The sequence below is a fragment of the Maridesulfovibrio ferrireducens genome (genome assembly GCF_016342405.1).
GTDB lineage: Bacteria > Desulfobacterota > Desulfovibrionia > Desulfovibrionales > Desulfovibrionaceae > Maridesulfovibrio > Maridesulfovibrio ferrireducens_A.
Map to the genome: position 1 here is coordinate 1 of NZ_JAEINN010000005.1, position 57,671 is coordinate 57,671.

Below are 57,671 nucleotides of genomic sequence, written 5' to 3' on the forward strand. Positions count from 1 at the left end.
GGAGAAGCTGTAAAGTTAACGCAGCTTATCCTTTATGCAAAGTTCATTAGAGTTGCACTTGCGAGTTGAATTCAGGTTATAATAAAGACACGCTTCATTCGGACCGTCTTTTGCATGTGAATGAGTACTTGCATCTCGTAACACAATGAGGAGGCAGACCATGAACAACTCTATTAAGTCCGACGTTACAGAAGAACGGGTAAAGATCGCTGAAGTAATGGCTGGCGAAAGCTCAGTTCTACATGAACTTGATTTTCAGGATGTAGCCATTTCTACAGTAGCCGTTAATACTCTTAAAAAGGCCGCATCAGTCGTAATGCAAAGATTTCTTCCGGGCAGCCAACCTGAAAAACTGACTGATTCTCAGGCGATAGCCTTTTTTATAGATAGAGTTTTCTGGGATCAGGATTCAAAAGGGTTGATCCTCTGTGCCGACGTTGCTACCCGCAGTTTCTGTATTCCTATACCGAGAGAACATTGGCATATGAAAACTGATCTTGGGACTATTCAGTAGTTATTTTTATAGCTTTTTGCAAGTATAAATAGATTAACAGGGGGTTTTGCTCCCTGTTTTTTTGTGTTTCTAATATAGATGATTACTTTTTAAAGTTATTAAAGCATAATAAAGAGGGGGCAAATTGTAAGAGGGATGTCGCTTTGAAGTGGTATTTCAAATGGTAAATTAAAAAGCCTCCCACTGTTTGAGTGAGAGGCTTTTTTTTAAATCCTGATTGTGGTGAGTCTGAATTTATACGATTAAATCAGTTCTTTCAGCGCGCTGACAAAGTTCTCAATATCTTCTTCCGTTGTTGACCATGAAGCCATCCAGCGTACTTCTCCGGTGGCTTCATTCCATACATAGAAAGGAAATTTTTCTTGCAACTGCGTGATGCAGTGCGCAGGAATAATAGCAAAAACAGCATTGGTTTCGACTGGACGGGTGATCTGTACTTCACTGATTCCCTGAACCTTTTGCGCGAGAAGAGCCGCGAGTTCGTTGGATCTGCGTGCATTTTTAAGCCACAGTTCATCAGTCAGCAGAGCTTTAAACTGTGCGCCTATATAACGCATTTTAGAAACAAGCTGCATGCCCTGCTTGCGGACAAATTCAAAATTTTTACCGATTTCAGGATTAATGAAGACCGCAGCTTCAGCACACATGCATCCGTTTTTAGTGCCGCCGAAGGAAAGAACATCAACTCCGCAATCAACGGTCATTTCTTTAAAACTGGCATCAAGCGTTGCGGCTGCGTTAGCAAGTCTGGCTCCGTCCATATGGACCAGCAGACCTTTTTCATGTGCGTAATCGCAAATAGCTTTAGTTTCAGCCAGTGTATAAACTGTTCCCAGTTCCGTATTCTGAGTTATTGAAATAACGGCGGGCTGGCTTCGGTGAACATCTTTTTCACCAAATAGGAGGGGTTTGATTGATTCTACACTGATCTTACCGTTGACGGCTTCGGCATGAATAATTTTAACTCCGGCGACAGCTTCGACTGATCCGCATTCGTCAACATTTATATGTGCCGTGTCGGCGCATATAACACTGTTCCAGCTTGTTGTTATATGCTTAAGAATTAGTGTATTGGTAGCTGTTCCAGTTCCCATGAAGAACACTTTTGCGTCTTTTCCGAAATGTTCTAAAAATAGATTTTTTGCTGCTTCTGAAATTGGATCATTACCGTAGGAACTCATATCATCACTATTAGCGTTGATAATTGCTTCCATTATGACAGGATGAACTCCCGCATAGTTATCACTTGCAAATGCGCGCATTTTATTTGTCTCCGAATAATTGATTAAGTAGGTCTTATTGGCTGCCAATACTTACCGATTTGTCGATCAAGGCGCAAGCATGCTAATCTGTTATTAATTATAAAAAAGAAGTTACGTCGTTGTTTTTGTTGTAAAAAGGATTATTGTGACATTATATTGGATGTGTATGTTTTAATTTCGGTTTAATTATATGCTCGTTATCGAGTCTGCCGGAGGTTTTTTACTGCAATGAACTCCGAAAAAGTTATAAGTTTTTCGAATGTTAGTTTCGGATATGGCCCTCATGACGTCATAGATGACGTGAGTTTTGATATTTTAAAAGGCGATTATCTTGCTGTGCTCGGCCCGAACGGAGGAGGCAAGACAACATTGCTTAAGCTCTTGCTGGGTCTGCTTAAGCCTAAGAAAGGTTGTGTTGAGATTCTTGGAAAAGCGCCCGGGAAGCATGGCGGACAGATAGGGTATATGCCCCAGTATACATCTGTTTCGGAAAGTTTTCCGATTACAGTGCGCGATGCTGTTCTTATGGGAAAAGTTTCTCCCGGTATTAAAGGTGTTTTCGGTATAAGGTTTGCCAGTAATGCTTCTGCTGAGGTAGAAAAAGCTCTTGATCGTGTGGGAATGCTCCCGTTTATCAATCGTAGAATTTCAGATCTTTCAGGTGGTCAGAAACAGCGTGTGTTTATTGCTCGCGCTATTGTTGATGAACCTCAAATTATATTACTTGATGAACCGACGGCGAGCGTTGATCAGGCTGGCAAAAACAGTTTGTACTGTTTGCTTCGGGAATTGAATCAAGAGATGACGGTGATTATGGTCAGCCATGATATATCTGTTCTTGGACAGGGGGTTAAGTCGGTGGCATGTGTGAATAGAAAAGTTCATATGCATGATCAGCCTAAAATAACCCGCGAATTGTTAAGTGAAGCTTACGGAGAAACCGAGCGCGGATCATGTCCCATTGAGCTTGTTACGCATGGAGAGCTTCCACATAGGGTTCTTGAATTTCATGCTGAATCTGAGGATAAGCCGGAAGGAGATTGGCATGATTGAGTCACTTAGTTACGAATTTATGCAGAATGCCTTGATCGCCGGAGTGCTGGCTTCCATCATCTGCGGAATTATCGGGGCGCTTGTTGTTGTTAACAGAGTAGTGCTCCTTGCCGGAGGAATTGCTCATGCTTCGTATGGCGGAGTAGGTTTAGCGTTTTTTCTAGGTCTTCCTATGCTTCCGGTTACAGCGGCTTTTGCCGTGTGCGCGGCGTTGCTTATGGCGCTTGTTACCATGCGGGTGAAAGATAGAGCTGATACTTTCATAGGCGTTATGTGGGCGGGAGGTATGGCTCTGGGTATTATCCTGCTTGATATTACCCCCGGCTATAATGTCGATCTGATGAGTTATCTTTTCGGGGGGATACTTGCCACTCCAAATTCTGATTTAGTGCTGATGGCGGTGCTGGCAGGGATTGTGCTATCGGTTGTTTTTGTTTGTTACAAAGGGTTCTGGGCCATGTCTTTTGATGAAGATTTTGCCCGCGCCAGAGGCGTGCCTGTCACATTGCTTTATTTTTTGATGCTTGCTTTGATTGCTCTAAGCGTAGTTATGGTAATCCGTGTTGTCGGACTTATTCTGGTTATTGCGCTTTTGACGATCCCTCCGCAGATAGCGGAAAGCAGAACATCCTCACTTCATACAATGATGATTCTTTCAATCTTGCTCAGTATGTTTTTTTGCGTGACTGGATTGTTGTTATCTTATGAATTTGATGTGTCTTCAGGGGCAACAATTATTGCAGTAAGTGTCGTGGGGTTTGCTCTTTCTCTTTTACTTAATAAGATCAAAGGGCGTTCGGCTGCATAAAAATTGTGATTATAAATTTAAAAAGCCGCGTTTCCAGATTGATGGAAACGCGGCTTTTCAGTTTATTTTCTATGGTGGGAGAACCTGCTGAAGATTGGTTCATTTGCTATTTTGATGAATCCCTGATTATGTTCAGCTTTGTTGTCCATCATTCGGTAAGCCGCCAGTTTGAATATGTCCTGCACAACCATCCATACTAGATTATAGACCCAGACCCATAAAATATGAATCCAAGGTATGGCGGGTACGAGCCATCCCATGCCGCAGATGAATGCTGCAAAAAGCTGTGTTCCGATAATGGCCCAGAATAATTTCGGTGCGGGATACGGAGATTTCCAGAAAGCTTTTTTGGTGCGGGTTACGAACAGCATAAGATGTCCGCCTGCAACTAGTTGCAGGAAGAGCATGGTCTGGAGTTGTTCAACCGGATAATGAAATATATCCCGTCCGAGCCAGAGCATTCCGAATGTTTCAATAACGGCAAGGAAACCCAGAATGCTTGAAATTCCTAAGACACGGCCCATCTGCCAGCGGACAGGCTTTGGATCAAGCCATGTGTTGTCGTAGGCAATGGTCATAATCGGAATGTCGTCAAGCAGTGCCAGCATGATGATCATGACTGCTGTGAGCGGGTAGAAATCAAAGACCAGCATAGCCAGAACCACGAATGCCATAATGTCGATAGTCATGGCGATGCGGTAGATGGTGTAGCTCATCATGCGTTCGAAGATTCTCCGCGCTTCTTCCACTGCTTTAATAATGACTGATAAACCGGGTTCGGTGAGGATTAAATCTGCTGCGGCTCTGGCCGCATCGGTCGCACCTGAAACCGCTATCCCTGCGTCTGCCTGTTTGAGTGCGGGAGCGTCATTAACGCCGTCTCCAGTCATTGCTACGATGTGTCCGCGTTCCTGCAACGCTTTTACGATGGCATATTTATGTTCAGGGAATACCCGTGCGAAGCCGTCGGCTTGTTCAATCATTTCGGACTGAGTTGAAGTCAGGTGCGCGGGATCTGCGTTTTCGCCGAGCAATTCTGAAACGGGGTGCATATTGGTTCCCATTCCGAGCTGTCCCGCAGTTTCTCTGCCGATAGCAGTATCGTCTCCAGTAACCATTTTAACTTGAATGCCGTGTTTTACGGCCTGTGCAATGGTTTCTTTTGAATCATCACGAGGTGGATCGAACAGAGATAAAATACCTAGAAAATCCCATCCTCCGGTCTCATTGCTTTTGGCGACTCCCAGCGAGCGGAAACCTTTTGCCGCAAAATCGTTAATTGCTGAATCAGCTCTTTCGCGATCTGGTCCGGTTATCTTTGCAAGGTCAAGAATGACTTGCGGTGCTCCTTTTGTTACTTTGAACTGAGAGTTCTCTGTGGTGATGGAGCCTTCTGTTCTTTTGCGTATCGGATCAAAAGGGGAGAAGGAGGTTTGTTTGTATCCTGTGAAAATAGATTTATCCGCAATACCTTTTAAAACCGCAAGGTCGATGGCGTCACCGTTTTCTTCTTTTGAGGCAAGGGCGGCCATAAATATTAAATTGTCTTTATCCGGTGCAGAGAAAATAATAGGTTCGCCGAGGTCCAGCTGATTCTTAGTCAGAGTTCCGGTTTTATCCGAGCATAGAATATCAATTCCAGCCATTTCTTCAATGGCTTGTAACTTGGACACAATTGCTTTTTTCTTGGAAAGGGAAAGAGCTCCGAGCGCCATGGTGACTGACAGAACCGCCGGCATTGCCACCGGAATTGAGGCGACAACCAGAATGAGTACAAATTGAATGAGTTTGATCAGCGGTTCGCCGCGTAGAAGCTCGGTAACAACAAGAATCATTGCCAGACCTATGGCGACGAATATCAGAAAATCTCCGACCTTCATGACTGCTTTTTGGAAATGAGAGGCTGTTCCGGCACTTTCTACAAGTTTTGCAGTGCGTCCGAAAAATGTTTCTGCACCTGTTGCAGTGACGACAGCTTCCATTTCTCCCTGTTTCGCAACTGATCCTGAGAAAGCTTCATTACCGGATTTCTTGTTGACCGGTAATGATTCACCTGTAAGTGCGGATTGGTCGACGCTGAGATATTCCCCTTCGGTCAAAACAACATCTGCTGGAATTACATCCCCTAATCTGATGCGGACAATGTCACCGGGAACAAGGTTTGTCGCGTCAATTTCATTCCAAAGACCATCTCGCTGAACTCTTGCTTTCAGAGCCATTTGATTTTTCAGAGCATCAAGGGCGTTAGAAGCTTTGGCTTCTTCCCAGAATCCGATTGCTGCGTTGAAAATGAGAAGTACCATTATGATTGAAAAGTCTACCCAGTCCTGCACTATTAATGATAGCAGGGCCGCCGCTTCGATCATCCAGGGAATCGGTCCCCAAAAATAGCTTAGAAGCTTTTTTAACGGGCTGACGGTTTCCGTCTTTAAAGCATTTTGACCGTATTTATCGAGGCGGATACGAGCCTCGGGAGAGGTTAAACCTTTTGAACTAGAGTTTAAGTCTTTAAATATTTTATTGATATCCTGAGTAGATTCGTGCTTACCCATTGTTCTCCCCTTGAGTTAGGATGCAGTATAGAACGAGCATTAATTCTATTTATTTCATACATAACATGGAGCGGAGAGTGATACAATCGCAGATAAAAAAACTCCCGGCCTTAATACAAAGGCCGGGAGTTTTAATTGTTATACCGGGTGGAAGATATTAATCATTATCTCTGAGTTTATCTATAAGATGTTTCAGATCCGAAGCCAGCCTTGCCAGATCTCCTATAGCCTGATTGGCCTGGAGCATACCTTCAGATGTTTCGGATGAAACAACTTTGATATCTTCAATTGCTCGGTTGATGTCTTCACTTGCATTAGATTGTTCCTCGGAAGCCGTTGCAATGGAGCGAACCTGATCTGAAGTGGATTGAACCAGTTCAAGTATTTGTGAAAGGGACTGTTTTGACTCGTTAGCAAATTCAGTTGCCTTGTCTACGGCGACGGCAGCACTCTCAACACTTTCAATGTTCTTATTTGCTCCAGCCTGAATATTGTTGATAGCCAGCCCAACTTCTTTAGTGGCTTCCATTGTTTTTTCTGCCAGTTTGCGAACTTCATCTGCAACAACCGCAAATCCTCGTCCTGCATCACCAGCGCGGGCGGCTTCAATTGCGGCGTTAAGTGCGAGCAGATTAGTCTGGTCCGCAATGTCGGTAATGACGTTCATAACAGTTCCGATGGCTTCGGCTTGTTTGCCGAGTTCATCCATATTTGTTTTCAGTGTTTCCGAGTGCGAGTTAACGGCAAGAATAGAGTTTACAGAATTATCAACGATGGCAGAGCCTGATTCTGCATTCTGTCTGGTTTGATCAGCGCTTTCTGCCGCTTCTGAAGCATTACGGGCGACTTCGAGAACAGTGGCGTTCATCTCTTCCATCGCAACGGCTGTTTCAGAGATGCGTTGTTGCTGGGTGTCGGTACCGTGTGTGACTTCCTCAACTTGCGCTGACAATTCTTCTGATGCCGATGAAAGATCGTTAACCAAGCCTTCAAGCATATCTGCCGCCTCGAGCATTCCTTCTGCTTTTGCGCTTTCTGCGGCAACTTTGGCAACTTCAGCTTCAGCTTTTGCTTCATGTGCTTTGAGTGTTTCTTCTTTACTTTGTTCACTGAGTAGGTTTGCTTCGCCTATTTTGGTTTTGAGGCTGGTAATCATCTGCTCTAGAGAATCCTTAAGGATTCCCATTTCTCCTGAAAACTTACCTTTGAGTGAAGATTCTAAATCACCACCGGCAACTTTACTGGAAAAATCAACAAGACGATTCAGAGGTTTGTTTAGCCCTTTACGTATAAGGTAGATACAAATCACAGTCGCAATAATTATAAATAATAGTGCGGATAAAGCAGAGTTCTGTTCAATTGAGTGAATTGTGTCATCAAATTGACCTTTCTGTTTCAACACTGAGGCATCAATATTATCGACATATACGCCCATTCCTATAATCCAGCCCCATGGTTCAAAAAGTTTTACATATGACAATTTAGGCGCATCTTTACCTGTGCCCGGTTTATTCCACCAGTAATATACATAGCCTGCTCCGTTGTTTTGCTGAACAGTTTTGACCATTTCAACAAATAACTTTTTACCCTTGGCATCTGCTATTCCTGAAATGTCTTTGCCGTTCAAGGCTGGCTTCATCGGATGCATGATCATTTTCGGTCCAGAATCATTAACCCAGAAATACTTCTCTGTTCCGAGTTTCATTTTTGCTACTTGGGCGAGAGCTTCTTTTTTCATTTCAGTGGTGATATCTTCAACCCATGCCCCTGTTCCGATAATCCAACCCAACTTAGGCAGTATTTTTACATATGAAATTTTAAGCTTGGGTTCGGTTTCTCCCGGGCGGGCCCAATGATATGCAATTGTCCCTTCTCCTTTTGTTTCGGCGATGCGGGTCATATCTTTGATGAAGTAAATTCCTTTAGAATCTTTCAAGTCCGATAAGTCTTTTCCAAGTAGAGATTTATTGGGGTGGACTACCATGCGGTTTTCTATATCGTTAATCCAGACATAGTTGTCTGTGTCGTATCTTGCTGCATCAACGAGGCTTTTAATCCGTTCTTCAAGAATTTCTTTTGGCAGGATTCCATCAAATTTATCATATAATGCTTCAGCTTGGGTAACAACAGTGTCCACAACTTGTTTAAGAGATTCCATTTCCTGTTTTTTTAATGTTTCAATATCTTGTGAGCGTTCATAATATGAATTTACTACGCTGTATGCCAGATCAACTGAGTCCTTTAGTTTTCCTTTTTCTTCAGTTTCTATTTCGCGTCGATATTCACTTGAACGTTTATCGATAAATCCTTCTAAATTAAAATTAAAGAATGAAGAAATAAATATTCCTTCAATCAGCAAGGCTCCCACAATGAGAATTGTAATTCTGACAGCCACGGATTGCAGTGGGGATACTTTTTTCATAATTTCTCCTAATTCCTTTCTGTGATAGGGATTCGTGATTAATATTGATTTTTTTTGATATAAAATTTAGGGCTAAATTATAGAGAGAATAACAAAAGTTTCTATCATTTTTATATTATATTTAAAAAAATAAGTCACTATCAAATCGTTTTTTAAGTGTAGGTAAGGATATTATAAAAAAAGGGCGAACTTCGTAAAAGTTCGCCCTTGGTTTTTTATATGTAGTTTTAAATTAAGACTGCATATTCCTGATGAGTGTCTTAATCTGAGAAGCGAGTTTGGCTACCTCTGTGATGGCCTCGGCCGACTGTTCAGTTGCTTGAGCTGACTCAGCTGAGATTTGATTGATTTCCTCAGTAGCTCTGTTGATTTCTTCACTTGTTGCGGATTGTTGTTCGGCGGCTGTTGCTATTCCGTGAATTTGATCTGCTGAAGTTTCAACCATATGAACGATTTCATCGAGAGCTTTACCTGATTTGCCAACAAGGTCAGTCGATTCAACAAGTGATTCCACGGCGGTGTCAGTTGCAGTGATGTTTTTACGTGTGCTGGTTTGAATGGATGAGATTGCCTGCCCGACTTGTTTTGTCGCATCCATAGTCTTTTCGGCAAGCTTACGAACTTCATCTGCAACAACTGCGAATCCTCGTCCTGCATCACCGGCTCTGGCTGCTTCGATAGCGGCGTTGAGTGCGAGCAAGTTAGTCTGATCTGCAATGTCTGTAATGACGCCCATTACAGCTCCGATAGATTCTGTCTGTCCTCCGAGTTGCTCCATGCTTGTTCTCAGCTCTTCAGAATTAGTCTCAAGCGCTTTGATGGAAATAACAACCTGACCGACTAAATTCTGTCCTTCCAAAGCCTTGTCTTTTGTTGCCTTCGCATTCTCGGAAGCTTCGCCTGCATTTCGTGCCACTTCGAGAACTGTGGAGTTCATTTCTTCCATGGCGGTTGCGGTTTCACTTGCTCTTTCCTGCTGAGTTTCCGCTCCTCTGCGAGATTGTTCTACCTGTGCGGACAGTTCGTCTGCTGCAGATGAAAGCTGATCGGAAATATCATCAGCTTCACGTGCAGTTTCTGCAACCTTTTCACTTTGAGCTTTCATGGTCTGCTCATTTTCTTTGATGGTTGTCACATCATTCATAATCATGAACGCGCCGATGAGTTTCTGATCAAGGTCATGCAGCGGAGCCGTGTCGATTATTGCAAAGAACTGGTTACCATTCTCTGTTGTTGCGGATATTTCGATATCAGCAATACTTTGATCTTTGCTGATGCAATTTGTGATTGAATCGGTGATGTCCTTGTTTTTCAGCAAATTGCGTACAGGTTTGCCGAGGTATTCATCACATGCTCCAGAATATCCGAATTGATCAAGTATGTGCTGGTTAATGAAGGTTATTTTTTCATCAAGGTCTACGACAATACAAGGCAGGGTCAAACCGTTCAGGAGCCCTCCTGAAAAACCAAGCTTGTTTTTGAGTTCAAGTACCATGCTTTTAACAGAAGTAATGGTTTGACCGACTACATCGTCAACGTCATATTCAAGTTCAGAATCGTAATCTCCTTGGGAGACCTTTGCGGTAAAAGTAGAAAGGTTTTGCAATGGTTTGGTAGTATATTTAATGAGAATCATGAGAATAATAATCGATATAGCAAGGGCCACTACAGCAATTATTAAGTTGGTCATGAAAATGGCTCTATCTACACCGTGAGTCATTTCAGATTTATCCATTGTGAATGCAAATGACCACTTCCAAGGTTTGAACAGGGATATGAAAGCAACTTTTTCAGTTCCGTCCATCGTGTAGCTGACAAGTCCGGTAGTTGTTTGTTTAAAATCGTTCCAGAAAGGCTGATCAGATAGACTTTTACCCGTCATTGTGGGGTGGAGAAGGATTTTACCTTTTTGATTGAAAAGGGTTGCATAACCTTTGCCTCCGACATTGGCGGCGTTTACCGACTTTTCGAATGCAGGAGTTATTATTTTACGGCCAACGAATATTACACTGACAATATTTCCTCTTAGATCTTCTAAAGGTTTGTAAGCTGTGATATACCAAGCGTTTACAACGTAAGCCATTCCAAAATAAGTTTTGCCTGACATTACGGACTGATAAACTGGACTGCTTGAGGGAATATATGTTCCGGTTGCGCGGTTTCCGTCAGTTTTGAGTACATTGGTGGAAACCCTTAATAGTTTGTCCGGTAAAACCTGAAAGACTGTAGCTGTCCCACCGATAGTTTTTTGTAAATCATCAACCAGATCAAAGTTGTCGTTGATGCCCATCCCGCCAAATTCCAGCGTGGGTATGCTGACGCTTTCGCTTTGTTTCGTTACTTGGTTTGTAATGGTTCTTTTTAGCGGTGCGCGTTTGTTGAGTTTAGGAAAACCCAATGAGAAAATCTTTTTATCCATAATGTCGATGTCAGATTTAACTTTGTCCAAGACAATTTCATTTTGCATTTCCATGATGGAATGAACACTTTCCGCGATGGATGCCATGGACGTTTCACCTAATGTGTTTAAAGCCGCTTGAACTTTAAACAGATTAATAGTCGTCATGGAGATGATGGTTGCCATAATGATTGCTACGGATCCCAGCATCAACTTTGCTTGAAATGATAACTTCTTAAACATGTATTACTCCTGAACCAAAATTAAAGGACTTTATGTTTATTCTGTCGAAACAACTCACATGCAAATAACATTTTTAATAAACGCTTGATATCAAAATTTTATTCTATCGTTTGTGTAAATATATAATTATTAAATGTTTAGTTCAGGGGATGTGATCTTCTTGATATTTTTGATAAAATTTTAACAATAGAGCTTTCTTTTTCATATTTCACCCGTGAAATTCTTGGTGCTGCTTTTGCGTAATATACAACAATGTTATCTCCGGGGGATAGTTTTTTCCAGTTTTTGTCATTAATGCTTGCAATACGCTCTCGAGCTTGTCCTAAAGGATCAATGAAACGATAACGAATAAGTTGTTCAACTTTTCGGTCGATTTTTTCAATAACTATACCCACTGCTTTATTTTCTCCGAATGCTCTGATTCTTTCAGTCCTTATTTCCTGGTACGGAATAAGGAATAGTACGCATAAAAAAATAAGTGCTCCGGTAAATAAAAGTTTATTTTTAACGGAAGAGAAGTGTGTAGTATAGAAACTGTTCATAGTGAAAAGATATCACCAGAGATCGAAGGAGGCAAGTAACAGTCATGGATCTATCGTTAACTTGGGAGGACTGTTTATGTATAATTCAAATCAGAATGAAGAGTGGTGGTTATTGGCAATCGGAGAAAGTTTTGAAGGATTTTTCCTTAATTTTTGGATAGAGCCATTTTGAGTCCAAGTGCGATGAACACCACACCTGATATAGCTTCAAGACGTTTTTTGAACTTGTTGCCGGAAATGAAGGGGCGCATTTTTCCTAGAGCAAGAGTGATAAAACTAAACCATAATATTCCCATACAGAGGTGAATGATCATCAACTGGAAAGATTTTTCAATGAGGTTGTCCGCAGGGGATATGAACTGTGGTAACAGGGCCAGATAGAAAACCGCAACCTTGGGATTCAGGACATTAGTAAGGAAGCCTTCTCTGATTGAAGCGGAAATGCTTCTTTTCTGACTGTGCACTATTGTGGATTGCTCTCCTTCGGAGGAACGACTGCGTCTGAGAGACTGTACTCCCAGATATATTATATAGAGTGCTCCCGCCAGTTTTACGAATTCAAAAGCTGTTGCCGAGTTCATGAGAATCATGGATAGACCGAAAGCTGAAGCCATGGCATGCACAATTAGTCCCGCATTTATTCCTGCCACAGTACAAAGCCCGTCAGAAGTTGAGCGGGTGAGTGTATTGTTTACCACCAGCATTGTGTCAGAGCCGGGGGTGACAGTCAGGAGTGCCGCAATGGGAATAAAAGCTAAAGTAAGTCCATCCATTTTGTATGCCTTAGAGGAAACCGAATTTTGAGAGTTCTTTGTGAATTTTTTCAGGAGTGGTCGGTTTCGTCATGTACGAAATGGCTTCACCTTGAAAAAAGGCCCTTGAAGCTTTGGTGCTGTCATCGAGGGCCGTCGTAATTATCGCTTTTACTTTTTGATCATCTGTGAGTTCAAGTTCGTTTTCAACCGCTCTGATTTTTTCTAAAGCCTGAAGACCATCCATGCCGGGGAGGATAATATCCATAAACATGAGCTTGTATGGACGGTCTGATGAACAGGCATCTGTAAACATTTGCAGAGCTTCTTCACCGGTAGTTGCGCAGTCAACTTCAACATTGTTTATCCCCTTAATCTCAGTGAGGATGTTGTGAAGAAAAAGCATGCAGGCACTGTTGTCTTCTACTACCAGAGTTCGCATATCTTTGACTCGCTTATCTTTTCAAAATCTATTTAGTCGGAAAGAAGATACGGTTCAAGCTCTGAAACAGCTTCAAAGAGAAAGTGGTCGATAAGTTCACAGAATAGATGCCCCACAGCAATATGAACTTCCTGCACGATGGCAGTATCTTTGCTGGGAACACTTATTATGTGATCGCATATGGGAAGCATTTCACCTGAACTTAAACCGGTCATACCTATTGTCACCATTTGTTTCCGTTTAGCTTCTTTTAATGCTTTTATCACGTTTGGACTTGTGCCGGAAGTACTGATTCCAACAAGAACGTCTCCTGGTGCACCTAGAGCTGCAACCTGTTTTTCAAATATCATATCAAAGGAGTAGTCGTTTCCTATTGATGTGAGTATTGAGGAGTCGGTTGTAAGCGCAAGACCGGGTAGTGGCGGGCGTTCAAGTTTAAATCTGTTTACCAGTTCAGCTGCAAGGTGCTGACAGTCTGCGGCACTGCCGCCGTTGCCGCAAAATAGAATTTTTGACCCTTGAGCAAGGCGGACAGCCATTGCTCTGGATATTTCAACAACTAACTGAGAGTCCTGCTCAAAAAAAGCTTCCCTTACTTCAAGGCCGGAGCGGGCGTGATCAAGTACTTTTTGTAAAGCTGTATGAGACATATATTATCCTTCTGGGAGTTTTACTTAAATCCGTATGGTGAATTCCGTTTATAGGAAATCAATCCATGTGGCAATATGCCGGGTTCCTCCTTGATAAAATCATTAATCCTAAATAAGGTAATTATTTTAAAGCAGTTAGTGGCTGAAAATAATTCTTGTGGAGTATATAAGTGAATAAAATTTATAGTATTGTCTTTTTGTTACTTGCCACCAGTATAATTGGTTGCGGATCAAAGAATTTATCTGTTGATTCTTCCGAGGTGGATATTATGATTGGTCAGATGGTAATGGTCGGATTCAGAGGGATGGATGCTGCGCCGGATAGTTTTATTGTTAAAGATATACGTGATGCAAAAATAGGCGGAGTTATTCTTTTCAGTAAAGATTGTGCGTTAAACAGTACTGAGCGTAATATTTCAGATTACAAGCAGGTGGAAGCTCTCACCTCCTCGCTTCAGAAGCAAGCCCGTATTCCGCTTTTTGTTGCGGCGGATCAGGAAGGGGGACTCATTTGCAGATTTGCTGTGGATAGAGGTTTTCCTTCGAGTCCTTCCGCCGCAGAATTAGGTAACAGTGGCGATTTGAAAGCCGCATTCAGAGCTGGGAAAGCTGCGGGTAAAACGCTAAATTCTGTAGGTGTAAATGTTGATTTTGCACCAGTGGTTGATGTTAACCGCAATGCAGTAAATCCTGTTATTGCGGCATTGCAAAGAAGTTTTTCGGATGATCCGGTTATTGTTTCCGAGTTTGCAAAAGCCTTTATAGACGGTTTGCATTCGGAGAAAGTGATATCTTGTCTTAAGCATTTTCCGGGGCACGGCAGTTCGGCGGGGGACAGTCATAAAGGTTTCACCGATGTTACTGATTCATGGTCCGAAGATGAGCTTATTCCATATCGCAAGCTGATTAATGATCATAAAGTAGATATGGTTATGACAGCTCATATCTATAATAGTAAGCTTAATAAAAAATATCCTGCAACCCTTTCCCATTCTGTAATAACGGGACTTTTGCGCAATGAACTCGGGTTTAAGGGCGTCGTTGTAACTGATGACATGCAGATGCAGGCTGTAAGCGGTGAATTCGGTTTTAAAGACAGCGTATTCAGGGCTGTGGATGCCGGAGCGGATATTCTGCTGTTTGGAAACAATCTTATTTATGAACCGGGATTAGGTATCAAGGCTGTAGGAGCTATTAAGGAACTTGTCCGTGAAGGCAGAATCTCAGAACGCAGGATAAGGCAGTCCTATGAAAGGATTATGCTTTTGAAGAATCAGTCGATTTTGCGTATAAATTAGTTCTGTATTGCGGGAAGAAGAATTGTAAATGTTGTTCCTTTTCCTTGTGAAGACTCTACACTTAGACTGCCTTTGTGGTTCTGCGTAATTATGAAATATGAAACAGAAAGACCAAGTCCTGTTCCGTAACCGGGATCTTTTGTTGTATAAAAAGGTTCAAAAATTCTCTTGCGGGTGTCTTTATTTATACCGGGGCCGTTGTCCGATATGGTACATTTTACCATGTCACCCAAATTGGATATTTTGACACTGATTTCCGGCTGAGCTTCCATTTCTTTCCAGTCGTCCATTGCTTGCGCGGAATTCCTCAGTAAATTAAGGAAAACCTGTTCAATCTCTGTTCCTGCACAAAGAACCGGGTTAAGAAACTCTGCGTAGTCTCTGGTAATTTTAATCTGTTTAAAATCGTACTTTTTGTTGGGATTATAATCCTGTGTTGCCAGAGATATTGATTTATCGAGCAGTATTCTAATGTCACAGGAAGCTTTGCTTGAATCGCTTTTACGGCTGAATTCAAGCATACGGGAAACTATTTCTGCAGCACGAACGCCTGATTCTGTGATACCTTCAAGCGTTTTTATTATTTTACGATCTTCCATATAAGCGAGTACAGAATTCATGTTGCACCCTGCTTTTTCAGCAGCCTTTATATTAGGAGCAAGGTCTGGTGAAAATCTTCTGATTATATTCTGAATACCCTGAAGGATGCCGCCAAGAGGATTGTTAATTTCATGGGCCATTCCGGCCGCAAGCCCTCCAATGGACATCATTTTTTCAGTCTGGATCATTATTTCTTCGATTCTGGCACGTTCTGTTGCGTCATCAATTCTTATTACCGCACCTTTAATGTCCCCGCTTAAAGGGTAAATCATGATGTCCTGATATTTTTGGTTTTGAGAATCCTGAGGTGTGCGGATTTCTGTTTCAGGTATTCCTGTCTCAATGGCCTTTTCAATACGGGATGTATATTTCGCAAGTGAAGGAAAAGCTTCTTCTACTTTTTTACCGAGAAGTTGGTTGGCAGCTATGGTGGCGTTTTTTTCCGCATTGGAGTTAAAGTGGACAATTTCTCCTGTGCTGTTAACTCCGATTATTATCGAAGGCATGGAGTCGATGATATTTTTTATGTAGTTTCTGGTCCGGTGCAGTTCAAGTTCAACCCGTTTGCGCTCAGTTATATCTGTACCCACTGAAAGGATTTCAACAGTATTCCCGTCATCATCATAAACTGGACTGTTTGACCAGTAAATCCATACGCTACTTCCGTCTTTGCGGACATTTTGATTGTTGCTGATTGGGGTAAGCTCAGGATTTGTGGTCATTTCGTGAATAAGTTTTTCAAGGTCTGAGTCATTGTCCTTAGTTCTAGGGATAATGGTTCCGATAATACTTTTACCTAGCATTTCTTCTTGAGTGAATCCAAAAAAAGATTCTGCATATTCATTAAAAAAGGTGCAGTTACCATTAAGATCCATTCTGATAATTATACTGTGCACTCGTTGAACAAGGTCTTTGTATTCCTGTCTTGATATGGCTATTTCTTTGGAATGTGCTGTGATTTCATCAAGTAAGCGCAAGATGTTTCCAGCAAAAAAAGATGTGGTTAGAATATATTTCTGGTTCTCGATAAAAGACATCTTTTCAGCTTCTGCTTCCCAATTTACTTTTCTGATTTTTTCTGCAGCATACTCGATTGCCGGTAAATGGTTTAGCTTTTCTCCGGGTAGCATTGATACATTTGCCAGCAAATTTTTTATGCGGACAAAGTCTTCTTCCGTTTCTTCAAGATCCCATGTCAGAAAAGTAGATCTTTTGAGAATTATGAGAACTGTGGCGAGGGCCAGAATCATAAACAGGGTTGCGCCGTAAAATTCTGCGGAAATATCTTTAGCTACTACAACTGTAATTGAGCCTGCTTTTTCATTTTTTATTTTAGCCGATGCAAATATGCGGAATGAAGAGAACATTATCTTGCGTATTTTATCTTCGTGAAGATTGTATTTGTCGGAAGTGTAAAAAATACATTCATTTTCTTTATCGAATATAAAAATATCAGTATCTTTAGGAGATACCGGGAGTAATGTTTCCGATTTGAACTCCGCAATTACGAAAGAGTTGTCCAGCCTTTTGGTTAAAAATAGTGTCGGTTCATCTTGATTATTATTTTTAGCCTTCTGGATCAAACAGATTTGTCCGGGCTTAAAATATTTAATTTTATTAAATAGAGAAGATCTTGAAATGTCGTCATTTTTTACGGGATGAGGTCTGCTGTTGAAAATTTCTCCCTGCTGAGAAACTCTGAGGATAGAGGTTAGTCCGTAATCAAGAGAGCTTTTCGATTGCATGATGTTTTCAATGAAATCGATTCGGTTGGAAAAGTATGTACCCCATGTGTCAACTCTTTCGTTTACTTCGCTATTAATCATCCAAAAAAAGAGCAGGAGTGAAAACGACGAGCATGCGATAAAAATCGTAAGAAAAAAGCAAAGGTAGTTGCGAATTCTTTCGTTTAGTGTGTGTATGCTTTTTATTTTCATCAGGTTGTAACTGCTAAAGTCATTCTAAAAGATTATGTGGTGTAGTAGTAAAAGCTTGTCGCTTAACCGCATTATTACAGATTTCGGTTATCTATACAGTTAGATCATTAAGTTGATCTTTGTAAAGAACTTAGGTTTGTTAATCTTTATAACACATTAAATTAATTGTTTTTTAAATTAATTATCGCATCCGTTCAGCTCCTTCCTCTATTTAAATTTATTGATTGTCTAAACCGGGAATCTTTTTCCGTCTTTAAACGGGCAGAAGTTTCCTTATTCGTATTTTGTCGATCTTTTCTTGAGCATTGTTCATTTTTGTTTATTTCTAAAAATATAATCTTAACGGATGGTTAAAGGTTTATAAAGGTGAACATGAAGGTTTGATCTTTCATTAGGCATGAGCATTGCAATGTCTTTTGCAGAGAAAAGTTTCAACCAATTAACGGAGGAAATAGTTCGGAAAAAAGTACGGCGTTGATGTGGGCAGAATACGGCAATCGGCCGGATGGTGATTCTCGGAGGTTGGTAATGTGTGGATTCGTTCGCATAGACAAATTTCCCATATGGGACATGTGAGAATTGCCGCCGTTAAAGGCTGTACCTGCGAAGAGTCGCGGATTCATAAAGGATCTCCGCGCATTTGTGGAAAGATTAGGCGGACACCTGCGTGAGTCCGATTGCAGGTAGTGCTGAATGATGTCCTCTAAACGACGTTGATTTTTACCGGATTATGTGGCCGATGGCCACAAGTCTAATTGTTCCGGAGGGTATTTTATGAAGTAAAGGGGAGAATATTTTATGATTTTTAATCAACTAGTTAAATGGTCGAAGTGGAAGGAACCACTTAGGCGTACTTTCTTAAATAATTCAAGGAGGAATTATTATGTCGCTCGTAATTAATCACAATTTGATGGCAATGAATGCTAACCGTAACCTTGGTTCAGCTTACAACGATCTTGGTGTTTCAACTCGTAGACTGTCTTCCGGTCTTCGTGTCGGCTCAGCCGCTGATGATGCTGCAGGTCTTGCAATTCGCGAGCTTATGCGCGCTGATGTTAAGACTCTTAATCAGGGTATTCGTAACGCGAATGATGCTATCTCTATGATTCAGACCGCTGATGGCGCTCTCGGTGTCATCGATGAAAAGTTGATTCGTATGAAGGAACTTGCAACTCAGGCATCCACCGGTACCTATAACTCTGACCAGCGCCTTATCATCGACTCTGAATATCAGGCTATGGCTTCAGAAATTACCCGTATTGCCAACGCAACAGACTTCAACGGAATTCACCTTCTCAACGGTAACTTGTCTGGTGAAAACTCTGCTCATAGTGGAGCAGGACTCACCTCTACCGGTCCTGTTAAGGTCCATTTCGGTTCCGGTAATGACAGTTCTGAAGATTATTACTACGTATCTATCAATACCTCTACCGCATCAGCTCTTGGTGTCGGACTGGCAGCTAATAACTCCATTTCCACACAGGCTCTTGCGCAGCAGTCCCTTGATAAGTTGAATGATGCGATCATATCCAAGGATAAGATTCGTGCTAACCTCGGTGCTCTCCAGAACAGACTGGAAAACACTATTACCAACCTCTCAATCCAGGCAGAAAATGTTCAGGCTTCGGAATCACGCATTTCCGATGTCGACGTCGCGACTGAAATGACTGAGTTCACTAAGAACCAGATCCTCACTCAGGCCGCCGTCGCAATGCTCGGACAGGCTAACAATATGCCTAGAATGGCAATGCAGCTCATTGGCTAACACCAATGGGTGACTAACTCAGAAAGGGAGGTCCATTAATTTGGGCTTCCCTTTTCGTGTTTGAAGATATTTTTATGGAAATATTGCGGATTGTTATATTTATGTACTTGCATTTTCATAATCTATGAAAAGTTTACTTTTTTGCAATTTTATCCTATAAACGTCCACTGAATCCGAGATTTTCGGGTTAAAGATGTCCGTTTAATACAACTATTCATATTCAGAATAATGTTTTTTTTACACTTCTATGCGTACAAAAAAACGGCATCATGCGCGAATGGCGTATTTGGTGTAACTTTTTTGAAACTGACTTGATTTTCTTGCCGGGAATCCCCGATAAATCTTATTTTTCAAGCAGCCCTTCATTCTGTCACGCCGTAGCATATCCACCTACACAAGGAGATCGTTTTGTCTACAAGAACCGTATATTATATCGAAGGTGATGGAATCGGACCCGAAGTATGGGCTGCCGCTCGTCCTGTTCTTAACGCTGCGCTTGAAAAAGCATACGCAGGGGCTAATAAACTGGACTGGAAAGAGCTCCTCGCCGGAGGAAAAGCTTTCAAAGAAACCGGAGAATATCTGCCACAGGTTACTCTTGATACTTTGAGCAATGCTGATCTGGCTATGAAAGGACCTCTTCAGACTCCTGTCGGAAAAGGGTTCCGTTCTTTGAACGTTACCATGCGTCAAACTTTTGATCTTTATGCCTGTATTCGCCCTATTCAGTATTTTAAGGGAATTGAATCTCCTGTTAAAAGACCCGATCTCGTCGATATCGTTGTTTTCCGCGAAAACACAGAAGATGTTTATGCAGGAATAGAATGGAGTTCAAATTCTCCTGAAGCAAAAAGAGTTATTGAATTTTTGGTTGACGAAATGGGCGCTAAAATTGACAGCTCTGCCGGTATAGGAATTAAGCCTATCACTCCCGCAGGTTCAAAACGCCTTGTTCGCAGAGCTCTTGATTTTGCTCTTGAACAGAACCGTGAGTCCGTAACTTTGGTTCATAAAGGTAATATCATGAAGTACACTGAGGGAGGATTCCTTAAGTGGGGTTATGAGCTTGCTGCTGAAGATTATGCCGGAAAAGTTGTAAGAGACGGTGAACAGGGCGAAGGCAAGGTTATAATCAATGACCGTATTGCCGACGCTATGTTCCAGGAACTCTTAATGCGTCCTGAAAAATACAGCGTACTGGCAACTACCAACCTTAACGGAGATTATCTCTCCGATGCTCTTGCTGCACAGGTTGGCGGACTTGGACTTGCTCCCGGAGTAAATATGGGTGACAAGCTTGCGATCTATGAGCCTACTCATGGAACAGCTCCTACCATCGCTGGTAAAGATATGGCTAACCCCGGAAGTCTGATTCTTTCCGGTGCAATGCTTCTTGAACATATCGGTTGGAACGAAGCAGCGGATTTGATCAAGAATTCTGTTGAAAAATCTTTGGCAGCCAAAAAAGTTACTGTTGATCTGTCAAGCCAGATCAGTGGTGCTGCAACTGTAGGCTGTAAAGAGTTCGGTGAGATTATTCTCGCGAACCTGTAGTCTCTGCCGCATATAAATATAAAGCCCTCCTGATGTTTGCATCGGGAGGGCTTTTTTTTTATTGCTATATTAAAATATTAATCGATGCTGGTCTCTATTCCATTATCTGTTTGCTTTAATTCGATATAACAGTCCGAAGAATCCAGCGTTGTGGTTGTAATCGGGGTTGCTTTTTCAATTCCTGCATCAGGGATGGTACGAAGGATTAGTTTGTTGTCGGAAAGACCTTTTCCAAGATGAATTTTTTGTCCGGGTATCAGTCTGAACTGTGCAAAAATAACTTTGGTTTCTTGGTAACGGAGAGAACCGGCAACTGGAAAGTCACAGGTGTTTTTTATGGTGACAGCCGCAGCCGGACCCGCTGTAAGTATCGATAGAATAAAAAAGATTGTAACAATTAGTTTTTTCATGCTTTTCCTATTTTGCAGACTTGATAATGAGATTTAATATGAAGGTAGGAGTGTAAAGTCAAGTTTGCATGATTATAAGTGAGATAAAGGCCACCGCAATAGTGGTGTGAAAATAATCGCTGAGAGCCCAGTTTTTCTACTATTTTTTATTTAGTGAACAGTGTTGACTAAAAAATAATCTTGCGTAAAGTGACCCTCACAAAACAGTTATAAATTAGTGGAGAGATAGCATGCGGAAGATTCAAATTTTATTTCTATGCGTTTTATTAATGATATCAGTTTCGGCCTTTGCTGCTGAAGAAAAGAAGGCCAAGCAAAGTGCTCCTCAAATGCCTCCGGCTCATGTGGTGACCGCAAAATCTTACTCCGGGCAAGTCGCTCCTGAATCAGCTTATATAGGTACGGTTTATTTTTCTGAGGTTTCAGATGTAGCCTCGGAAGTTGCCGGAAAGGTTGTCAAAGTTGAAGTTGAAGAAGGGGATACTGTTAAAAAGGGTGCTGTTCTTCTTGTGCTTAGTTCTGATTTGCTGGCTACGGAAATCCGGGCCGCCAATGCTGCCTACAAAGAAGCCAAAGCCAACTATCAGGGCGCTCAGCGCGATAATGAGCGTATCACACAACTTTTTAAAGGCGGCTCTGTTCACGAAGGTGAGTATGATTCCAAAAGATTTAGAGCTATGGCTCTGGAAAGTGAAATGGCTTCTTCAATGGCGAAATTAAGAAGGCTTCAGATCGAACTTTCAAAGAAAATAATTCGTGCACCTTTTGACGGTGTAGTGATTAAAAGAAACGTATATCTCGGTGAATGGATTTCTCGCGGTGGAGAAGTTGCTAAGATCGGTATGAACACCAGTTATGATGTTGTAGTTAATGTCCCTCAGGACGTGTCGCAGGTTGTTAAACCGGGGCTTGATGTCGGCTTGGATATAGGAGGAAAGGAACTTACAGGTCAGGTCTTCGCTGTTATTCCGCGCGGAGATGTTGCCAGTCGTACTTTCCCTATTAAAATAAGAATTCATGGTGAAAAAGGCCTTGCTCAGGGGATGGAAGCCCGCGTTTCTCTGCCTTCAGATATTGCCAGCGAAACGGTGGTTGTTCCTCGCGATGCAGTTCTTTCGTTACGCGGAGTTACAATGATTATTGCAATTGTCGAAGGCAAAGCTGCTCCGATTCCCGTAAAGGTTATTGGATACAAAGGAATGAATGCCGGAGTACGTGGCAAGGGGCTTGCTGCTGATATGGACATAGTTGTTAAAGGTAATGAAAGGCTCAGGCCCGGACAGGCTGTAGTCATAGACAATAAGTAGTTATCATCTGTCTGGAGTTTAAACGTTATGGATTTTATAAAATTTTCAATTGAGAAGCCTGTTTCTATACTTGTAGGGGTAATCCTGCTGGTGCTTTTCGGTGCACTTGCTCTTACAGGTTTACCATATCAGCTTTCCCCTACAGTTACTGAACCTGAAATAACCGTTGAAACGCAGTGGAATGGTGCAACTCCTTATGAGATTGAGCGAGACATCATTGAAGAACAGGAAAAAGTTCTCAAAGGTGTGACTGGTTTGATTGAGATGGAATCTGAGTGTTTCAACAGCGTCGGGCGTATTTCTCTGCGTTTTAAAATCGGAACAAATGTTGATGATGCTCTGCTTAGAGTCTCCAATAAGCTGAATGAAGTTAAGAGATATCCTGCTGATTCAGATCGTCCGATCATAACGGCTACAGGATCTGCAACGTCTCCTATCATCTGGATGATTTTGAAGAATCTTGAGGGTAATGAGCGCCCTATTGATGAATATTTAACCTTCTTTGAAAATGATGTGCGCCAGTATCTGGAACGAGTCGACGGCGTTGCAGACCTGTTTATGGGCGGTGGCACTGAAAAGGAAATGCACGTTATCATCGCACCTGAAAAGCTTGCAGCATATAATCTGACTATTGCTAAAGTTATTGAGGTTCTTAAAAGCGAAAATACTAACGTTTCCGCCGGTAATATGGGCGTAGGTAGAAGAGATTACCGTATTCGTACTACCTCGGAATTTCGTTCACCGGAAGAGATTGAGGATGTTGTTATCACTTCCTCCGGTCAGCAGCGGGTAACTCTCGGCGATGTCGGTAAAGTTGTACCCGGTTTTAAAAAGTCCGAAGTTGCAATGCTTAGCGACGGTTTTCCGGGGATTGCCATAGGTATAAAGCCCGAACCGGGCGCTAATGTTCTTGATGTTACCCGCGATGTTCGCGCGGTTGTCGAAAGTCTAAACAAAGGAATGCTTGCGAAAGAAGGTGTTTATCTGGACTGGACTTACGATCAGGCTCCTTACATTACCGGTGCGATAGATCTGGTTAAACAGAATATTATTATCGGTGGTGTTCTGGCTATTATTGTTTTGTTGATTTTTCTTCAGTCATTGTCCTCTACAATTATTGTTGCCATTGCGATTCCAATTTCAGTGGTAGGCTCATTCATTGTTTTCGGCGGACTTGGAAGATCTTTAAATATTGTAAGTATGTCCGGTATCTCCTTTGCCGTTGGGATGCTGGTTGATAATGCCATTGTTATTCTTGAGAATATTGATCGGCATCGAAGTATGGGGAAACCCCCCTATAAAGCAGCTTACGACGGTGCCAGCGAAGTATGGGGTGCTGTTCTTGCCTCAACATTGACAACTGTTGCTGTATTTCTTCCTGTTGTCTTTATTGAGGAAGAAGCAGGACAGTTATTTAAAGATATTGCCATCGCAGTTACTTGTGCCATTTCATTGTCTTTATTCGTATCAATCTCAGTTATCCCTATGCTGGCAAAGCAGTTTTATACGCTTTCCGGCAAGGAGAAAAAAATCAGGAATAATATCCTGACCAGATTTGGTGGAAAATGTTCAAACGGCATTATGTCGCTGCTTGAGCTTTCGATCCGAAACTGGATGACGAGAATTTCGACTGTTGTGATTCTGGTAGTCGCTTCTGCTTTGCTCGTGATTTCTTTCTTCCCGAAGATGGAATATCTGCCGCAGGGTAATAGAAACCTTATTCTCTCAATTCTGATTCCTCCTCCGGGGCTGTCATATGAAGAGCGTGATTCCATCGGTGAGTTTATCGCTTCACAGGTAGATCCGCATATGCATAAAGATAAAGATGGCTTTCCGGCTATCGATCATCTTTTTTACGTGTCTGCTCCTTCCATTAATCTCTTTGGAGCGATGTCGGAAGATGACGAACGTCCTGCTGAGTTAATACCTCTTTTTAACAAGATAATGAGTTCTATTCCCGGTATGTTCGGGGTCAGTATTCAGGCTTCGATTTTTGAATCCGGCCTCGGTAAAGGACGAATGGTCGCAGTAGATTTCAGTGGATCTGATCTTAATCGGCTCATTGCCGCAGCTGGAACTATGTTCGGAATGGCTCGGCAGGCTGTGCCGGGTGGACAGGTTCGCCCAATTCCGTCACTTGAAATGCTTTATCCTGAAGTAAAAATTGTGCCGGATCGTGACCGTGTCCGTTCGGCTGGAATGTCCAGTCAGGAGGTCGGGGAAGCCCTTGATGTTCTGATGGATGGTCGTAAAATTGGTGATTTTAAAGAAGAAGGTAAAAAGAAAATTGATTTGAAATTGAAAGCTTCCGAGTCAGGGGTAAGCACGCCGGAAGAACTTTACAGTTCTCTCATTGCCACTCCGCAAGGCTGGGCTGTTCCTATTTCATCTCTTTCGACTATAGAAAGAACTTACGGGATTACTCAGATTCGTCATCTGGAACGGCAGAGGACTGTAACTTTACAGATAACGCCTCCTAAATCCATGCCGCTTGAACAGGCAATGGAGATTATCCAGAATGAACTGATTCCAAAGGTCAGGGAAATGGGGCTTCTTGAGGGCGTGAACGTGAGAATGAGTGGTGCTGCGGATAAACTTACTCAGACCCGTGATGCAATGCAGTGGAACTTCCTGCTGGCAATTGTCATAACTTATTTGCTTATGGCTGCGCTTTTCGCGAACTTCATTTATCCGTTTATCATTCTGCTTACTGTTCCGCTTGCAGGAGCCGGTGGTTTCCTCGGGTTACAGCTTGAGAATATATTCATTGCTCCGCAACCACTGGACGTACTGACTATGCTCGGCTTTGTTATTCTGATCGGGGTAGTTGTAAACAACGCTATTCTTATCGTGCATCAGTCGCTGAACAACGTGCGGCAGGGCGGAATGAGTCATAAGGAAGCTGTTCTTGATGCAACGCGTACAAGACTGAGGCCTATTTATATGTCAGCTACCACATCCGTTTTCGGAATGCTGCCACTGGCAATAGCTCCCGGTCCCGGTTCAGAATTATATCGAGGACTTGGTTCGGTTGTACTTGGCGGTCTTGCACTGTCCACTGTCTTCACAGTGTTCATGATTCCTGCGCTGCTTATGTTCTTCATCAAGATGGAGAAAATCGGCGGGAAGAAGGATGAGGGGTAGATCTTAGTTCACCGTATAAATAGATAAAATAAAAAAACAGCCCTGCTAACCAAATTAGCAGGGCTGTTTTTTTGTTAATAAAATTATTTTCTGTTTTATTTAAATTCTTTTACATACTTTTCAAGTCTATTCATGCCTTCAGCTATATTCTCAATTGAGTTCGCATAAGAAAATCTGATGTATCCTTCTGCGCCTTCTCCGAAATCAATTCCGGGTGTTACGCCTATTTCAGCTTTTTCCAGAATGTCGAAGGCTAGCTTGTATGAACTGCCTTCGAATTTTTCAGCAAAGGGTTTCATATTGACCAGAATATAAAATGCCCCGGTGGGCTCGACTTTAATATCAAACCCTATTTCGCGAAGTCTTTTGATCATAAACTTACGGCGTTCGTCGTAAATGTTTTTGATGCGGTTAACGTCATCCCAAGCTTCGGTGAGGGCGGCTACTCCAGCCCATTGTGCCATTGAATTGGCGGAGATGAAAAAGTTTTGACAGAGCTTCTGTAAGGGGCGGACGTATTTTTCAGGGGAGATTATATAACCTAGTCGCCAGCCGGTCATGGCGAACAGTTTTGAAAATCCGTTTAGTACAAAAGCGTGGTCTGTGTATTCTAGGATAGAATGTTCTTGCTCGCCGTAGACTAATCCATGGTATATTTCATCGGAAACAATCCAAGGGCCGAGGTCCGCAATCTGTTTCATTCTTTTTGGAGAAAGGACGATCCCGGTCGGATTGGACGGAGAGTTAATCAGAATAGCTTTTGTTTTTTTATTTATAATTTTAGCTATTTCTTCCGGGCGGAATTGAAAACCGTCGTCTTCGCTGGTGGGAACTTTTATTAAATCAGCTCCGGCGAATTTAATGAAGTTGTCATAGCAGGCATAACACGGGTCGGAGGTAATGACGTTGTCGCCTTGATCCAGAAGAAAAGTGAACAGCAAAAGCATGGCAGGGGATGTGCCCTGAGTTACAATTACGCGGTCCGGATCAACATCAACATCATATCTGTCTTTGTGATATTTGCTGATAGCCTGACGCAGTTCTGGAATCCCGAGGCTGTGCGTATAGTGGGTTTCGCCTCTTTCAAGAGCCTCGCAACAAGCTTTTTTGATACATTCAGGTGTATCGAAATCAGGCTCACCAATTTCCATATGGATTATATTTCTGCCGTCGCGCTCCATTTTCTGCGCCGCTTCCAGAACGTCCATGACTAGAAAAGGTGTGATCTCACAAGCTCGTTTGGAAATACAATCCATGATAGACTCCTTATTAAACTGCGGTTAGCCGCTTATGTATTTGAAATGCTGTATACATTTTCATAACGTGAAGTGCAATAAGACAAGCTGCATGAAGATTACTTGCTCATGCGTGGATGCTGGAGTAACTAAGCGCCATATGTTGCAGAGATCAAATATTCCTAATGGCGCGGTTCAAAAATGAAAATTCTTTTGATTGATAATAATGACAGTTTTACAAATAACCTTGAACACCTGCTGGTTAAAGAAATTAAGGGTGCTGAGGTGACAGTGGTCGCTTATTCGAATGAAAAGTCCGTTGAGCTGGATATTTATGATCTTCTTGTTATCTCGCCCGGTCCCGGAAAACCTCAGGATTATCCAGGCTATGAGGATGTGATTGATTCTGGAAAGCCCGTTCTTGGAATCTGTTTAGGAATGCAGATTCTAAATGAATATTTCGGAGGGCAGACATCCCGCTTGGGTGGTTGTTTTCACGGGCGAACCGAGAATATTGATTTTAACGGGCGGGATTTAGCCGTCGCCAGATATCATTCCCTTTATTGTAATGTTATAGGACAGGGGCTGGAAGTGGTTGCTGCAAACAGTCAGGGCGTTCCCATGGCTATAGCGCATGATCAGCGTCCGTTGCTGGGATATCAGTTTCATCCTGAATCATTTTTAACTGAACAAGCCGGAGTTTTTATTGATTACGCCCTCGATTTTCTCGGAATCAGTCAGTTATGACAGGTTTCGTGAAATTGCACTGCATTTTGTAAATAACTACAATGCGGACATTCTTTTGACATCGCCGGGATTTGGAAATGGCGGACGAAGTTTTATTGGTGTTTTGTCTGACGGTGAGCTTGTTCTTACAGCTGATTCGTTGGCGGATACTATTGCGCCTGCGGTTAAGTCTTTTGCTTTTTCGGATAGCAGGCCGACCATCGGGTTTGTCAGTTATGAATGCGGGCAGGTTTTACGGTCCGTTAAGACCGAAAAGACGACGCAGTATCCGTTTGTTCATCTTAAAAAATATAAGGCTGTGTTTGTTCATGATGAGGCTGACGGGTGTGTGAAATGTTTGTGTGATGATGAAAGTTTTATTCTTTCCATTGCGAAACAGGCGGGAGAAGCAGGCCCGATTCCTGATATTGAATTACCTTATTTTTCTGATGATGCAGTAAGTATGTCGCTTGATAAAAACGAGTATCAGGATGGAGTTCGCAAGACTCTTGAGTATATCCGGGACGGGCTTACATATCAGCTTAATTTGACGACAATGTTCAGTTTTAATGGTGCAGAGGTTGATCCTGTTTTATGGTTTTTCGCTCTCAATAAAAAATTTCCTGCGCCATATTATGCATTGTTCCAAAGCTGCGATAAAAAGATAATTTCCACATCTCCGGAACTCTTTTTGCGGGTTGAGAACGGGCATGTTCTTTCTGAACCTATTAAGGGAACTCTCCATTTTGATGAGTATTCACCTGAACTTGAAAAAGAGTTAACTTCTTCACCTAAAGAAGATGCAGAACTTTCTATGATTGTCGATCTGGTGCGAAATGATATTTCTTCTGATTGCAGATACGGCTCGGTAATTGTTGAAGATCATAAGTCTGTTTTTGCGGTTGATAACTTGCTCCAAATGTTCAGCCGTGTGCGTGGGGAGCTTGCGGAAGATAAGGATTGCCTTGATTTGTTTTTCAACGCTTTTCCCGGCGGTTCTATAACCGGATGTCCTAAGAAAAGTTCAATGGAGCTGATCGATATTCTCGAACCGCATGGGCGTGGTCCTTATTGTGGAAGCATCGTCTTGATTGAAGGACCACAGGATATGGTTTCTTCAATTTCGATCAGAACAGCGGTTTACAATTTGAAAGACAAGGGTCTTACCTATTGGGCTGGAAGCGGGATTGTAATCGATTCAGATCCTGAAGCCGAATATTTTGAAACTCTTGCCAAAGCCGGCAAGATCCTACGTCCGCCAAGGTCATAACCCGGAGGGCTCGTGATTTATTATAGAAACGGAAAGTTTGCTGAAGATTCTGTGCAAATGAATTTGTCTCAGCCGGGATTTCGAACAGGGTACGGATTCTTCGAAACTCTGGCATGGAACGGACATAAAGTGTGTCATCTGGATTTGCATCTTAAACGTGCAAGAGCAAGTCTTCGTGAGTTTAATATCATTGAGGAAGTCCTTGATTACGAAAAAATTATTAACGAGGTTGTTGAAGCTAACGCGCTTAAAGACAGCTTTGCGCGTGTGAATATATTTTTTCCAGTTGAAAGTGGAAAAACAGCTCCGATTGTTACAGCTGTTTTATTTGAACATGTTTCAGATAGAGTCTGGTCACTTATGCCCGCAAAAGATGTCTTTTTGACTGGATTGATGCGTCATAAGAGCATGAACAGGATGGATTATCTCAATGCGTGGCAGACGGCTCAAGATTCCGGTTTTGATGACGCGTTGCTGCTTGATTTTGAAGGCAGGGTGCTTGAGACCTCATTTGCCTCGCTCCTTTTCAAGAAAGGAAACAGATACATCGAACCGCAGACTGAATATAAACTTGCGGGAACAACACAAACAATTACGGATCAGCATCTAAAAATTGAATCTGAACCAGTTTTTTTAGAGTCTGTGCATGAGTTTGATCATGTTTTTGCTTTAAATTCACTTGGCGGAATGAGCCCTGTTTCAGCCATCGGAGATGTTGTTTTCGAAACTGAGCATAAAATTTCCCAAAAGATTACAAAACTGATTTTGGAATTGAATTAAAGCAGTTTTGAACGCAACGATTGGTAAGCTTACGCTAATAAGAAAAGCCCTTTCACATGATGTGAAAGGGCTTTTTATATTTTAATGGTCAGAAAACTGAATGGGAACTAGAAATCGAACCCGATTCTTTCGCGAATTATTTCCATATTCTGTTGCGCTCTTATACGGGCTTTTGCTGTGCCTTCCGCAAGAACCTGCCAGACTATGTCTGGATTTTCATCAAGTTTTCTGCGGCGTTCGTGCATAGGCTCAAGGAACTTAGCCATATTCTCTGCTAAGAGTTTTTTACAGTCTACGCAACCCAAAGAAGCATTGCGGCAGCCTTCTTCGATTTCAGCGCATTTCTCTGTGTCTGTGAACAGCTTGTGATAAGGGTACAGGTTACAAGCTTCCGGATCACCCGGATCAGCTTTACGTAGTCTGTTTGAATCTGTGAGCATGCTCATAACTTTGGGGCGCATTTCATCGACAGATTCACCGAGGAAAATTCCGTTGTTGTAACTTTTGCTCATCTTGCGGCCATCAAGGCCCGGAAGTTTAGCATCTTCTGTCAGCATTGCTTCCGGTTCAGGGAAAAATTCGCCGTTGAGATGGTTGAATCTGCGGGCAATTTCTCTGGTAAGTTCAAGGTGGGGCAACTGATCATGTCCTACAGGTACAAGCGTTGGCTTATACATAAGAATGTCGGAAGCCATAAGCACGGGGTAACCAAGGAAACCGTAAGTTGCCAAGTCCTTTTGAGACAGTTCCTGACGGAGTTCTTTGTATGTTGGATTTCTTTCAAGCCAGCCGACCGGAGTCAGCATGGAAAGAATCAGATGCAGTTCCGCGTGTTCTTTTACCTGAGACTGGTGGAAAATTGTACATTTTTCGGGATCAAGTCCCGCGGCAATCCAGTCTTTAACGAGTTCTGGAACAAAGCCTTTGATTCGTCTGGGGTCAGCGTATTCGCTGGTCATAGCGTGCCAGTCCGCAACGAAGAAGAAACATTCGTTGTCTTCCTGAATCTTAATCCAGTTTACGAGAACTCCGAAATAATGTCCTAGATGAAGACGGCCTGTAGGTCTCATTCCTGAAACGATGCAATTTTTTGTATTACTCATGGTCCGATAGTAAGGTTAATGATTTAACTGAGCAGTAGTTTATAAAAAAAGAATATAACCGGGCTGATGATTTTACCGAGAAGCCCTAAGACTGCCAGAAGGATGACGATAACAAAACCATATTTGAAAGAGAGATATTTGTAAGCTGCTTCCCGTGGTAAAAACCCGGCAAGAATTTTACTTCCGTCCAGCGGAGGCAGGGGAAGGAGATTGAAGAAGCAAAGCGCCAGATTAATGATAACGCCTGTCTTCGCAATCAATGCTGTGGGTTCGAGAACTCGCAGCATGTTTGGAGAAATATTTTGCAGATCTAGAGCGAAAATACCTTTCAGCACCATTGCGAACATAATTGCCAGAAGCATGTTGGCGGCGGGCCCGGCCAATGAAACAAGCATCATATCACGCTGAGGGTTTTTAAAGTATGACGGATTGACCGGAACAGGTTTGGCCCAGCCTATCATGCGGGTGAGAACCAGAGCTAATGTTCCCATAGGATCAAGATGGCGCAAAGGATTAAGCGTCAGCCTTCCTGCATTTTTTGCAGTCGGGTCGCCAAGTAGCCATGCTACATAACCGTGAGCAGCCTCGTGACATGTGATTGCTAGAAGAAAAGGGAGAGCAAGTATGCTTAGTTCTTTGATTGTATTGGCGATGTCGAACATTGAGGTCCTTTGTTCGCAATTTGAAGAAAAATAAATGGCAGGCCAAGAGGGATTCGAACCCCCAACATCCGGTTTTGGAGACCGGCGTTCTAGCCGTTGGAACTACTGGCCTGCATTTATGGAGCTCTTCACTGACGAAGAATCCATGTGGGTGCTATCACGAACTTTATGCATGGGCAAGAAAAAAAAGGAGTCTGATTTTCACAGACTCCTTAAAAAAAAGAGTAAAAGTGTTTTTTTGCTCTGATTCTCGAGCTTATGAACTGCTGAGAGCTTGGACCACTTTCATTTTCAATTCACTTAAGTCGACTGACTTTACAACATAGTGATCAGCGGCAATTGATTTCAAATCATGTTTGAAGCTGTCGTAAGCGGTGCTTAAAATCACTGGAAGACTTTGGTCCTGTCTCCTAATTTCCTGAAGCAGATCCAGTCCGGAACGATTAATTCCAAGCTTGATGTCAAGGATTACGAGGTCTGGAGACTCTCTTTGGATGACAGTAAGAATGTCTTCGGTGCCATCAGAAGTTGCAACCATATATCCTTCGGCAACAAGTTCTTCTTTATAAAGCATCCGTATATGTTTTTCATCGTCAACGACTAAAATAGTAGGCTGAGTCATATCAAACTCCTTCTAAGTCATGTTTCACTTAACTACTTTAGTTCAACATTCGAGTTCGGGTCAACAGTAATAAATATTTTTTTAGCTGTATTTTTGTAAAAGTGTATAAAAAAATAAGAGGCCATTACAAAATTCAACAAAACTAGAGTGTTATTAATTTCCATGATTCTTTGGTCTCCTATAAGGACGGACTGTTGAGTTGTTTAAAAAAAATCGATTGTTGTCCGTCATTTTTGCGATGTTATGATTTTTAATTCTTACTTGTAGAATAGCATAAAAGATAAGCTTTGCCTGTTAAATTTTTAAGAAAGTTTATTTTTTTAACCATTGTCTAGAAAAGCAAGTTTATTTTTTTATTTTAAAGAGCGAAAAGCTTGATGAAATCTGGGTTAAGAGCTAAATCCCTTGTTCCCGGTAACGAATATAATTTGAACTCAATAAACCAAGGAGGCGACCTATGGTTAAAGTTTTACTTCAGCCTGAGGGCGAAACTGTCACCTTTACGAAAATCAATACAGCGCTGCAATTGTTGAATAAGTATAATCTTCATTACACGGATGCTCTGGTAATAAGAGATGGTGAGCTTTTAACTCAGGATCGCAAAATTAATAAAGATGATGAAATTATTTTGAGAAAAGTAGTTTCGGTCGGGTAAATTGATATGAAATGTAAAGTTTGCAAAGCTGAGGCAGTTGTAGCTCTGCCCAGTCACAATACGGCTTTTTGTCCAGTTTGTTACGATCGTTTTTTCATGAAACAGGTTTCGGAAGGAATCAGAAAACGTAAGCTGCTTGAAAAGGACGACAAAGTTCTGGTCGCTCTTTCAGGCGGTAAAGATTCTCTGGGGCTTATGTATGCTCTTGCTGAGCTGGGGTATAATGTTACCGGTCTTCACATTGATCTGGGTATTTTTGATTCATCTAAAAAAGCCAGATCGGTTGTCGAAGATTTTTGTGCAGACAAGGGATATGCTTTGAAGGTTGTGGAACTTGAGAAAGAAGGCGTTCCTATGCCTTTGATCAAGAAACATATCAGGCGTCCTATCTGCTCCGTGTGCGGGAAATTCAAGCGGCATTACTTCAATAAAGTAGCCATTGAAGACGGATATACAGCTCTGGCAACAGGTCATAATCTTGACGATGAAGTTGCAAGGCTTTTTGCCAATACTCTGCGCTGGGATCAGGCGTATCTGGCTGATCAGGGGCCTCTTCTTCCTGCTGAAGATGGATTCGCCAAAAAAGTTAAGCCGCTTTACAGAGTCACAGAATTTGAATCGGCTAATTTTTCATTCCTTAAAGGGATTCCATATCACCATCTTCCATGTCCTTACAGTTCCGGCGCTAGTTTTACCGGGCACAAGATGATCTGGAGAAATCAGGAACTTCGCAGTCCCGGTTCAAAGCGTGCTTTTTATGGTGGATTTCTTGATCGCGGTCAGCCCGCTTTTGCTACTATCCATGATAAAAAGAAAGATTACGAAGTTGAGCCTTGTTCTAAGTGCGGTTGTCCTACTTCTGTCGGTCTATGCGGCGTGTGCAGAATCCGTGAACAACTCGATGAAGCTTTGGTGGCGGCTGCAAAATGATCGGCCCGAAAGTCTCAGTGACAATGCCCTGCTACAATTGCGAAGCAACGGTAGGGCAGGCCATTGAGAGTATTCTAGGGCAGACTTTTGAAAATTTAGAATTAGTAGTGGTCGATGACGGTTCAAGTGATCAGACCGCGGCTGTTCTCAAAAAATATACTTCTCTTGATTCTCGCGTTAAGCCGCTTTTTTTAGATCATCAGGGGGTTGTCGGCGCTGCAAACGGTGCAATTGAAGCGTCGCAGGGTGAATATTTGGCCCGGATGGATGCGGATGATCTGGCTTTACCTTGCCGTATTGAAAAACAGGCGGAGCTTTTAGATAATAATCCGGATGTCGGTCTTGCAGGGTGTCGTGTTGCTTTTGGCGGCGACCGGGAAAAGTGTGGTGGATATGCTTATTATGTTGACTGGATAAATAGTCTGGTTGCATCGGATGAAATCTCATTGAATCGTTTTGTGGAGTTTCCCTTTGCCAATCCTTCGATAATGATGCGAAGCAAATTAGTTGAGGAGCATGGTTCGTTCCGTGATGGCGATTTTCCCGAAGATTATGAATTGGTCCTTCGCTGGCTTGAAGCAGGCGTGCAGATGCAGAAGGTGGATGAAGAGCTTTTAGTTTGGAATGATCCGCCACAGCGCCTTTCTAGAAATCATCCTAAGTATACAGTGGATGCTTTTTACCGCATTAAAAGTGAATATCTTTATCGCTGGCTGAAAAAAAGAAATCCTAATCATCCGAAGGTTGGAGTCATAGGTTCAGCTAGAACAGCCCGCAAGCGGTATAGCATACTGGAAAGTCTCGGAGTTGAAACGGAATTTTTTGTGGATGTTGATCCGCGTAAAGTCGGAAAAAAGATTCAAGGTCGACTGGTTATTCATCGTAATGATCTGCCTCCGCCGGGTGAAGTTTTTCTTCTTTCATATGTGGCCAGCCGCGGCGCAAGGAGCGAGGTTTCTCAGTTCCTTGAAGCGCGCGGGTATGTAATGGGTAAAGATTACTTATTGGCCTGATTCTGGTTTTGACGCTGTAGATTAAAATTTGCTTTTAATGAAATCCGTGATCGATTTGATCGCGGATTTTTTTTGCGGGAGATTCTTTTCATCCGCTGAAGATTCCCACCATTCAAGATCACTGAATTCAACGGGCAAACGCAGCGTCAGGAAAGGGATGAAAAATTTAACAACGTTTTCTTTCGAGGCTGCTCCGGCGGAATCGAAATGGAAGAAGACTTCCCCGATAAACCATGCTTTATCTTTTTGAGTGGCTGGTTCCGGTGGGCGAATGTACATGAAATTAGGGTCCATTTCAGAATCAGCACTTGTATCCTGAAATGATGCAAAAAGGTCAAGCACCTGTTTTCGAATTAATTTGTCACCGTAAACGTCTACAATAAAGGTGAATTTCAAAAAACCGGTTTCAGGCGTATGGTTGTGACGGGATATTTTAAGAACACCGTCTTTTCTTCTGCTTTCATCGTCATCAAGAAAAAGGTCAAAAGCACAGAATCCGATAAAATTTTCTGAGCCACGAAGTTCATTCAATTGTTTTTCGATTTCTGTTGTGCTGTCGTCCATTAAGTATCCTGAAAGCTAAAGGTTTTTGCAATTTAAACCAGCGATAACATTTTACTTTGAGGGCAACAAGGGGCGGGAAAGAGAGGTACAAGGTGAATCTATCAAGTTAAAAAGCCCTCCTGAAATAATTCAAGAGGGCTTTGTTTCAGACAATTTATAAAATAAGTTAATTCTTGTCTCTTTCTTTATCTGTAGAATCTGCCTTTTCCGCCGACTCGTCCTGCTGTGAGGTCATGTCGTTTAGAGCTTGACGGGAACTTTTTTTAACCATGTAAAAAATCGCAAAAACAATGACCAGCATTATAATGATGCCTTCGACTAATTCACCTGTCATAGCTTTCTCCTTTTTATCATTAATCTTCGGCCGTACTTTCAGTTCATAATTAGTGAGAATGACCTGATTCCGATTTTCCGTTGATCATTGTTGTTAGTCTGGGGACAGCGATTAATGCAATTAAAACAATCGCGCTGACGGTATAGAAAATGCCATGAACGTCTTCAGCTCCGCCTTGAACCCAGTCGGTAATGCTGAGCCCGAAGGAATAGTACAGCCAGTTTGTCAGCATGCCAAGCAATAGTGAGCAGACAATTATAGTTCCTAGATAAATGAAGGCTGACCGCTTGCCTAGAAGTTTGGCAATAACGGTAAATGATGCCGCGTTTGTTGCCGGACCTGCAAGCAGAAAGACCAGTGCCGCACCGGGAGAGAGCCCTTTAAGAGCAAGTGCTGCTGCAATCGGAGTTGATGCTGTCGCGCATACATAGAGCGGAACAGCGGCTGCAAGCATGATCAATAGCGGCATAAATCCGTCTCCGAGATTCTTTTCAATGAACCCGTCAGGAATAAGAGCTCCGAACATACCCGCCAGAATTACTCCGAAGATGAACCATAAGCCTATGTCCTGTAACAGGTTACCGAATGAGTATTTCATTCCACTGGAAACTTTTCCCATAAAAGTCGACGGGGATTCTGATTTTTCACAGCCGCAACCGGAGCAACCAGTCTGATTTGAACAGCTTTGCTCTTTGCTGGGGGCATGGTCGTGTTCATGTGTATGTTGAAAGAGAATGGCATCGGGTATTAATTGAGGGGGGGTTCCGTTTTTTTTCTCGTTTCTGTCGACCATAATCCCTGCGATAACAGCAGTAATAAATGCCGCCACAGGTCTTAGTATTGTCATGATGGGATCAAGCAGAGCATATGTTACCGCGATTGAGTCCACACCTGTTTCAGGAGTAGAAATTAAAAAGGATGTAGTTGCTCCTTTGCTCGCTCCTTGCTGTCTCAACTGAGCCGCTGCCGGTATCACACCGCAACTGCAAAGCGGAATAGGAACTCCGAGAAGTGATGCCTTGAATACGTCTGATATTTTACCGGAGCCTAGGTTTTTAGATATGAATTCCGGTCCTACAAACGCTTTCAAAAGTCCTGCAACGAAAAATCCGAAGAGCATGAAAGGTGCGGATTGAAGTAGCACTTCCCATGATTCGAATGCGATTTTAGTTAATATATCGATCATTTATTTTTCCTGTCAGGGGTGCATCCTTCATTCTTTAGATGCGCCAGAGTTGTTTGGATGATTGTTTCAACATGGCTGTCATCGAGCCTGTATAATGCTTTTCGTCCTTGTTTCGTAAAGCGTACCATTCGTGCAGAGCGAAGGATTCTAAGTTGGTGGGATATCGCGGAGTGACTCATGTTTAATAGTTCCGCAAGATCGCATACGCACAGTTCTTGTATAGAAAGCGCATGTAATATTGAAATTCTTACGGGTTCGCCAAGTATTTTAAAAGTTGCAGCGACATCTTCCATTGTCTGGCTGGAGCAAATTTTACTTCTTACTATTTCAATGGCTGCCGGATCTGGATTATGCCCGTCGCATGTATCTTTTATTTCTTTCATTCAGATAACCCCTAAGTGTTGATGTGTGAACATATGTTCATATATTAATACTTACGTTAAGGAGGTCAAGTTGTAAATGTGGTTATTAGTATCATCATGAATTCTAAAGGGTTCATTATTAATTAATTTAATGATTTGATGTAATGCTTAAAATTATATAATGTCACATGAAATTTTTAAAGTTTGTCATTTCAAAATAAATATAAGTTTATCCGGGGATTGTAATGAATCAGGTTAATGCAGTGCGTAAGGGTGTTATCTTTTTTTTGAGCTGTTTGTTCGTTCTTTTACTTGTTCCGACTGTTTATGCAGCGGCGGAGGAAGGTAAAGACACGAAGGTCGACGTTGCTGATGAAATTATTACAATGGATTGGGTTAAACGTCTTCGCTGGGAAAATGAAGATAAGACCGTCCAGATTAAAATAGGCGGCCTTTATAGTTTTGACTGGGCGCAAATAAATGAAGATAGCAGGGTAGGGTCGGTTTATGACCCGGTTCAGAAACACAAAGAAGAAGTAAGATGGGCTAGACCTAAGATTAATTTAAAACTTTATGATCGTTATGAGTTTCACTTTGAATATGAAATAGCAGGCAAAAGAGGACAGATTCAAGATTTCTGGGGACAGGTAAAGGATATTCCTTACCTTGGAAAGATTAAGGTGGGGCATTTCAAAGAACCTTTTTCTATGACAGTTTTGATGGGACGGACAGGTTCTACTATGATGGAGTATTCTCCGGCTTCTGTTTTTGCGCAGGCTCGTAACCTTGGTATTCAGTTTGAGAATAGTTACTTAGATGGGCGGATTAATGCTGCTGCGGGTGTTTTCAATAAATGTAATTATCTTGATAATGCATTTACAGAGGACAATTCCGGAATTGATTTAACGGGTCGCGTAGGTTGGCGTCCTTATCAGGAAGATGATGGTAAAAAGTTAATTCACGTAGGTCTCGGATATTCACATCAGTTCTTGGATGCAGATAAGCAGCCTACTAGTTTTTCTCCTTCCACAGGTTCTAATCTTTCAATAATAAAACTTACCGGCACAGGTTCAATACCCGCTTACGGTCAGGATCTTATGAACCTCGAACTTGCAGGAAAGTGGGATCAGTTCTGGTTTCAGAGTGAATATACATCCGCTTATCTCAATACAAAAGATCGCAATAATGCCTTTTTCTCAGGTTATCATTTTGATGTAGGGTATATTCTTACTGGAGAAAGCAAGCCTTTCAAATCTGGAAAAGGTGTGTTCGGAGCGATTAATCCTAAGGAACCTTTCAATCCCTTGAAGGGGGGATGGGGTGCTTTAGAAGTTGCTGCGCAGTATTCGCATACAGATATGAATGACTATCACGCCAATGTCCGGGGCGGTGTTCAGGATAACCTTGGACTCGCTTTGAACTGGTATCTTAACGCTCATACCCGTGTTGCCGGTAACTATATGCATGTCGGAGTTGCAGGCAGGGATAATTCATCTCTCAGCAACGGTGAAATGGATATTTATCAGTGCAGGATAATGTTTTATTTTTAGCAGAAGTAATTTAACGTAAGAAGAGAGAGTTTAATGGTCTATTCTGAGGATAGTAAGAATATAGTTTTTATAGAGTCGGCACTGATTGATTTAGTGCCGATTTTGCTTGAAACGCTAGCTAAGGAATTAGCGGATATGGAAGAAACTTTAAGTAAGGATGATTTTGATAAGTTACAGGAGCAGGCTCACTCTTCGCGAGGCGCCGCTCTGACATATGGATTTGAGTCTTATGCCGAGATTTTGCTTGACCTGCAACATGCGGCAGAGAATGAAGCTTCTGAAATTTTGAAGCATCTTTTTAGTTTGTTGCATGAATTGCTTGAATCGGTGAAATTTGAATCATCCACATAACTGCAAGCAATTTTTGCTAATGTAGAGCTTCAATCAAAAAAGTCTTCGCAGTCGAGTATATACCGGGACAACCGCTTTCTCTAGGGCCGGCAACATTGAGTACGCTGATTTGCATGGAACTTATCCAAGCCCTGATTGTTTCGATTGCGAGGGGGGAATCCAGAGGTATTACGGCTATGGGTCTGCTGTGTTTGCGCGCCAGTTTTATGGTGAGAGCTGTTCCTTTCGATTTACACTTTCCCGGAAAGACCAATGTTCCATCTGAATCAAGAACGTTCTGTTCGGTTCTTTTCCAGTAGTAGCTGACATCCATTTCACTTAGATTATACTTTTCGGGTATTATGCCGTCCTCGGCTTTTCTTCCTTTAGGGCACCACCCATTATGAGGGATTCCCAAGTGAATAGCTGCGTCAAGAGCGCCCCGGTCTACACCTGTTTGTCCGCCTGATATTATTCTGAATTCAGCGGGTAATTTTAAAATATCAGTTTGAAATGTGTTGCCTTCTGCTTTGAGCAATGAGCCGCAGTTGGGACAACTGACTTGATTAAAACTGCTTATGAGGGCCGGAATCAACTCAAATGATTCAATCGGTCCTGTCCATGAGCAGTTTCCGCACGATATATATTTTTTAGTTCCGTATGTTGCTGGTCTTTTCATAGAGGAATGAATATCAGTTATCTGGTATAATAACAAGCTGCACTTCTGGAATACTTGAAATTCTGTCCAGATCAAGCGTTGTGCTGATCTCAGCCGGTATAAATAAAGTGCCCTTAAAGCCTTGTTCAATCTGGTTCCAAAGTTCAGAAGGTGTGCAGTAGTTGATTTTTCCGGGGCAGATTACCAGTAAATTTTGAGTTGGTGCGGCTTTTTCCATTCCGAGCACCATACAAGGATCTGTCATGATCAGATCTTCCTGCAGCATTCCGTGGATAGTTTCAATCAACCTCCTATCGTCAATGGGCTTGATGAGGGCTGCATCTCCTCCGGCTTTCTGTCCTTCCGCAAGAGCACTGATAACAATGACCGGAATATGACGAGTTGACGGGTCCATGCGTAACTGCCTGATTGCTTCTGCACCGTCCATACGCGGCATTTTAAGGTCCATGGTTATGAGCTGGGGCATTTGTTTTTTTGCCACTTCAACAGCTTCAACTCCATCTACCGCAGTAATTATTCTGTATCCTTCCTCTTCTAGAATCTGTGATAAAAATTCATTGAGAGCCGGATCATCGTCAGCAACCAGAATCAGAGGGCTGTTCTTTTCGCCGGGGCGTCTTCCTACAGAGTTAATTTTGCTATGGGCCGGGACAAAGTTTACCTTTGTATCAGGAGTTCCTTTTGCCAATGTGAAGTGAAAGGAACTTCCTGCGCTGAGCTTACTGTCCACCCAGATGCGTCCGTTGTGGTGTTCAACAATTTGTTTACAGATCGGCAGACCAAGTCCCGTTCCTTTTGGTTTTCCGGTTAAAGTGTCTCCGACTTGCTTAAATCTTTCAAAAATTTTCTTTTGATCTTCCGGTGAAATACCGCTTCCTGTATCACTTACACTGATTAATATTTCATCATCATGAGCGCGGGCCGTGCAAGTAATGGTTCCGGATTTAGTAAATTTAACAGCATTAGAAATCAGGTTCATCATGACCTGCATAATTCTGTCCCGGTCGCCGTATATTGTGGGCAGATTCTTTTCAATATCAACTTGCAGGTCAAGATTTTTAGACATCCACAGCGGATTGGTTGATTGTCCTGAAACGTTGATAACTTCTTCCATATCAACAGGATTATTTTTCCAGTCAATTTTTCCTGATTCCATTTTCGCGATATCCAGCACATCATTAATAAGGTCCGTTAAGCGCTCACCTTCCGAAACGATAATGCCAATATTATCTTGAACTTGATTCATAGCTCTTTGAGTTTTTTTATCTGTTGTATGGCACTGCGGGAAAACAGTTTTTTCGAGTTTTTTTCTAATAATTTTGGCGAAACCCAAAATGGAAGTCATGGGAGTTCTAAGTTCATGGGATACAGTGGAAATAAAGTCAGTTTTCAGATTATCCACTTCTTTTTCATATGTAATGTCCCTGACGAGAATAACCGCTCCGAGGCACAATGCTGTGCCGTCTTCGGAATCTTTCTTATGAATAGGAGTTGCTACCGCTTTCCCGATTCTTCGTTTGTTCAGGGTTATTTCTGATGTGTATATTTCTTGTTCACAGCCTTTAACTAAATTAAAGAGCTGATTCATTTCATCGGTGAAGAAATTTTTAACGTCCTTCCCTTTGACATCTTGTCCTTCCAGTCCGAAAAGGTCTGAAAGAGCCGGATTTGTGAGAGAAATTTTTCCATAGACATCAATTACCAACAAGCCGTCGGCAAGGTTGTCCATGATAACTTTCATATAGGTAAGTGTATCCTGCAACTCACTTGTCGCATTAGTTACCGCTCGTTCAAGGCCGGAAATAATAGTGGTCAGTTCACTAGCCATGTTTTGCATCGTTCCGGCGAGGAGCCCTATTTCGTCATTTGAAGTTATTTCAACCGATGCCGTGAAGTCATGATCTGATAATTTGCGGGCGTATTCTGTTAATTTATTTAATGGTTCCGAAATTCGGTTAACACTCAAATACAATAGAAATACGCTGCCCCAAAAAATAAAAAACATTACAATTTGCAGTTTTGCAATTGCTATCCACACGTACTTGTTGATTAGTTCTTTATCCATCCCGACATGAACGTATCCGGCCATGCCTGCAAGAATAGGCTTGGTAATATCAATCACTTTTCCCGTTTCAGGAAGGGTAATTTCTCTTACTGAAATTTCGTCAGGGTGCGAGGTGCTATGTTTCAGAATTTCCGGTACGCAAGGGACAAATGTGTGTGATATTATGTCCCCGTTTTCGTCCTGAACGTATACATATGCAGCTCCGTCAATAGCTTTAAATTGATCAATCATTGACTGGATGGTTGAGGAATCCCGATTGAGCAGAATCTCTACACTGGAACCGGCAATGCTACTGGCTATGGATTTGCCTTTGCTTATGTACTCATCAACCATATGATTGTAGAGCGTAAGCGCGGACATAAGCGACATAGATATTGATATAACTCCGAATAACACGAAGTTAAGAAGTAGAGTTTTTTGAAAAATTTTAGACATTCTCATTTTCATTTGCTCCACCTCGCCCAGTTTCTCACAGGTACAAATTTACCGTTGGAAACAGTGGTGTAGTATATTTCGTCAAGACCTTGATGCTTACCCCGGCCGAAACTGACGGGGGTATTGAGTCCGATATCAAGATCTCTTATGGATAAAGTAGCAGCATAAAGGCTGCCATAGTTTTGTCTAAGCATCATTTTATCGAGTATTTTCGTCATTACTTTAGCCGTGAGATATCCTTCAAAGCTGATAAAACTGAACTTTAGTGGCTCGTAATCTTTTCCGAACCCTTCGGGCGGAGCGGGCGGGGACTCGGTCATTACTTTTCGGTAGTCGCGTACAGCTGGAAGGGAAGTATCTTCATAGCTTGGAACGGTTTGGGAGTTTATCAGGTTGTCGGTGTATTTTTTATTGCTGGTTTTTTCTAGATTCTTAAGGAGGTGCAGCATGTTATCGCTACCGACAAAAGAGAGATTGCATATCGGGATATCGAGTCCTGCATCTCTTGCATCTCTGATAAAAGCCGCACTTGCTTCATAGGCTCCGATTGAAATGATTGCGTCCGGTTTTGTTTCTGCAAGTATTTCTACTTGTCTTTTCATGGAACTTTCGAAGCCAGCTCCTCTTTTATAAGTAGCTTCTGCTACAATATTAAGATCTTTTTCTGTAAGTGCTTTTTTAACTCCGTCCCATCCGCTTCTGCCATAGGCGTCTGCCTGATATAAAACAGCAATTCTGTTGCGGCCTATCATAAACAAATTGTGCACGAGGCCCCATGTTTCCTGTCTGTATGATGCGCGCAGGTTGAAAACATACTCTTCGTATGGAAATTCTCTTTGCGGCTGAGCGCCGGTGAAGGGGAAGAAAAGGTAAACAGGTTTAACGGCATTGAAATGTTTAACGACAGGAAGAATTCTTGTTACTGTCGGGGTTCCAACATAGTTGAACAAACAGAGAACATTATCTTTTTCAATTAATTTAATGGTATTTCGAATAGCCGGCAGCGGGTCGTATCCGTCGTCGTAATATTTGATAATAATTTTGTGGCCACGGATCCCGCCGTTTGCATTTACCTGATCGAAATAAGCTTGTGAGCCTCTGTATAGTTCAATCCCGAGTCCTTTGCTTGGTCCGGTAAAGGCGGCAGACATGCCGAGAAGAATAGGTTTTGTATCGTTGTCGACTTCCTCTGCATAGATCGCGGCAGGTGAAAACAGCATAAAAAGTGCAGCAGCAAAAAAGATGGTTTTAATGTAAAGCCTGTTCATAACGGGGACCCTATAAGTTTAGTCGCTTTCTGACGATATTCATTACCTGTTGCGAAGTTTTGCTACGCGTAGATATTTTCGTCTCCGTCAGATCAGTTTAAGTTGTTTCTAGGTATTTTGCAGAATCTAGGTGATGCTGGGCGATCCAGATTGATTGAGTCAGCGCCTTTTTCGATTTGAAGAATGTTATCAATAAAAAAGTTGACCAGAGATTTATTCAGTTTTCCTTCTTCGGCTTCTTCGGCAAGAATCTTTAATGCGCGGGCTTGCGGAGTTGCAGGTTTGTAATGGCGTTCCTGCGTGATCGCATCATAGATATCGACTATGGCTAAAATTTGACTTTGAATAAGTATATCATCACCCTTGATTCCTTCAGGGTATCCAGAGCCATCGAGTCGTTCGTGGTGCTGGCCGATAATAGTCAGGAGCTGTGAGAGATCATCATGAAACGGAATATGTTCAAGAATTCGCTGACTCTCTGCAGGGTGACGTTCAATTTCCTGTCTTTCTTCAGAAGTCAGATTGCCTTTGCGTACAAGCAGACATTTCCGCTCTTCAGGGTGCAGCAGATGAATAGATGAACCGTTAATCTTGAATTTTACTTCACTGATAGTGTGGATGAAATCCAGATCTTCCTGATGTGGACAAAGAGATAGATTTATTTGTTTAAGCCTCTTGTAATCAGGCTCCCATTCCTTTTGGTAGTGAATGCCGAAAAGCTTCATGCGCATGCCTATGACATCAAGCATTGATTTGGGAAGGCGAGTCTTTTTAGTAAGCACTTCCTCCTTGATACCGATTTTACCTATGTCATGAAGAATGCCGGAATAGAAAATTTCGCGCAGGTGCTCGTCTGTGAAACAGAGTTCATGGAATTTATCATCCTCTAGCGAGATGAGACGTGCAAAAGCAACAGCTAGATGAGCTACTCTGTCAGAATGTCCGGCTGTGAATGGGTCCCGGGCATCAATCGCTTCGGCAAGAGCTTTAAGGAGCGCGTCCATGAGGACTCTGATAGATTCAAAGTTATAAGCGTTGCTTATTGATATGCCTGCTACAGATGCCAGAGTGGCAACATGTTTCAGGTGGGCGGCGCTGAAAGCATTGACACATTGAGATGTCAGGATAAGAACCCCTTCACATAAATTAGGAGAAGGGATGGGCATTATAAGTAAAGATCTGATGTTATCACACAGCTTACTTCCGCAACGGCAGTCCAGTTTGACATCATTTAAAATTTCACCGCGCAGACTTGCGATGATATCTTTAAAAAGAGGGCATTCTACCAGCTTTTCAAAAGTTCCTGCATTGACCGCTCCGAAACTGTCAAAAATGGTAAAGCCATCTTCTTCGGGCAGGTATACTGCGCCCATTTCAGCAGGAAGGGCAGAGGTTCTGCATTCTTGAATCAGAGCGCTGATAACATCTTTCAGTCTGAGCGAATTGTTAAGCTCAACAATAGATCGGTGCAGTAGAGCCAGCTCTCTATATTTAGCGAGAGTTTCTTCTCCCAGAAGGCGTCTTGCTTTCTCGGATTCAATATGACCGGCCATGGAATATGACATGAATTCGAGAACTGCTTTGATCTGATTCCGTTCTTTTTCAGATAATTCTTCTAAATTCTGGAGAGAAACTCCAATGCTGAGGTCTTCATCTGTGGCGTTAGCTATAGGAGTGAAGATTGTTTTATCAAACGGATACAGCGAAGGGTCAGTACAAAAAACCGGAGTACTGCCAATGTAAATACATAGTAAAGAGTTCTCAGGCAGTAAAGGTTGTGCTTTTTTAAAAAAAACTTTCAACTTTTTTGGCTTAAGAAATTTCTTTAACCGTGTTTCCGGTTTAATGTGATTGTTCATGGAAGAGATCATTGATCAAGTTGTAGAATTGTTTTTGCAACTTCAAGAATTTCATCAGGGTCGAATGGCTTAGTCATGTATCTTTCCGCTCCAAGTTCCAGCCCATGCTTCCTGTCTACTTCCTGCCCTTTTGCCGTTAAAAGTATTATTTTAACTGAGGACAATTCAGGATCTTCACGAACTTCCTGACAGACTTCATAACCGTTCATGTATGGCATCATGATGTCTAGAAAAACTAGATCAGGACGCTCAGCGCGTATAAGATCTAGACCTTCTTCACCGTTTTCCGCGGTTAGAAGTTCGACATCATAATCATCTTCCAGTTCTTCTAAAGTTTGCTCTAGAAGCATTCTGATGTGAACCTCATCGTCCACAACTAGAATTTTTCCGGTCATGAGTTCTCCTTTTTGTTGCCAAATCGAGCTTACATTTACATATTGTAATCATCCTCTGCAAGAGGTAGTTTTATTTAAGACTAAATTATTGGACATTTATGTGTCTGATGTAATAATTATATGTAGTTATGTTTAAATATAGAAGCTTTTTATTGGTAATACTATAGTAAATTTTTTTGATTGATCAATCATTGTTTGATCTCTTACAATAATTACTGAACTGAGAATATATTATGATGCAATCTAAAGTTGATTCCAGATTCCTTGGTTCTGTTAAAACCTCTTTTTTTGTGTTTCCTACACTTCCCCCCCTCGTAAAGATGTTTTTGTGGTTTATTGCGCTAGGAGTTGCAATCTCGATAATCATTTTGCTTTGGAGAAAATATAAGCCGGTTTCATTTCTTCAGGCATGGTTTAAATCTTTTCCTCCACTTCGTGTTGCAATTTTAAAGTTTAAAAAAGGCGGAGAAGCTGTCACTGAGGAAGGTAAAAACCCTGCTGTCAAAGGCCCTTGGAAGATTTCTACTGATAAAGATGTTTTGGATTGGCTGGTAATGACAAAGCAGCCATTTGATATATCTGCTGAGCGATTAGGGCAGAGAACTCTTGCGGCAGTAGTAAATGTTACCGGAATTCAGGGTAGGGACATTGTTGTAAAGGTTAAAGATGTTGTGACTGAATCTTTGTTGGCTCCCGGAGCTAAAGTGAAATGTATTTTTGCTGAGTTACAAAAGAACGGTAAAAAAGTTAATGCGTTTGTCGGTTCTGTTAAAACTGTTTCAGAAAGTGGTGAAGCAGTTGTTACCCGCACATCTGCGTTCGGGTTTATCAAGCGCCGGGCGTTTTCCAGAAGAAAGGTTGCGGACCAGCGTTATATAAAGGTTAAGATATGGCGTCTTGACGGTGATGATTTTGATGTTGATTTTGTTTTAGATAATATGGAGCCGGAAATTATTATCGACAATAGAATGGATGTTGATGCTGAGCTAAAGGTTCCGCAGATTCTCGATATTTCAAAGGGCGGGATTGCTCTTTTAGGTGCTGTGCGCGATGGCGGTAATATGTTGTCCCGTAATGATAACGTTTTATTGTGCATGCTTATTTATCAGCCTAAACGTAAAACCTTTGATCCACATATCCTCTACTGTGAAGTGCGCGCTGCAAAATCAGCCAGCGAAGGGATGATCCGTCTCAGTTTTCAATTTTTGCGCAGTCTTAAAATACCTCCTCGTAAGCGGAGCACCTTATTTAGAGGACAAGCCGTTATGGCAATGAATCTTGCTCAACCTGAAAAGGAACAATAGTTATGAAACGGTGTTTGTTATTGCTTCTTTTTTTACTCGCTGCCTGCGACAGGGGTGTTCCTGTGACAGTGCATGAGGACAAAAATCCCGGTGTTTTTCCTGATAAAGTAGTGTTGGGATCCTCTCTGGCACTTGAAGGACATGCGAGTTATCTCGGTACACAAACTCTTCATGGGGCGCTTGCTTATATAAATAACGTAAATTCGGAAGGAGGAGTTCATGGTCGGCAGCTTAAGCTTGTTTCATATGACGATTCTTATGATCCTCCCAAGTGCCTCATAAATACTCAGCGATTGATTATTGAAGATAAAGTTTTCGCGCTGTTCGGTTATGTCGGAACACCTACAACTGTTAAGGTTCTGCCATTGGTGGCTGCCGCGCGTATACCTTTACTGGGGATGTTTACCGGGGCAAATGCTCTGAGAAATCCTTTTAATCGTTATATTATTAATGTTCGTCCCTCGTATTATCAAGAGACCCAGCAAGCTGTCCGCCATATGGTACAGGATTTGGGACTAACCAAGATTGCTGTTTTTTATCAGTATGATGCTTTCGGGTTTGACGGTCTTACCGGAACAGAATTAGCTTTGAAAGATTTAGGTCTTGAGCCGATAGCCCGTGGATCGTACACAAGAGGTTCTCTGGATGTAGCGGAGGGCGTTGCTCGTATTAAGGATTCTGGAGCGCAGGCTGTATTTTTAATAGGGACGACTACTCCTTGTATAAAATTTATTAACGAGCTCGGGGTTAATGGAGTTCATCCGGTTTATTATACAGTGTCGTTTATCGGAGCGAGAGAGTTTGCGCGTAATTTGTGCAAAAATGATGATGACGCAGTGATCATGTCTCAGGTTGTACCTCCCTTCACCCTGCCCGATGATCTTACTCATTCTGAAGCCGCAGATTATATTACTGCTCTGAAGCTTTCTTACCCTGATGATACTCCAAATCTGGTTGGTCTTGAGGGTTTTTTTAATGCCCGGGTTCTTGTTGAAGGGTTGCGGCGCGCCGGGCCAGAGTTGACAAGGGATAAATTTATTCAGGCTATTGAATCTATGAACAAGTTTGAGATTGCTCCGGGGATTACAATTTCATTTGACGGTAAAGACCATCAGGGGATGGATAAGGTTTATTTTACTCGCTTTAATGATGGGCGATTTGAAGTTATGGATAGTTGGGATTCGCTCCGACGGAGTGTTGTACGATGAAAAGATTTTCCAATTTGAGTCTGAAGAATAAAATTTTCTTTTCCACTCTAGGCGTAATCCTTATGATCAGTGCGGTTATAGCTCTTTTGGCTAGAGGTATTCTTGTCTCCTCTTTGACTTCAGAGCTGGAATTGCGCGGTGTCGCTATTGCTCACTCAATTGCTGAGCGGGGAGGCGGATTTATACTGGATAAAAAATATCCGCAGCTACTCAGTCTCGTGTTTGATGAAGCGACTCTTGGAGAACGGCAGCACCTCATTACGTATATTTTTGTGCTGGGCAAAAAGGGAGAAGTTTTATGTCATACTTTTACAACTCCCTTTCCTGAAAATCTGGATAAAGTTAATACTGTGTCTGCGAGCGAGCATAAGTCGGTCCGCTTAATCGATTTCGGTAAAAAATCGGCTTATGATATAGCTGTTCCCATCAGAGAAGGGTTGTACCGTATCGGAACTGTGCATGTTGGACTTAGCAAGGTTCATATTGATAAACTTGTGTCGACGTTGCGTATAACTTTCTTAGGTTTTATTTCCGGTGTTGTTATCATCATTTTTATCATCAGCCACAGGCTTGCCAAGTACATTACGAGTCCTGTTGCGAAACTTACACGGGTTTCGGATGAGTTGTCGCGGGGTAATTTTGATATCGGACTCGATATGTTGTCCAGTGACGGGGGGTGGGACGCTTCGCAGTGTCCTGTATACCATAACACTGATTTTCCGTGCTGGCATTTTGATCAGGCTTTGTCTGTAAGTGAGAGAAGTGTTAATAATAATAGAAATTTACAACAGTGTAGAAACTGTCATTTCTATATAAAGCGTCAAGGTGACGAAGTTGTTCAGCTTGCTGACAGTTTTAAAAATATGGTTTGGTCAATTAAACTGTATCGTCGTCGATTGCGTGACTCGGAAGAAAAGTATAAATCCATGTTTGATAGCGGACCGGATCCGATTCTTGTTATTTCCTGCTCTGATTTTACGATTTTGGATGCTAATCCTAGAGTCTCTGAATTGTATGGTTATTCCAAGGAAGAACTTATTGGTGAAGAATTTTTACGTCTCGGACCGGAGTCAAACCTTGAATGTATCAAAGCTTTTGAAGAGTATGGAGGGCCGGCCGGCTGTATTTATTATCCCAAAATACTTCATCTTAAAAAGGATGGAAGGCCGGTTTATGTAAACATGCACGCTTGTCCTATCTCGTATAAAAGCAACCCTTCGATGATTGTGGCAATTACTGATATCACTGAAATTATTGAAAAGGATGCACAGCTTGTGCAGGCCGCGAAGATGAAGTCGCTCGGTGAGATGTCCGCGGGGGTGGCGCATGAAGTAAATCAGCCACTCAATGCAATTAAGATGGGTAGTGAATTCCTGGCTCTTATGGCTGAGCGGGGGCGTGATGTTCCGGCTGAGCAGTTGAGTGAAGTTGCAAAAGAAGTAAGTGCACAGGTTGACAGGGCTGCGGAGATCATCAACGCGCTGAGAGCTTTTGGACGCAAGGCCGATTTTAAGACGGATAAAATTAATATAAACGAGCCCTTGCGGAGCGTTTTTACTTTGGTAACCCGTCAGTTCGAATTGCAAAATATTGTATTTCAATTGGATTTGGCCGAAAATTTGCCACTTATCGTTGCACAGGATAATAGGTTACAGCAGGTATTCTTTAATCTTGTAAATAATGCCCGTGATGCTATTTCCGAGAAGCGAGAAACTCTCGGGGTTGAGAGTGATGAATACATTAAAATAAGCACTTATGAGGAAAACTCGCAGGTCTGTATCCGGGTGTCTGACACAGGGGTAGGGATTACCGAAGAAGTTCGCAATAAAATTTTTGAGCCTTTTTTTAGTACCAAAGAAGTAGGATATGGGATGGGGTTGGGACTTGCCATCACGTATGGCATAGTACGGGATTACAAGGGTAAAGTTGAAATTGAAAGTGTGTCTGGAAAAGGTGCAACTTTTATAATCTCTTTTCCGGTTGCTAATGAAGAAGCGTAAGTTTTAGTGAATTCGGTTTTGAATAGGGGAGGGAGTGTGAGTAAAATTTTGGTGATTGATGACGAGAAAGCAACTCTAAACATGTTTAAGATGTTGCTTTCCGTTTATGGTCATGAGGTTCTGACCGCTGAAAACGGCGAAATAGGAATAGAGCTTTTTGATACTGAGAAGCCGGATTTAGTAATGACCGACATCAAAATGCCCGGAGTGGATGGTCTGCAGGTTCTGGGTAGAATTAAGGCTATGTCGCCGGAAGCGGAAGTGATTGTTATAACTGGTCACGGCGACATGGAACTTGCTATCAAAGCGTTGAATCTTGATGCAACGGATTTTCTGAACAAGCCTGTAAAGCGCGAAGATCTTGAAAAAGCTTTGCAACTTTCGGCTGAGAGGAGGAAATTTGTAAGCGGTAAGCGTGACGATGTGCAGTTTACTCTTGAAGATAAAATTGCTGTGATCAATGTGATAGGCAGTCTTACTTCAAAATCTGATGGATCTATACATGATGTTTTTGACGAGGCTCTTAGTAGCGGGCGTAAAGATATTCTGATGATTTTTCAGGAAAAGACCTCGATCAACGGTGGGGGAATGGATTCCCTGATTAAAGGGGTTGAAAAAGTCCGTTCGCGTGGCTGTAATCTTTACATTGCAGGTCTGTCGGATAATTTCCATGCAGTGTTTGACTCAATGGGCATAAGTTCTATGGCCTCAATGTATGATACTGAAGCAGAGGCTCGAGCTAATATTTAAGGTCGTTAAGCTATAAGTCATAAAAAATCCCGCTCAGGTTTAACCGGAGCGGGATTTTTTGTACTATTAATTCGTATTAATCAGTATTTATTCAGTTTTATTATATGATCTGTAGGTGCTCTTGTTACGGCGTAACTGAAACTTTCTGACAGCTTTGTTGTGCTCGTTCAGGTTTTTGCTGAAATAGTGTGATCCGTCTCCTTTGGCTACAAAGTAGAGGAAGTTATGTTTTTCAGGGTTAATGGCCGCCTTTAATGATTCAAGGCCGGGTGAACATATTGGTCCGGGAGGAAGGCCTCGATGCTGGTATGAATTGTAGGGGTTGTTTTTATCTGTGATATGTTTTTTACGGATATTCCCATCAAAGGTTTCACCCAGTCCATAAATGATAGTCGGGTCAGCTTGCAGAAGGTAGCCGCGAGTCAGGCGGTTAGCAAAAACTCCAGCAATTCTTCTGCGCTCAGAAGCAACTCCGGTTTCTTTTTCTACCAGCGATGCAAGAATTACTGTTCTATGAATTTGTTCGGGCGAAGGAAGAGTTCCGTTCCAGGCTTTATCTGCGGACCTGCGAAATTCTTTGAGCATGGTTTTAACTAGCGTTAAGCCGGAATCCTGCTTGGGACGGGTCAACAGATAAGTTTCAGGAAACAGATAGCCTTCCGCATTTTTAGCTGGAATTGAATATTTTGCCAACAGTTCTGGACTGAAAACAGCTTTTTTGAAGTCAGCATATGTTGTCAGTTTCGATTGCTGTGCGGCTTCGGCAGTGTTCCACCACGAAAGACCTTCGCGAACAGAAAATTTATGTAAAATGCCGGAAGTCGTGGTCAGTTTTTTTAGAATTTGCGGGGCAGTCATATTTGTCCAGAGATTGAATTCTCCGGCTCTGACTTTGTTTTCCTGTCCTTCCGCCTGAGCCAACTTACGGAATCTTTTGGAATCTATGACCAGACCGCTGTCAGCTAGTTTGGAGGAAACAGTCCAGAGGGTTTCCCCGGGAGTGACGGTGAATAGTATTTCCCGTCCATCACTTTCAGGAGGAATATTGAGAAATTCCCATGACTGATAAATGAACCATGAACCTACAACCATCATAACCATGCAGATGATGGCCAGAGAAGGAAGCACAAAGCGCAGGACTATGCTCTTGCCTGCCACGTTTCCAGAATTATTTTCGCGGCCTGGCTGTCCAGATTCTTCTTTCTTTTCCTGTTCCAAAGTCCTGCCTCCTTGAGTTCTTCTTCAGCAGCTACAGAGCTTAATCTTTCATCGACGAGATGTATGGGAAGAGTTGTGCGCCTTCCCAATGAGGTTGCAAAATTGCGAACCTGCCGGGTGGTCAAAGTATCTTCTCCGTCAAGAGAAAGAGGAAGGCCGACGACGATTTCATCGACCTTCTCTGTTTCGAATATTTCAAGAAGTTCGGAAAACAGAGCGTCACGGGTGGTTTTGACAATCACTTTGAAGGGATATGCGAGAATCCCTTCAGCATCAGTCATTGCAATCCCTATCCGCTTTGTTCCGAAATCTATGCCTATAGTTTTCATGGTTTTAAAAAGACGATTCCGTCTTGACGCTGAGCTTTTTCAAGCATCTTTTTAAATTCTTTGCGCCACTTTGGGCCACCCATGAGTTCTGCAATATATTCAGCTGTGTGCAGTACTCTGTTGTGTTTCTTAAGTGTCGTCATATTGCGTTTGATTCCAACTTTACAAGAAGGACAACCTACTAGAACAGGAGTCTTTTTATCCTGAGCGTGAAGGTCGCGTTCTAACTGAGCAGCCTTGCGGTCGCGCAGTTTATTGTAAATTGCAGGGCTTGATATCGCGCCGAGTCCTGATTCGCCGCAGCAGCCGGGAGAAAGTGTTATCTTGCTGCCGAGGATGCTTTCAAGAGCCTGTTTGTAAATGACAGGAGCTTTTGATTTGGGAATGTCAGTCCATTCAGTATGACATGAAGCATGGTAAATAACTTCTTCATTAGCAGATAAACCCTGGAAATCAAGATTTCCAGGATTGGTCAGGAGGTATTGTACAGCATCGCAGCGTTTGAGTTTTTTGCCGACTTCCTGAGTGAAGTCATATGACTCGATGGCTTCGCGACAGGTTCCACATGCTGTGATTATCGTGGAAATGTCCATTCCAGCAATGTGAGCCTTTGCTATTTTATACTGTATGTCGCTGATGTTGCGGTGACGGTTGGTATTGAAAGCTTCAACACATCCACTGGAGAGCAGCGGATATCCGCAACATAAATGCTTAGCCGGCATAACAACGTTCACGCCGGATTTGAGCAGCAGGTAAAGAGTTGCCATTCCGATATTTCTTGAGAACAGACTTGCGCCGCATCCGGGGAAGTAAAAAACGCTGTCCGGTGCGGAAGTGCTGTTCATAAACATGGAACCGGTCTCAAGCGACAGGTCTTCGCTGAGATTTTTGAAGTCCATCGCAGGCGTTTGGCTGTGTAGTACGGGAGATTCCATGCGCCTACGCCAGTGTCCCGGAATAAGTCCCAGAGCTTTACTTTGAAGCGAAGCCGAGAGGGATAGAAACTTAGCGACCTTTGGCAATCTGCTTTGTGGATCTTTCGCAATAAAACCGAGGGCGGCATTCTTAACAGGATGTCCTCCGGTCCCTTTATATTCAAGGAAACTTCTGATTTGCAGAGCAGCTCCGGCTGAATCAATTTTGACAGGGCAGACAGAGGTACAGCGTCCACAGGCTGTGCAGTGCTCCATAAGTTTCCTGAGTCTTGTCATAAGATCAGGAGATGGCTCTCCGCGCTGAACCTGAGAATAGTAAATTGCCTCAATCAGTGCGCCAAGAGAGATGTTTTTATTTCTCGGATGGTACATAAGCCCCTGTTCAGGATAATACATGGGGCAGACTTGTTTGCATTTTCCGCAGCGAGTGCAGGTTTGAATGTTGCGCAGAAGTTCAATCAGGTGTTCCTTATCTTTGATCGCCGTTTTATCCAGATCATTGATAAGCCTGTTGAACGAGAATGTGTAGGACTCAGAAGGAAGTTCCCGACGGGTCAGTTTGCCCGGATTGAGAATGTTCAGCGGGTCCACAATCTCTTTATACTTTCTGATTGCAGTGATTTTTTCTTCAGAAAGGTAGTCAATCTTAGTGATACCGATTCCGTGTTCACCGGAAACTTCACCTTTTAATTCAAGAACCTTTTTGAAAACGTCATCGACAGCTTCGTGTGCGCTGTGCAGCATGTCAGGGTCATTTGAATTAACCGGAATGTTTACATGACAGTTTCCGTCTCCGGCATGCATGTGGTTCGCAATGACGATGCGCTGTGCTTTGAGTTTCTGGAAAATCTTATCGATTTTCGAGTCAAGCTTAGGGAATTCTTCACGCAGCTCCTGGAAAATGTAGTGAACCTGACTTTCCAGTTCCTGATCACTCATTTCTGTGCCGTCAATGCTCCCTTTCAGGATGTTGGTGGTTCTTTCCAGAGCCTGTTCTACTTTAGGTTCTTCAATCGGGAATCCTGAAAGTTCTTTTACGGCCAGCAGGGAACGGCGATAAATTTTAGCCAGATAGATGAGGTTGAGGTCTTCCAGAAAGTCTGAAAAATCCGGGATAACTTCAAGCGGAATAACAATATCTTCGTTAACTTTAAAGCCGGAAGTGCGCTTTGCAATGGCGGACAGTTTGTGTCTGTCTTCCCAGAAAAGCTCAGCTTCTTTATCATCGCGGGCTGCGAAAATATCTACGGAATCGTAGGGCTGTACAATAGAAAGAATGTTATCCACGGCAGTTTGCAAAGCTTCATCATCGTCAGAATCAAGCTGAATTATGAGGACAGAAATCGGGTCGCCTTCATAGTTTACAGATTTCTTTTCGTACTTGATAGCCTGTACATATTTAGGTCCGAATTCTTCAAGGGCAGAAATCTTTACAAGATCACCTTCCTCACGGATTGTATCACGCAATGCAACAATATCCTTGATAACAAGCATAGCGTTACGCATGGAGCGTCCGAAGAATTCAAGACATAGTGTACGGGAGCTTGAAGGTTGCGGATAAAGAGTGAAGCAGGCTTCAGTTATGATTCCGTCCACGCCTTCTTTCTGTACACCTGGTAGTCCGCCGAGGAATTTGTTGGAAACGTCTTTTCCCAGTCCCGGGCTGCGGATTTCATCAGCAGACAGAGTCAGAGTGTCGAGAAGTTTTCCTTTGGCGTCAAATACTTCAAACGTAGCTGACTCATCACTGAAAATCTTGTGGCGGGGGTGATCCTTACGGAAGACTTCAATCAGGTCTCCCTTAGGCATAACCATTTTGTAGCTTTGAATATTGTCTATAGTACAACCGTATTCAAAGGCAAAAGGTCCACCTGAGTTTTCAGAAATGTTACCGCCGATTGAGGATGCAGATTTGGAAGCGGGGTCAACGGTAAAGAGAGTGTTTTTCTCCGCCGCAGCCTTGATTGCGTCAAGGGTGATTACACCGGCCTGAGCGCAGATAGTCATTGATTTTGTATCAACGCTTAAAATCTTTTTGAATTTTGAAAGCGAAAGAATGACAGTCCGTTCCAGTGCGGGAATGGCTCCGCCTGTTAGTCCGGTTCCGCCGCCGCGAGGAATAATGCCGAATTGCATATGATTTGCCAGACGGACAATTGCACGAACCTGCGCGGTGTTTTCCGGGAAAAGCACAGCGATAGGGAGTTCAATTCTTAAGTCTGTCGCATCTGTTGCGGACTGTACCAATTTATCCGGTTCAATGCTGATGCCGGAATCTGGCAGAATTTCTTTAAGCTTTTCGATAAGCCTTTGTCTGAATTCAATGTCAGCATCATGTTTAAGCCAGAAATTTTCGACCGCGTGGGTGAGTCTCTGCGGGTATTCACCGGAGAGAGTCGGGCGGGCGAGGGTCAGGTTTCTGGAAACACTCTTGCGAACCAGTTCAGGATTTATGAACGGGTTGTAGCGTACTAGAAAAAGTTCCGCAGCAATGCTTTCAGCGAGTGTGCGGACATTTTCAGGCCAGCCTTTAAAGTCGTAAGGATTTAAGCCGAGCACTCTCGAAAGGAGGGCTTCGGATGCAATAGAAATATGTGGACCTAATTGAGGCATAATATCTTACCGTGAAGTTTTTGTAGTCTAAGGGCAGAACTGCCCGAGGTGAAGAAAAAAAGGAAATATAGGGATCGTCTTGATGAAATGCAAGTCTCTATTTCAAACCTAAGTTATTTTTTTCAACTTTTCTTCCTATATTAATAGGCAGTCTTTGACTGGTTGTAAAGTCGCAGCTGTGTAAAAGCTTGACAGGCAGGGGTAAACTAAAAGAATATTCCGTTCCTTTATTTCGTTTTCAGAAGGTCGATGTATCTTTTAAATATATAGCTAGAATGAGGATGCAGATATGATTGGAGATGATTTCGCAGAATTAAAACTGTTTATTACCGGACCTATTTTGCTGCGCGACGAAGTTCGTAAAGCTGCTTTATTGCCTGAATATGGTCACCGTGACTCTGAAAATATTAAGCGTTTCGGTTCCATAATGAGCAATCTTATGACGATTGCGGGTAACCCTGAAGGGTATACTCCAATCATATTTAATGGTTCAGGGACCAATGTTCTTGAAGCTTCGGTCCGTTCGCTTGTTTCCGATACTGATAAAGTTCTTAACGTTTCGGTAGGCGCATTCGGTGATCTTTTCGGTAAGTTGTCTGAGGCTAACGGGAAGAATCTTATTTCGTTAAAGTTTCCATACGGCCAAGCCATTGATCTTAAAATACTTGAAGAAGCATTGGTCGAACACAAGCCGGATGTGGTTACCTTCACACATAATGAAACCTCTACAGGGGTCATTAATGATGTTGTTTCCGTTTGTAAGTTGATTCGTGCTCACGGGGCATTGCCTGTTGTTGACGGTGTAAGTATTTTCGGTGGCGCTCCTTCTACCATCGCTGAAGCCCGTCCTTTAATGTATTGTACCTCCACTCAGAAGTCGCTCGGGCTTCCGGCGGGATTCGGTATCGGCTTTGTCGGGGATGAGGCTTTGAAAAAGGCTGAAGGTGTTAAAAATAGAGGATATACAACGGATATTCTGGCTCAAATTACAAAGGCCAGATTGTGCCAGACGTTGACTACTCCGAATGGAACTCTCGGTAATCAGATGTGCGTGCAGCTCGATTACATTGTTAACACTGAAACAGTTGCGGTTCGTTTCAAGCGTCATGAAGAAATGCGTAAAATAGCTCACGACTGGGTTGCTGAAATGGACGGTTATGAGCTTTTCGCTCAGGACGGTTATCGCTCGCTAAGCCTTACCACCGTTAAAACTCCTGCTTACATGACAATTGATCGTTTGAAAGAAGTTAAAGAGCATATGCGTGGACATGGTTATCTTTTTGATCCCGGTTACGGTAAAATCAATAAAGAATTACAGGATCAGGGTTCGTCTCCGATATTCCGGATCGGTCATATGGCCGATATTATGCCGGATATGCTTAAAGATTATCTGGAAGCTTTGAGAGGAGTGCTTAGTAGTTTTAAATAATTAATATTTATTTTTTCTAATAAAAAGACCTGAATTTGTTAAACGACGAATTCAGGTCTTTTTATGTTCAAGGGACTTTATAAATTTATAATCGAGTGCTTGTTCATAATGGAACTAGAGTTAGGCTTAAAGTTTATTTAATCACTGTCCTACTAAGTTTTAACAGGTTATATCTATACAAAAGTAATAATAAAATAGCTTATGTGAAA

Annotated in this window: 48 protein-coding genes and 1 tRNA gene; 21 read left to right on the plus strand and 28 right to left on the minus strand. The window is 42.4% G+C overall.

The genetic code is table 11. The annotated features are described in order from the left end of the window. Positions 1-160 precede the first annotated feature (160 nt). The gene (locus JEY82_RS06695; protein WP_304084075.1) at positions 161-514 is read left to right on the plus strand and encodes a hypothetical protein; all 354 of its coding nucleotides are present in this window, start codon (positions 161-163) and stop codon (positions 512-514) included. A gap of 242 nt (positions 515-756) precedes the next feature. Here JEY82_RS06695 and JEY82_RS06700 read toward each other — a convergent pair whose 3' ends face one another. Further along, positions 757-1,776, minus strand: coding sequence for a low specificity L-threonine aldolase (locus tag JEY82_RS06700; RefSeq protein ID WP_304084078.1), 1,020 nt, complete (start codon positions 1,774-1,776; stop codon positions 757-759). 228 nt (positions 1,777-2,004) lie between these two features. Here JEY82_RS06700 and JEY82_RS06705 point away from each other — a divergent pair, with 228 nt between their 5' ends. Together JEY82_RS06705 and JEY82_RS06710 are read left to right on the plus strand one after the other, a co-directional pair. After that, positions 2,005-2,829, plus strand: coding sequence for a metal ABC transporter ATP-binding protein (locus tag JEY82_RS06705; protein ID WP_304084081.1), 825 nt, complete (start codon positions 2,005-2,007; stop codon positions 2,827-2,829). After that, positions 2,822-3,637, plus strand: a complete 816-nt coding sequence (locus JEY82_RS06710; protein WP_304084083.1) for a metal ABC transporter permease — start codon at positions 2,822-2,824, stop codon at positions 3,635-3,637. Before JEY82_RS06705 ends, JEY82_RS06710 begins: the two co-directional genes overlap by 8 nt. A 62-nt stretch (positions 3,638-3,699) precedes the next feature. On the opposite strand, the gene JEY82_RS06715 is transcribed toward JEY82_RS06710, so the two are convergent. From JEY82_RS06715 to JEY82_RS06745, 7 genes are all read right to left on the minus strand, one after another. Further along, the gene (locus JEY82_RS06715; protein ID WP_304084085.1) at positions 3,700-6,189 is read right to left on the minus strand and encodes a plasma-membrane proton-efflux P-type ATPase; all 2,490 of its coding nucleotides are present in this window, start codon (positions 6,187-6,189) and stop codon (positions 3,700-3,702) included. Positions 6,190-6,346: 157 nt separating this feature from the next. Next, entirely contained in the window at positions 6,347-8,611 is a 2,265-nt protein-coding gene (locus tag JEY82_RS06720) for a methyl-accepting chemotaxis protein (protein WP_304084087.1), read from the minus strand. Between the two features lie 232 nt (positions 8,612-8,843). Beyond that, positions 8,844-11,252, minus strand: coding sequence for a Cache 3/Cache 2 fusion domain-containing protein (locus JEY82_RS06725; protein ID WP_304084089.1), 2,409 nt, complete (start codon positions 11,250-11,252; stop codon positions 8,844-8,846). Positions 11,253-11,389: 137 nt separating this feature from the next. Continuing rightward, on the minus strand, positions 11,390-11,647 hold the full coding sequence (locus JEY82_RS06730; RefSeq protein WP_304084092.1) for a hypothetical protein: 258 nt from the start codon (positions 11,645-11,647) through the stop codon (positions 11,390-11,392). Positions 11,648-11,940: 293 nt separating this feature from the next. Further along, the gene (locus JEY82_RS06735; protein ID WP_304084095.1) at positions 11,941-12,567 is read right to left on the minus strand and encodes a LysE family translocator; all 627 of its coding nucleotides are present in this window, start codon (positions 12,565-12,567) and stop codon (positions 11,941-11,943) included. A gap of 10 nt (positions 12,568-12,577) precedes the next feature. Continuing rightward, the gene (locus JEY82_RS06740; RefSeq protein WP_304084097.1) at positions 12,578-12,988 is read right to left on the minus strand and encodes a response regulator; all 411 of its coding nucleotides are present in this window, start codon (positions 12,986-12,988) and stop codon (positions 12,578-12,580) included. Between the two features lie 32 nt (positions 12,989-13,020). Beyond that, a complete protein-coding gene (locus JEY82_RS06745; RefSeq protein ID WP_092159776.1) occupies positions 13,021-13,638 on the minus strand; it encodes a D-sedoheptulose 7-phosphate isomerase in 618 nt (205 codons plus the stop codon). Positions 13,639-13,808: 170 nt separating this feature from the next. Here JEY82_RS06745 and JEY82_RS06750 point away from each other — a divergent pair, with 170 nt between their 5' ends. Next, complete coding sequence (locus JEY82_RS06750; RefSeq protein WP_304084102.1) at positions 13,809-14,936, plus strand: glycoside hydrolase family 3 protein; 1,128 nt, start codon at positions 13,809-13,811, stop codon at positions 14,934-14,936. Here JEY82_RS06750 and JEY82_RS06755 read toward each other — a convergent pair. Both JEY82_RS06755 and JEY82_RS06760 read right to left on the minus strand, forming a co-directional pair. Beyond that, positions 14,933-17,473, minus strand: a complete 2,541-nt coding sequence (locus tag JEY82_RS06755; RefSeq protein ID WP_304084104.1) for a PAS domain S-box protein — start codon at positions 17,471-17,473, stop codon at positions 14,933-14,935. The genes JEY82_RS06750 and JEY82_RS06755 overlap by 4 nt on opposite strands. A gap of 431 nt (positions 17,474-17,904) precedes the next feature. After that, positions 17,905-18,096 carry a hypothetical protein gene (locus tag JEY82_RS06760; RefSeq protein ID WP_304084106.1) on the minus strand — a complete coding sequence of 64 codons (192 nt, stop codon included), beginning with the start codon at positions 18,094-18,096 and terminating at the stop codon, positions 17,905-17,907. 260 nt (positions 18,097-18,356) lie between these two features. Here JEY82_RS06760 and JEY82_RS06765 point away from each other — a divergent pair, with 260 nt between their 5' ends. Both JEY82_RS06765 and icd read left to right on the plus strand, forming a co-directional pair. Continuing rightward, positions 18,357-19,238, plus strand: a complete 882-nt coding sequence (locus JEY82_RS06765) for a flagellin (protein ID WP_304084109.1) — start codon at positions 18,357-18,359, stop codon at positions 19,236-19,238. 408 nt (positions 19,239-19,646) lie between these two features. Next, positions 19,647-20,792 (plus strand): NADP-dependent isocitrate dehydrogenase, encoded by a 1,146-nt coding sequence (icd, locus tag JEY82_RS06770; protein WP_304084112.1) that lies wholly within the window; start codon positions 19,647-19,649, stop codon positions 20,790-20,792. Between the two features lie 77 nt (positions 20,793-20,869). Here icd and JEY82_RS06775 read toward each other — a convergent pair whose 3' ends face one another. Beyond that, complete coding sequence (locus JEY82_RS06775; protein ID WP_304084115.1) at positions 20,870-21,202, minus strand: hypothetical protein; 333 nt, start codon at positions 21,200-21,202, stop codon at positions 20,870-20,872. 230 nt (positions 21,203-21,432) lie between these two features. Between JEY82_RS06775 and JEY82_RS06780 the strand changes: the two genes are divergently transcribed. Continuing rightward, on the plus strand, positions 21,433-22,509 hold the full coding sequence (locus JEY82_RS06780; RefSeq protein ID WP_304084117.1) for an efflux RND transporter periplasmic adaptor subunit: 1,077 nt from the start codon (positions 21,433-21,435) through the stop codon (positions 22,507-22,509). Positions 22,510-22,536: 27 nt separating this feature from the next. Next, positions 22,537-25,653, plus strand: a complete 3,117-nt coding sequence (locus tag JEY82_RS06785; RefSeq protein WP_304084119.1) for an efflux RND transporter permease subunit — start codon at positions 22,537-22,539, stop codon at positions 25,651-25,653. A gap of 95 nt (positions 25,654-25,748) precedes the next feature. On the opposite strand, the gene JEY82_RS06790 is transcribed toward JEY82_RS06785, so the two are convergent. Further along, positions 25,749-26,909 carry a pyridoxal phosphate-dependent aminotransferase gene (locus JEY82_RS06790; RefSeq protein WP_304084122.1) on the minus strand — a complete coding sequence of 387 codons (1,161 nt, stop codon included), beginning with the start codon at positions 26,907-26,909 and terminating at the stop codon, positions 25,749-25,751. 180 nt (positions 26,910-27,089) lie between these two features. Here JEY82_RS06790 and JEY82_RS06795 point away from each other — a divergent pair, with 180 nt between their 5' ends. The 3 genes from JEY82_RS06795 to JEY82_RS06805 are packed head-to-tail and all read left to right on the plus strand — an operon-like array spanning position 27,090 to position 29,664. Next, positions 27,090-27,635, plus strand: a complete 546-nt coding sequence (locus JEY82_RS06795; protein WP_304084125.1) for an aminodeoxychorismate/anthranilate synthase component II — start codon at positions 27,090-27,092, stop codon at positions 27,633-27,635. Then, on the plus strand, positions 27,595-28,884 hold the full coding sequence (locus tag JEY82_RS06800) for an anthranilate synthase component I family protein (RefSeq protein WP_304084127.1): 1,290 nt from the start codon (positions 27,595-27,597) through the stop codon (positions 28,882-28,884). The genes JEY82_RS06795 and JEY82_RS06800 overlap by 41 nt, the downstream gene beginning before the upstream one ends. A gap of 12 nt (positions 28,885-28,896) precedes the next feature. After that, positions 28,897-29,664: an aminotransferase class IV gene (locus tag JEY82_RS06805; RefSeq protein WP_304084129.1), complete on the plus strand. Its 768-nt coding sequence runs from the start codon at positions 28,897-28,899 to the stop codon at positions 29,662-29,664. Between the two features lie 107 nt (positions 29,665-29,771). Here the strand turns inward: JEY82_RS06805 and trpS are convergent, their stop codons facing one another. The 4 genes from trpS to JEY82_RS06825 form a co-directional block, all read right to left on the minus strand. Continuing rightward, complete coding sequence (trpS, locus tag JEY82_RS06810; RefSeq protein ID WP_304084131.1) at positions 29,772-30,767, minus strand: tryptophan--tRNA ligase; 996 nt, start codon at positions 30,765-30,767, stop codon at positions 29,772-29,774. A gap of 23 nt (positions 30,768-30,790) precedes the next feature. Continuing rightward, complete coding sequence (locus JEY82_RS06815) at positions 30,791-31,429, minus strand: site-2 protease family protein (protein ID WP_304084132.1); 639 nt, start codon at positions 31,427-31,429, stop codon at positions 30,791-30,793. 35 nt (positions 31,430-31,464) lie between these two features. Then, positions 31,465-31,541: transfer RNA gene (locus JEY82_RS06820), tRNA-Trp, on the minus strand. A gap of 144 nt (positions 31,542-31,685) precedes the next feature. Then, positions 31,686-32,051, minus strand: a complete 366-nt coding sequence (locus tag JEY82_RS06825; protein ID WP_304084133.1) for a response regulator — start codon at positions 32,049-32,051, stop codon at positions 31,686-31,688. Positions 32,052-32,508: 457 nt separating this feature from the next. Between JEY82_RS06825 and JEY82_RS06830 the strand changes: the two genes are divergently transcribed. The 3 genes from JEY82_RS06830 to JEY82_RS06840 are packed head-to-tail and all read left to right on the plus strand — an operon-like array spanning position 32,509 to position 34,649. Continuing rightward, positions 32,509-32,706 carry a hypothetical protein gene (locus JEY82_RS06830; protein WP_092159747.1) on the plus strand — a complete coding sequence of 66 codons (198 nt, stop codon included), beginning with the start codon at positions 32,509-32,511 and terminating at the stop codon, positions 32,704-32,706. A 6-nt stretch (positions 32,707-32,712) separates the two neighbouring features. Further along, entirely contained in the window at positions 32,713-33,636 is a 924-nt protein-coding gene (locus JEY82_RS06835; protein ID WP_304084136.1) for an ATP-binding protein, read from the plus strand. After that, complete coding sequence (locus tag JEY82_RS06840; protein WP_304084138.1) at positions 33,633-34,649, plus strand: glycosyltransferase family 2 protein; 1,017 nt, start codon at positions 33,633-33,635, stop codon at positions 34,647-34,649. Before JEY82_RS06835 ends, JEY82_RS06840 begins: the two co-directional genes overlap by 4 nt. Positions 34,650-34,670: 21 nt before the next feature. Here JEY82_RS06840 and JEY82_RS06845 read toward each other — a convergent pair whose 3' ends face one another. From JEY82_RS06845 to JEY82_RS06860, 4 genes are all read right to left on the minus strand, one after another. After that, positions 34,671-35,213: a hypothetical protein gene (locus JEY82_RS06845; RefSeq protein WP_304084141.1), complete on the minus strand. Its 543-nt coding sequence runs from the start codon at positions 35,211-35,213 to the stop codon at positions 34,671-34,673. Positions 35,214-35,379: 166 nt separating this feature from the next. Beyond that, on the minus strand, positions 35,380-35,547 hold the full coding sequence (locus JEY82_RS06850) for a hypothetical protein (protein WP_304084143.1): 168 nt from the start codon (positions 35,545-35,547) through the stop codon (positions 35,380-35,382). Positions 35,548-35,596: 49 nt separating this feature from the next. Continuing rightward, positions 35,597-36,733 carry an SO_0444 family Cu/Zn efflux transporter gene (locus JEY82_RS06855; RefSeq protein ID WP_304084146.1) on the minus strand — a complete coding sequence of 379 codons (1,137 nt, stop codon included), beginning with the start codon at positions 36,731-36,733 and terminating at the stop codon, positions 35,597-35,599. Further along, positions 36,730-37,116, minus strand: coding sequence for a helix-turn-helix transcriptional regulator (locus JEY82_RS06860; protein WP_304084148.1), 387 nt, complete (start codon positions 37,114-37,116; stop codon positions 36,730-36,732). The genes JEY82_RS06855 and JEY82_RS06860 overlap by 4 nt, the downstream gene beginning before the upstream one ends. A gap of 224 nt (positions 37,117-37,340) precedes the next feature. On the opposite strand from JEY82_RS06860, the gene JEY82_RS06865 reads away from it, so the two are divergent. Together JEY82_RS06865 and JEY82_RS06870 are read left to right on the plus strand one after the other, a co-directional pair. After that, entirely contained in the window at positions 37,341-38,645 is a 1,305-nt protein-coding gene (locus tag JEY82_RS06865) for an OprO/OprP family phosphate-selective porin (protein ID WP_304084151.1), read from the plus strand. Positions 38,646-38,678: 33 nt separating this feature from the next. Beyond that, positions 38,679-38,996: an Hpt domain-containing protein gene (locus tag JEY82_RS06870; RefSeq protein ID WP_304084154.1), complete on the plus strand. Its 318-nt coding sequence runs from the start codon at positions 38,679-38,681 to the stop codon at positions 38,994-38,996. A 16-nt stretch (positions 38,997-39,012) separates the two neighbouring features. On the opposite strand, the gene JEY82_RS06875 is transcribed toward JEY82_RS06870, so the two are convergent. The 5 genes from JEY82_RS06875 to JEY82_RS06895 form a co-directional block, all read right to left on the minus strand. Beyond that, on the minus strand, positions 39,013-39,654 hold the full coding sequence (locus JEY82_RS06875) for a putative molybdenum carrier protein (protein ID WP_304084157.1): 642 nt from the start codon (positions 39,652-39,654) through the stop codon (positions 39,013-39,015). 13 nt (positions 39,655-39,667) lie between these two features. Next, positions 39,668-42,166 carry an ATP-binding protein gene (locus JEY82_RS06880; RefSeq protein ID WP_304084160.1) on the minus strand — a complete coding sequence of 833 codons (2,499 nt, stop codon included), beginning with the start codon at positions 42,164-42,166 and terminating at the stop codon, positions 39,668-39,670. Further along, positions 42,163-43,422, minus strand: a complete 1,260-nt coding sequence (locus JEY82_RS06885; protein ID WP_304084162.1) for an ABC transporter substrate-binding protein — start codon at positions 43,420-43,422, stop codon at positions 42,163-42,165. The genes JEY82_RS06880 and JEY82_RS06885 overlap by 4 nt, the downstream gene beginning before the upstream one ends. Positions 43,423-43,514: 92 nt before the next feature. Beyond that, positions 43,515-45,281, minus strand: coding sequence for an HD domain-containing phosphohydrolase (locus JEY82_RS06890; RefSeq protein ID WP_304084165.1), 1,767 nt, complete (start codon positions 45,279-45,281; stop codon positions 43,515-43,517). 8 nt (positions 45,282-45,289) lie between these two features. Continuing rightward, the gene (locus tag JEY82_RS06895) at positions 45,290-45,676 is read right to left on the minus strand and encodes a response regulator transcription factor (RefSeq protein ID WP_092159727.1); all 387 of its coding nucleotides are present in this window, start codon (positions 45,674-45,676) and stop codon (positions 45,290-45,292) included. A 233-nt stretch (positions 45,677-45,909) separates the two neighbouring features. Here JEY82_RS06895 and JEY82_RS06900 point away from each other — a divergent pair, with 233 nt between their 5' ends. From JEY82_RS06900 to JEY82_RS06915, 4 genes are read left to right on the plus strand one after another with little or no spacing between them, the layout of a single operon-like run. Beyond that, entirely contained in the window at positions 45,910-46,980 is a 1,071-nt protein-coding gene (locus JEY82_RS06900) for a hypothetical protein (RefSeq protein ID WP_304084169.1), read from the plus strand. Positions 46,981-46,982: 2 nt separating this feature from the next. Then, the gene (locus JEY82_RS06905; protein WP_304084173.1) at positions 46,983-48,188 is read left to right on the plus strand and encodes an ABC transporter substrate-binding protein; all 1,206 of its coding nucleotides are present in this window, start codon (positions 46,983-46,985) and stop codon (positions 48,186-48,188) included. Beyond that, on the plus strand, positions 48,185-50,188 hold the full coding sequence (locus JEY82_RS06910) for an ATP-binding protein (protein WP_304084176.1): 2,004 nt from the start codon (positions 48,185-48,187) through the stop codon (positions 50,186-50,188). The genes JEY82_RS06905 and JEY82_RS06910 overlap by 4 nt, the downstream gene beginning before the upstream one ends. 36 nt (positions 50,189-50,224) lie before the next feature. Beyond that, positions 50,225-50,938, plus strand: coding sequence for a response regulator (locus JEY82_RS06915; RefSeq protein ID WP_304084179.1), 714 nt, complete (start codon positions 50,225-50,227; stop codon positions 50,936-50,938). An 87-nt stretch (positions 50,939-51,025) separates the two neighbouring features. Here the strand turns inward: JEY82_RS06915 and mltG are convergent, their stop codons facing one another. Genes mltG through JEY82_RS06930 form a run of 3 tightly spaced genes read right to left on the minus strand, consistent with a single transcriptional unit; the run spans position 51,026 to position 56,033 of the window. Further along, entirely contained in the window at positions 51,026-52,156 is a 1,131-nt protein-coding gene (mltG, locus tag JEY82_RS06920; RefSeq protein WP_304084181.1) for an endolytic transglycosylase MltG, read from the minus strand. Continuing rightward, the gene (ruvX, locus tag JEY82_RS06925) at positions 52,078-52,485 is read right to left on the minus strand and encodes a Holliday junction resolvase RuvX (RefSeq protein WP_092159715.1); all 408 of its coding nucleotides are present in this window, start codon (positions 52,483-52,485) and stop codon (positions 52,078-52,080) included. Before ruvX ends, mltG begins: the two co-directional genes overlap by 79 nt. After that, positions 52,482-56,033 carry an FAD-binding and (Fe-S)-binding domain-containing protein gene (locus JEY82_RS06930; protein WP_304084186.1) on the minus strand — a complete coding sequence of 1,184 codons (3,552 nt, stop codon included), beginning with the start codon at positions 56,031-56,033 and terminating at the stop codon, positions 52,482-52,484. Before JEY82_RS06930 ends, ruvX begins: the two co-directional genes overlap by 4 nt. A 289-nt stretch (positions 56,034-56,322) precedes the next feature. Between JEY82_RS06930 and JEY82_RS06935 the strand changes: the two genes are divergently transcribed. Beyond that, positions 56,323-57,462, plus strand: coding sequence for an alanine--glyoxylate aminotransferase family protein (locus JEY82_RS06935; RefSeq protein ID WP_304084189.1), 1,140 nt, complete (start codon positions 56,323-56,325; stop codon positions 57,460-57,462). Positions 57,463-57,671 lie beyond the last annotated feature (209 nt).

Bases quoted from the DNA above. Each gene is read 5' to 3' on its own strand.
- JEY82_RS06700 (WP_304084078.1), bottom strand. From the start codon at position 1,776: ATGCGCGCATTTGCAAGTGATAACTATGCGGGAGTTCATCCTGTCATA.
- JEY82_RS06845 (WP_304084141.1), bottom strand. From the start codon at position 35,213: ATGGACGACAGCACAACAGAAATCGAAAAACAATTGAATGAACTTCGT.
- JEY82_RS06705 (WP_304084081.1), top strand. From the start codon at position 2,005: ATGAACTCCGAAAAAGTTATAAGTTTTTCGAATGTTAGTTTCGGATAT.
- JEY82_RS06865 (WP_304084151.1), top strand. From the start codon at position 37,341: ATGAATCAGGTTAATGCAGTGCGTAAGGGTGTTATCTTTTTTTTGAGC.
- JEY82_RS06745 (WP_092159776.1), bottom strand. From the start codon at position 13,638: ATGTCTCATACAGCTTTACAAAAAGTACTTGATCACGCCCGCTCCGGC.
- JEY82_RS06790 (WP_304084122.1), bottom strand. From the start codon at position 26,909: ATGGATTGTATTTCCAAACGAGCTTGTGAGATCACACCTTTTCTAGTC.
- JEY82_RS06775 (WP_304084115.1), bottom strand. From the start codon at position 21,202: ATGAAAAAACTAATTGTTACAATCTTTTTTATTCTATCGATACTTACA.
- JEY82_RS06835 (WP_304084136.1), top strand. From the start codon at position 32,713: ATGAAATGTAAAGTTTGCAAAGCTGAGGCAGTTGTAGCTCTGCCCAGT.
- JEY82_RS06935 (WP_304084189.1), top strand. From the start codon at position 56,323: ATGATTGGAGATGATTTCGCAGAATTAAAACTGTTTATTACCGGACCT.
- JEY82_RS06840 (WP_304084138.1), top strand. From the start codon at position 33,633: ATGATCGGCCCGAAAGTCTCAGTGACAATGCCCTGCTACAATTGCGAA.
- JEY82_RS06895 (WP_092159727.1), bottom strand. From the start codon at position 45,676: ATGACCGGAAAAATTCTAGTTGTGGACGATGAGGTTCACATCAGAATG.
- JEY82_RS06900 (WP_304084169.1), top strand. From the start codon at position 45,910: ATGATGCAATCTAAAGTTGATTCCAGATTCCTTGGTTCTGTTAAAACC.
- JEY82_RS06710 (WP_304084083.1), top strand. From the start codon at position 2,822: ATGATTGAGTCACTTAGTTACGAATTTATGCAGAATGCCTTGATCGCC.
- JEY82_RS06855 (WP_304084146.1), bottom strand. From the start codon at position 36,733: ATGATCGATATATTAACTAAAATCGCATTCGAATCATGGGAAGTGCTA.
- JEY82_RS06850 (WP_304084143.1), bottom strand. From the start codon at position 35,547: ATGACAGGTGAATTAGTCGAAGGCATCATTATAATGCTGGTCATTGTT.
- JEY82_RS06870 (WP_304084154.1), top strand. From the start codon at position 38,679: ATGGTCTATTCTGAGGATAGTAAGAATATAGTTTTTATAGAGTCGGCA.
- JEY82_RS06885 (WP_304084162.1), bottom strand. From the start codon at position 43,422: ATGAACAGGCTTTACATTAAAACCATCTTTTTTGCTGCTGCACTTTTT.
- JEY82_RS06905 (WP_304084173.1), top strand. From the start codon at position 46,983: ATGAAACGGTGTTTGTTATTGCTTCTTTTTTTACTCGCTGCCTGCGAC.
- JEY82_RS06760 (WP_304084106.1), bottom strand. From the start codon at position 18,096: ATGAATCCGCGACTCTTCGCAGGTACAGCCTTTAACGGCGGCAATTCT.
- JEY82_RS06815 (WP_304084132.1), bottom strand. From the start codon at position 31,429: ATGTTCGACATCGCCAATACAATCAAAGAACTAAGCATACTTGCTCTC.
- JEY82_RS06695 (WP_304084075.1), top strand. From the start codon at position 161: ATGAACAACTCTATTAAGTCCGACGTTACAGAAGAACGGGTAAAGATC.
- JEY82_RS06785 (WP_304084119.1), top strand. From the start codon at position 22,537: ATGGATTTTATAAAATTTTCAATTGAGAAGCCTGTTTCTATACTTGTA.
- JEY82_RS06875 (WP_304084157.1), bottom strand. From the start codon at position 39,654: ATGAAAAGACCAGCAACATACGGAACTAAAAAATATATATCGTGCGGA.
- JEY82_RS06720 (WP_304084087.1), bottom strand. From the start codon at position 8,611: ATGAAAAAAGTATCCCCACTGCAATCCGTGGCTGTCAGAATTACAATT.
- JEY82_RS06755 (WP_304084104.1), bottom strand. From the start codon at position 17,473: ATGAAAATAAAAAGCATACACACACTAAACGAAAGAATTCGCAACTAC.
- JEY82_RS06735 (WP_304084095.1), bottom strand. From the start codon at position 12,567: ATGGATGGACTTACTTTAGCTTTTATTCCCATTGCGGCACTCCTGACT.
- JEY82_RS06715 (WP_304084085.1), bottom strand. From the start codon at position 6,189: ATGGGTAAGCACGAATCTACTCAGGATATCAATAAAATATTTAAAGAC.
- JEY82_RS06860 (WP_304084148.1), bottom strand. From the start codon at position 37,116: ATGAAAGAAATAAAAGATACATGCGACGGGCATAATCCAGATCCGGCA.
- JEY82_RS06880 (WP_304084160.1), bottom strand. From the start codon at position 42,166: ATGAAAATGAGAATGTCTAAAATTTTTCAAAAAACTCTACTTCTTAAC.
- ruvX (WP_092159715.1), bottom strand. From the start codon at position 52,485: ATGAAAACTATAGGCATAGATTTCGGAACAAAGCGGATAGGGATTGCA.
- JEY82_RS06890 (WP_304084165.1), bottom strand. From the start codon at position 45,281: ATGAACAATCACATTAAACCGGAAACACGGTTAAAGAAATTTCTTAAG.
- JEY82_RS06765 (WP_304084109.1), top strand. From the start codon at position 18,357: ATGTCGCTCGTAATTAATCACAATTTGATGGCAATGAATGCTAACCGT.
- trpS (WP_304084131.1), bottom strand. From the start codon at position 30,767: ATGAGTAATACAAAAAATTGCATCGTTTCAGGAATGAGACCTACAGGC.
- JEY82_RS06910 (WP_304084176.1), top strand. From the start codon at position 48,185: ATGAAAAGATTTTCCAATTTGAGTCTGAAGAATAAAATTTTCTTTTCC.
- JEY82_RS06780 (WP_304084117.1), top strand. From the start codon at position 21,433: ATGCGGAAGATTCAAATTTTATTTCTATGCGTTTTATTAATGATATCA.
- JEY82_RS06740 (WP_304084097.1), bottom strand. From the start codon at position 12,988: ATGCGAACTCTGGTAGTAGAAGACAACAGTGCCTGCATGCTTTTTCTT.
- JEY82_RS06725 (WP_304084089.1), bottom strand. From the start codon at position 11,252: ATGTTTAAGAAGTTATCATTTCAAGCAAAGTTGATGCTGGGATCCGTA.
- JEY82_RS06795 (WP_304084125.1), top strand. From the start codon at position 27,090: ATGAAAATTCTTTTGATTGATAATAATGACAGTTTTACAAATAACCTT.
- JEY82_RS06830 (WP_092159747.1), top strand. From the start codon at position 32,509: ATGGTTAAAGTTTTACTTCAGCCTGAGGGCGAAACTGTCACCTTTACG.
- JEY82_RS06930 (WP_304084186.1), bottom strand. From the start codon at position 56,033: ATGCCTCAATTAGGTCCACATATTTCTATTGCATCCGAAGCCCTCCTT.
- JEY82_RS06825 (WP_304084133.1), bottom strand. From the start codon at position 32,051: ATGACTCAGCCTACTATTTTAGTCGTTGACGATGAAAAACATATACGG.